This is a genomic window from Actinophytocola sp. (genome assembly GCF_050699935.1).
GTDB lineage: Bacteria > Actinomycetota > Actinomycetes > Mycobacteriales > Pseudonocardiaceae > Actinophytocola.
The window spans coordinates 56,728-113,510 of the sequence record NZ_JBOHGB010000005.1; the positions used below are offsets into that span (position 1 = coordinate 56,728).

At 70.8% G+C, this 56,783-nt stretch carries 55 protein-coding genes (1 of these 55 running past the window's edge); 37 read left to right on the forward strand and 18 right to left on the reverse strand.

Annotated elements, in window-relative coordinates; all coding sequences use genetic code 11:
* The 17 genes from ACRDTB_RS03590 to ACRDTB_RS03670 all read left to right on the forward strand — a co-directional run.
* Positions 1-126, forward strand: the 3' end of a protein-coding gene (locus ACRDTB_RS03590; protein WP_431428455.1) for a hypothetical protein. 999 nt of this gene lie to the left of the window's left edge; the window shows 126 of its 1,125 coding nt (coding positions 1,000-1,125); its start codon lies beyond the left edge, outside the window; it ends in the stop codon at positions 124-126.
* Between the two features lie 32 nt (positions 127-158).
* Positions 159-1,361, forward strand: coding sequence for a CaiB/BaiF CoA transferase family protein (locus ACRDTB_RS03595; RefSeq protein WP_431428456.1), 1,203 nt, complete (start codon positions 159-161; stop codon positions 1,359-1,361).
* 22 nt (positions 1,362-1,383) lie between these two features.
* Positions 1,384-2,634 carry a citrate/2-methylcitrate synthase gene (locus tag ACRDTB_RS03600; protein WP_431428457.1) on the forward strand — a complete coding sequence of 417 codons (1,251 nt, stop codon included), beginning with the start codon at positions 1,384-1,386 and terminating at the stop codon, positions 2,632-2,634.
* 215 nt (positions 2,635-2,849) lie between these two features.
* Complete coding sequence (locus ACRDTB_RS03605) at positions 2,850-3,860, forward strand: ABC transporter substrate-binding protein (protein ID WP_431428458.1); 1,011 nt, start codon at positions 2,850-2,852, stop codon at positions 3,858-3,860.
* A 26-nt stretch (positions 3,861-3,886) separates the two neighbouring features.
* Entirely contained in the window at positions 3,887-4,708 is an 822-nt protein-coding gene (locus tag ACRDTB_RS03610; RefSeq protein WP_431428459.1) for an ABC transporter permease, read from the forward strand.
* A 14-nt stretch (positions 4,709-4,722) separates the two neighbouring features.
* A complete protein-coding gene (locus ACRDTB_RS03615) occupies positions 4,723-5,586 on the forward strand; it encodes an ABC transporter ATP-binding protein (RefSeq protein ID WP_431428460.1) in 864 nt (287 codons plus the stop codon).
* Positions 5,573-6,478 (forward strand): NAD(P)/FAD-dependent oxidoreductase, encoded by a 906-nt coding sequence (locus ACRDTB_RS03620; protein WP_431428461.1) that lies wholly within the window; start codon positions 5,573-5,575, stop codon positions 6,476-6,478. Before ACRDTB_RS03615 ends, ACRDTB_RS03620 begins: the two co-directional genes overlap by 14 nt.
* Entirely contained in the window at positions 6,478-7,845 is a 1,368-nt protein-coding gene (locus tag ACRDTB_RS03625) for an acyclic terpene utilization AtuA family protein (RefSeq protein ID WP_431428462.1), read from the forward strand. The genes ACRDTB_RS03620 and ACRDTB_RS03625 overlap by 1 nt, the downstream gene beginning before the upstream one ends.
* A complete protein-coding gene (locus ACRDTB_RS03630) occupies positions 7,845-8,162 on the forward strand; it encodes a DUF4387 domain-containing protein (RefSeq protein ID WP_431428463.1) in 318 nt (105 codons plus the stop codon). The genes ACRDTB_RS03625 and ACRDTB_RS03630 overlap by 1 nt, the downstream gene beginning before the upstream one ends.
* The gene (locus tag ACRDTB_RS03635; RefSeq protein WP_431428465.1) at positions 8,159-8,860 is read left to right on the forward strand and encodes a UGSC family (seleno)protein; all 702 of its coding nucleotides are present in this window, start codon (positions 8,159-8,161) and stop codon (positions 8,858-8,860) included. Before ACRDTB_RS03630 ends, ACRDTB_RS03635 begins: the two co-directional genes overlap by 4 nt.
* Entirely contained in the window at positions 8,857-9,885 is a 1,029-nt protein-coding gene (locus ACRDTB_RS03640) for a hypothetical protein (RefSeq protein ID WP_431428466.1), read from the forward strand. The genes ACRDTB_RS03635 and ACRDTB_RS03640 overlap by 4 nt, the downstream gene beginning before the upstream one ends.
* Before the next feature lie 16 nt (positions 9,886-9,901).
* Positions 9,902-11,398 carry an MmgE/PrpD family protein gene (locus tag ACRDTB_RS03645; RefSeq protein ID WP_431428467.1) on the forward strand — a complete coding sequence of 499 codons (1,497 nt, stop codon included), beginning with the start codon at positions 9,902-9,904 and terminating at the stop codon, positions 11,396-11,398.
* Positions 11,399-11,426: 28 nt separating this feature from the next.
* The gene (locus ACRDTB_RS03650) at positions 11,427-12,584 is read left to right on the forward strand and encodes an acyl-CoA dehydrogenase family protein (RefSeq protein ID WP_431428468.1); all 1,158 of its coding nucleotides are present in this window, start codon (positions 11,427-11,429) and stop codon (positions 12,582-12,584) included.
* Between the two features lie 17 nt (positions 12,585-12,601).
* A complete protein-coding gene (locus tag ACRDTB_RS03655) occupies positions 12,602-14,365 on the forward strand; it encodes a methylmalonyl-CoA mutase family protein (protein WP_431428469.1) in 1,764 nt (587 codons plus the stop codon).
* Positions 14,362-15,126: an enoyl-CoA hydratase/isomerase family protein gene (locus tag ACRDTB_RS03660; RefSeq protein WP_431428471.1), complete on the forward strand. Its 765-nt coding sequence runs from the start codon at positions 14,362-14,364 to the stop codon at positions 15,124-15,126. The genes ACRDTB_RS03655 and ACRDTB_RS03660 overlap by 4 nt, the downstream gene beginning before the upstream one ends.
* The gene (locus ACRDTB_RS03665; RefSeq protein ID WP_431428472.1) at positions 15,116-15,538 is read left to right on the forward strand and encodes a cobalamin B12-binding domain-containing protein; all 423 of its coding nucleotides are present in this window, start codon (positions 15,116-15,118) and stop codon (positions 15,536-15,538) included. The genes ACRDTB_RS03660 and ACRDTB_RS03665 overlap by 11 nt, the downstream gene beginning before the upstream one ends.
* A gap of 99 nt (positions 15,539-15,637) precedes the next feature.
* Entirely contained in the window at positions 15,638-16,249 is a 612-nt protein-coding gene (locus ACRDTB_RS03670) for a M23 family metallopeptidase (RefSeq protein WP_431428473.1), read from the forward strand.
* A gap of 69 nt (positions 16,250-16,318) precedes the next feature.
* Here ACRDTB_RS03670 and ACRDTB_RS03675 read toward each other — a convergent pair whose 3' ends face one another.
* Entirely contained in the window at positions 16,319-16,912 is a 594-nt protein-coding gene (locus ACRDTB_RS03675) for a hypothetical protein (RefSeq protein WP_431428474.1), read from the reverse strand.
* Complete coding sequence (locus tag ACRDTB_RS03680; protein WP_431428475.1) at positions 16,909-17,409, reverse strand: hypothetical protein; 501 nt, start codon at positions 17,407-17,409, stop codon at positions 16,909-16,911. Before ACRDTB_RS03680 ends, ACRDTB_RS03675 begins: the two co-directional genes overlap by 4 nt.
* A gap of 244 nt (positions 17,410-17,653) precedes the next feature.
* Between ACRDTB_RS03680 and ACRDTB_RS03685 the strand changes: the two genes are divergently transcribed.
* From ACRDTB_RS03685 to ACRDTB_RS03710, 6 genes are all read left to right on the forward strand, one after another.
* A complete protein-coding gene (locus ACRDTB_RS03685; RefSeq protein ID WP_431428476.1) occupies positions 17,654-19,963 on the forward strand; it encodes a WD40/YVTN/BNR-like repeat-containing protein in 2,310 nt (769 codons plus the stop codon).
* Between the two features lie 82 nt (positions 19,964-20,045).
* Complete coding sequence (locus ACRDTB_RS03690) at positions 20,046-20,813, forward strand: carbohydrate ABC transporter permease (protein WP_431428477.1); 768 nt, start codon at positions 20,046-20,048, stop codon at positions 20,811-20,813.
* On the forward strand, positions 20,810-22,060 hold the full coding sequence (locus ACRDTB_RS03695; RefSeq protein WP_431428478.1) for an ABC transporter substrate-binding protein: 1,251 nt from the start codon (positions 20,810-20,812) through the stop codon (positions 22,058-22,060). Before ACRDTB_RS03690 ends, ACRDTB_RS03695 begins: the two co-directional genes overlap by 4 nt.
* A complete protein-coding gene (locus ACRDTB_RS03700) occupies positions 22,057-23,076 on the forward strand; it encodes an ABC transporter ATP-binding protein (protein ID WP_431428479.1) in 1,020 nt (339 codons plus the stop codon). Before ACRDTB_RS03695 ends, ACRDTB_RS03700 begins: the two co-directional genes overlap by 4 nt.
* Positions 23,073-23,972 (forward strand): carbohydrate ABC transporter permease, encoded by a 900-nt coding sequence (locus tag ACRDTB_RS03705; protein ID WP_431428480.1) that lies wholly within the window; start codon positions 23,073-23,075, stop codon positions 23,970-23,972. The genes ACRDTB_RS03700 and ACRDTB_RS03705 overlap by 4 nt, the downstream gene beginning before the upstream one ends.
* A gap of 280 nt (positions 23,973-24,252) precedes the next feature.
* Positions 24,253-24,396 carry a hypothetical protein gene (locus ACRDTB_RS03710; RefSeq protein WP_431428481.1) on the forward strand — a complete coding sequence of 48 codons (144 nt, stop codon included), beginning with the start codon at positions 24,253-24,255 and terminating at the stop codon, positions 24,394-24,396.
* A 176-nt stretch (positions 24,397-24,572) separates the two neighbouring features.
* Here ACRDTB_RS03710 and ACRDTB_RS03715 read toward each other — a convergent pair whose 3' ends face one another.
* Complete coding sequence (locus ACRDTB_RS03715; RefSeq protein WP_431428482.1) at positions 24,573-24,722, reverse strand: hypothetical protein; 150 nt, start codon at positions 24,720-24,722, stop codon at positions 24,573-24,575.
* 117 nt (positions 24,723-24,839) lie between these two features.
* On the reverse strand, positions 24,840-25,472 hold the full coding sequence (locus ACRDTB_RS03720) for a protein-L-isoaspartate(D-aspartate) O-methyltransferase (RefSeq protein ID WP_431428483.1): 633 nt from the start codon (positions 25,470-25,472) through the stop codon (positions 24,840-24,842).
* 213 nt (positions 25,473-25,685) lie between these two features.
* On the opposite strand from ACRDTB_RS03720, the gene ACRDTB_RS03725 reads away from it, so the two are divergent.
* The 4 genes from ACRDTB_RS03725 to pulA all read left to right on the forward strand — a co-directional run bounded on the left by ACRDTB_RS03725 (position 25,686) and on the right by pulA (position 30,633).
* Positions 25,686-26,240, forward strand: coding sequence for a hypothetical protein (locus tag ACRDTB_RS03725; protein WP_431428485.1), 555 nt, complete (start codon positions 25,686-25,688; stop codon positions 26,238-26,240).
* A 124-nt stretch (positions 26,241-26,364) separates the two neighbouring features.
* Complete coding sequence (locus ACRDTB_RS03730) at positions 26,365-26,598, forward strand: SPW repeat domain-containing protein (protein WP_431428486.1); 234 nt, start codon at positions 26,365-26,367, stop codon at positions 26,596-26,598.
* Positions 26,599-26,775: 177 nt separating this feature from the next.
* The gene (locus ACRDTB_RS03735; RefSeq protein ID WP_431428487.1) at positions 26,776-27,189 is read left to right on the forward strand and encodes an ATP-binding protein; all 414 of its coding nucleotides are present in this window, start codon (positions 26,776-26,778) and stop codon (positions 27,187-27,189) included.
* Positions 27,190-27,297: 108 nt separating this feature from the next.
* On the forward strand, positions 27,298-30,633 hold the full coding sequence (gene pulA, locus ACRDTB_RS03740; RefSeq protein WP_431428488.1) for a pullulanase-type alpha-1,6-glucosidase: 3,336 nt from the start codon (positions 27,298-27,300) through the stop codon (positions 30,631-30,633).
* Between the two features lie 37 nt (positions 30,634-30,670).
* Here pulA and ACRDTB_RS03745 read toward each other — a convergent pair whose 3' ends face one another.
* The 3 genes from ACRDTB_RS03745 to ACRDTB_RS03755 all read right to left on the reverse strand — a co-directional run bounded on the left by ACRDTB_RS03745 (position 30,671) and on the right by ACRDTB_RS03755 (position 34,891).
* A complete protein-coding gene (locus tag ACRDTB_RS03745; RefSeq protein WP_431428489.1) occupies positions 30,671-31,780 on the reverse strand; it encodes an ABC transporter substrate-binding protein in 1,110 nt (369 codons plus the stop codon).
* Between the two features lie 188 nt (positions 31,781-31,968).
* The gene (locus ACRDTB_RS03750) at positions 31,969-33,675 is read right to left on the reverse strand and encodes an ABC transporter permease (protein WP_431428490.1); all 1,707 of its coding nucleotides are present in this window, start codon (positions 33,673-33,675) and stop codon (positions 31,969-31,971) included.
* A 22-nt stretch (positions 33,676-33,697) separates the two neighbouring features.
* Positions 33,698-34,891 carry an ABC transporter ATP-binding protein gene (locus tag ACRDTB_RS03755; protein ID WP_431428491.1) on the reverse strand — a complete coding sequence of 398 codons (1,194 nt, stop codon included), beginning with the start codon at positions 34,889-34,891 and terminating at the stop codon, positions 33,698-33,700.
* A 252-nt stretch (positions 34,892-35,143) separates the two neighbouring features.
* Here ACRDTB_RS03755 and ACRDTB_RS03760 point away from each other — a divergent pair, with 252 nt between their 5' ends.
* From ACRDTB_RS03760 to ACRDTB_RS03780, 5 genes are all read left to right on the forward strand, one after another.
* Positions 35,144-36,364, forward strand: coding sequence for a CaiB/BaiF CoA transferase family protein (locus ACRDTB_RS03760; RefSeq protein WP_431428492.1), 1,221 nt, complete (start codon positions 35,144-35,146; stop codon positions 36,362-36,364).
* Between the two features lie 15 nt (positions 36,365-36,379).
* Positions 36,380-37,180 (forward strand): IclR family transcriptional regulator, encoded by an 801-nt coding sequence (locus tag ACRDTB_RS03765; RefSeq protein ID WP_431428493.1) that lies wholly within the window; start codon positions 36,380-36,382, stop codon positions 37,178-37,180.
* 84 nt (positions 37,181-37,264) lie between these two features.
* Positions 37,265-38,065, forward strand: coding sequence for an enoyl-CoA hydratase/isomerase family protein (locus ACRDTB_RS03770; RefSeq protein WP_431428532.1), 801 nt, complete (start codon positions 37,265-37,267; stop codon positions 38,063-38,065).
* Between the two features lie 13 nt (positions 38,066-38,078).
* The gene (locus ACRDTB_RS03775; RefSeq protein WP_431428494.1) at positions 38,079-39,203 is read left to right on the forward strand and encodes an FAS1-like dehydratase domain-containing protein; all 1,125 of its coding nucleotides are present in this window, start codon (positions 38,079-38,081) and stop codon (positions 39,201-39,203) included.
* A gap of 77 nt (positions 39,204-39,280) precedes the next feature.
* Positions 39,281-40,942 (forward strand): UGSC family (seleno)protein, encoded by a 1,662-nt coding sequence (locus ACRDTB_RS03780; protein WP_431428495.1) that lies wholly within the window; start codon positions 39,281-39,283, stop codon positions 40,940-40,942.
* 46 nt (positions 40,943-40,988) lie between these two features.
* Here the strand turns inward: ACRDTB_RS03780 and ACRDTB_RS03785 are convergent, their stop codons facing one another.
* From ACRDTB_RS03785 to ACRDTB_RS03810, 6 genes are all read right to left on the reverse strand, one after another.
* On the reverse strand, positions 40,989-42,011 hold the full coding sequence (locus ACRDTB_RS03785) for an isocitrate/isopropylmalate family dehydrogenase (RefSeq protein ID WP_431428496.1): 1,023 nt from the start codon (positions 42,009-42,011) through the stop codon (positions 40,989-40,991).
* Position 42,012: 1 nt separating this feature from the next.
* A complete protein-coding gene (locus tag ACRDTB_RS03790) occupies positions 42,013-43,143 on the reverse strand; it encodes an ABC transporter ATP-binding protein (protein WP_431428497.1) in 1,131 nt (376 codons plus the stop codon).
* 21 nt (positions 43,144-43,164) lie between these two features.
* Positions 43,165-44,862 (reverse strand): ABC transporter permease, encoded by a 1,698-nt coding sequence (locus tag ACRDTB_RS03795; protein WP_431428498.1) that lies wholly within the window; start codon positions 44,860-44,862, stop codon positions 43,165-43,167.
* 8 nt (positions 44,863-44,870) lie between these two features.
* Entirely contained in the window at positions 44,871-45,959 is a 1,089-nt protein-coding gene (locus tag ACRDTB_RS03800; RefSeq protein WP_431428499.1) for an ABC transporter substrate-binding protein, read from the reverse strand.
* Between the two features lie 44 nt (positions 45,960-46,003).
* Positions 46,004-46,594, reverse strand: a complete 591-nt coding sequence (locus ACRDTB_RS03805; protein ID WP_431428500.1) for a cysteine hydrolase family protein — start codon at positions 46,592-46,594, stop codon at positions 46,004-46,006.
* Positions 46,595-46,726: 132 nt separating this feature from the next.
* On the reverse strand, positions 46,727-47,488 hold the full coding sequence (locus tag ACRDTB_RS03810) for an IclR family transcriptional regulator (protein WP_431428501.1): 762 nt from the start codon (positions 47,486-47,488) through the stop codon (positions 46,727-46,729).
* 129 nt (positions 47,489-47,617) lie between these two features.
* Between ACRDTB_RS03810 and ACRDTB_RS03815 the strand changes: the two genes are divergently transcribed.
* Complete coding sequence (locus tag ACRDTB_RS03815) at positions 47,618-49,255, forward strand: UGSC family (seleno)protein (protein ID WP_431428502.1); 1,638 nt, start codon at positions 47,618-47,620, stop codon at positions 49,253-49,255.
* A gap of 50 nt (positions 49,256-49,305) precedes the next feature.
* Here the strand turns inward: ACRDTB_RS03815 and ACRDTB_RS03820 are convergent, their stop codons facing one another.
* Both ACRDTB_RS03820 and ACRDTB_RS03825 read right to left on the reverse strand, forming a co-directional pair.
* Positions 49,306-50,238, reverse strand: a complete 933-nt coding sequence (locus tag ACRDTB_RS03820) for an alpha/beta fold hydrolase (protein ID WP_431428503.1) — start codon at positions 50,236-50,238, stop codon at positions 49,306-49,308.
* 35 nt (positions 50,239-50,273) lie between these two features.
* Positions 50,274-50,774 carry a hypothetical protein gene (locus tag ACRDTB_RS03825; RefSeq protein ID WP_431428504.1) on the reverse strand — a complete coding sequence of 167 codons (501 nt, stop codon included), beginning with the start codon at positions 50,772-50,774 and terminating at the stop codon, positions 50,274-50,276.
* 189 nt (positions 50,775-50,963) lie between these two features.
* Here ACRDTB_RS03825 and ACRDTB_RS03830 point away from each other — a divergent pair, with 189 nt between their 5' ends.
* From ACRDTB_RS03830 to ACRDTB_RS03840, 3 genes are all read left to right on the forward strand, one after another.
* Entirely contained in the window at positions 50,964-51,377 is a 414-nt protein-coding gene (locus tag ACRDTB_RS03830; protein WP_431428505.1) for a hypothetical protein, read from the forward strand.
* Positions 51,338-51,937, forward strand: a complete 600-nt coding sequence (locus tag ACRDTB_RS03835; RefSeq protein WP_431428506.1) for a hypothetical protein — start codon at positions 51,338-51,340, stop codon at positions 51,935-51,937. The genes ACRDTB_RS03830 and ACRDTB_RS03835 overlap by 40 nt, the downstream gene beginning before the upstream one ends.
* 220 nt (positions 51,938-52,157) lie before the next feature.
* Positions 52,158-54,458 carry a putative bifunctional diguanylate cyclase/phosphodiesterase gene (locus tag ACRDTB_RS03840; RefSeq protein WP_431428507.1) on the forward strand — a complete coding sequence of 767 codons (2,301 nt, stop codon included), beginning with the start codon at positions 52,158-52,160 and terminating at the stop codon, positions 54,456-54,458.
* On the opposite strand, the gene ACRDTB_RS03845 is transcribed toward ACRDTB_RS03840, so the two are convergent.
* The 3 genes from ACRDTB_RS03845 to ACRDTB_RS03855 form a co-directional block, all read right to left on the reverse strand.
* The gene (locus tag ACRDTB_RS03845) at positions 54,455-55,273 is read right to left on the reverse strand and encodes a cyclase family protein (protein ID WP_431428508.1); all 819 of its coding nucleotides are present in this window, start codon (positions 55,271-55,273) and stop codon (positions 54,455-54,457) included. The two genes, ACRDTB_RS03840 and ACRDTB_RS03845, sit on opposite strands and share 4 nt — an antisense overlap.
* A gap of 121 nt (positions 55,274-55,394) precedes the next feature.
* Complete coding sequence (locus tag ACRDTB_RS03850; RefSeq protein WP_431428509.1) at positions 55,395-56,099, reverse strand: ABC transporter ATP-binding protein; 705 nt, start codon at positions 56,097-56,099, stop codon at positions 55,395-55,397.
* Positions 56,092-56,346 (reverse strand): hypothetical protein, encoded by a 255-nt coding sequence (locus ACRDTB_RS03855; protein WP_431428510.1) that lies wholly within the window; start codon positions 56,344-56,346, stop codon positions 56,092-56,094. Before ACRDTB_RS03855 ends, ACRDTB_RS03850 begins: the two co-directional genes overlap by 8 nt.
* 27 nt (positions 56,347-56,373) lie before the next feature.
* On the opposite strand from ACRDTB_RS03855, the gene ACRDTB_RS03860 reads away from it, so the two are divergent.
* Positions 56,374-56,727, forward strand: coding sequence for a nitroreductase family deazaflavin-dependent oxidoreductase (locus ACRDTB_RS03860; protein WP_431428511.1), 354 nt, complete (start codon positions 56,374-56,376; stop codon positions 56,725-56,727).
* Positions 56,728-56,783: the final 56 nt, after the last annotated feature.

Consider the following 56,783-nt stretch of genomic DNA (forward strand, 5'->3'; position numbering starts at 1 on the left):
GACATCGGCATCGTGGTGGCCGGTGACCGGGGACGCAACCAGAGCAAGGGCTACGTCCAGAACCACGTGCAGGGACCGCCGGTGAGCCGCCGGCTGGGTGACCTGCCGGTGCACCAGGCCCCCTGAGATCCGACCACGGCACGAGAACGGAGTCTGGTATGGACGGTCACGATCGGGCCGCTCCGCTGTCGGGCGTCCGTGTGCTGGACGTGTCCAACCTGTGGGCGGGGCCGATGGTGGGGATGTTCCTCGCCGACTTCGGAGCGGACGTCGTCAAGGTCGAGCACCCGGACAACGGCGACGAGCTGCGCCGCTGGGGCCACAGCAAGAACGGCGTCGGCCTGTTCTACAAGGTCGTCAACCGGAACAAGCGCGCGATCACGCTGCACCTGCGCGACCCGGAGGGCCAGCGGCTCCTGCGCCGGCTCGTCGCCGGATTCGACGTCGTCGTGGAGAACTTCCGGCCGGGCACCATGGAGCGCTGGGGCCTCGGGTACGACGATCTCGTCGAGGTCCGCGAGGACCTGATCATGGTGCGGATCAGCGGTTTCGGCCAGTACGGCCCGAACTCGTGGCGGCGCGGGTTCGGCTCGCTGTCCAACGCGTTCAGCGGGCAGGCCTACGCCGCGGGTGCCGCACAGGGCCGGCCGCACACCCCGGGGTTCGGCGCCGCCGACGCGCAGACGGGGCTCGCCGGTGCGTTCGCCACGGTGGTGGCGCTGCGCGAGCGGGACCGGTCCGGTCTGGGGCAGGTCATCGACCTCGGCATCTACGAGACGCCGTTCACCCTGCTCGGCCCGCACGCGATCGACTACGACCAGCTCGGCATCGTGGCCGGCGCACCCGAGACCACCCCGCAGGTCGCACCGACCGGCACCTACGGCACGAAGGACGACCGGCTGGTGTTCCTGTCGGGCAGCACCCAGCGCACGTTCACCGCCGTCTGCCGGGCGATCGGCCGGCCGGACCTCGTCGAGGATCCACGGTTCGCCACCAACTCGGCCCGCGCGGCACACGCCGCCGAGCTCGACCACGAGCTGACGGCGACGATCGGGACGATCGGCTGCGACCAGCTGTGCGCGGACGCGACCGAGGGCAACGCCCCGATCGTGGAAGTGCTGAGCATCGCCGACATCTTCGCCGACCCGCACTACCGGGAACGCGAGAACATCGCCCAGCTCGACGATCCGGAGCTCGGTTCGGTCCGGATGCAGAACGTGGTGCCGCGGCTGTCCCGGACGCCGGGTGCGGTCCGCTTCGCGGCCAGGGCGAAGGCCGCGGACAACGAGGCCTTCTACGCCGAGGAGCTGGGGCTGTCCGCGGACGAGCTCCGCGAGCTGAGCCAGGACGGCGTCATCTGAACGGTTCGCAGCCGGGAGCACCATGAGCGAGACGATCACCATCACGCACGACCGAAGCGGTCGGTCCGAACGAGTCCCGATCACGGGCGGGACGGTCGACGTGTCGGACTGGCACCGCGTCCTCCCGGACGTCTCCCTCCACGACCCGGCCCTGCGGCACACGTCCGGGTGGTCGAGCGGCGTGACCCGGTCGTCGGCCGAACACGGGAGGCTGTACTACCGCGGGTACCCGGCCGACGAGCTCGCCGAGAGCTCGACCTACCTGGAGACCGCCTACCTGCTGCTGCACGGGGAGTTGCCGGATGCCGGGCAGTTGGCGCAGTGGCGGCGGCGGACGCTGGACGGTGCCCGGCTGGACGCGGGGATCCACCCGCACCTGCGCACGTTCGGCCGCGACGGTCGCCCGATGGGCATGCTGATCTCCGCTCTGGGCTATACCTCGGCGCTGCGCCCGGACGCCCGCGACACCGACGACGCGCGGTCACGGCACGGCCACGCCGCCCGGATCGTCGGCATGCTGCCGGCGCTGGTGGCCGACATCCAGCGGGCCCGGTCCGGCCGGCCGCCGCGACCGCCCGTGGACGACCTCTCCCCGCCGGCCGGCATGCTGTACCAGCTCACGGGCCGGCGGCCCGACACCGTGGCCGCGCGGGCGCTCGAGACGCTGTTCATCCTGCAGGCCGACCATGAGCAGAGCTGCTCCACCACGGCGATGCGGGTGGTCGGCTCGGCACACGCGGACCCGTACTCGTGCGTGGCGGCGGCGTGCGCGGCGATGGACGGCAGCCGGCACGGCGGCGCGGCCGCGGAGACCGTCGCCATGTTCCGCCGGATCCACGAACCCGACCGGGCCGCCGGATACATCCACTCGGTGATCGCCGGGGGAGCCAGGCTGCACGGATTCGGCCACCGGGTCTACAAGCGACCGGACCCGCGGGTGGCGGCGGTTCGGGCGCTGCTGGACCGGTTGGCGGCCACCGACGAGTCGCGTGCGCTGTACGCGGTCGCGACCGAGGTGGAGCGAGCGGCCCGGTCGGAGGACTACTTCGTCTCCCGGAACCTGTTTCCCAACCTCGACTTCTACCTCGGCATCGGCTACCTCGCGCTCGGCGTCGCGCCGGAGCTGTACACGGTCGCCTTCGCCGCGGCACGGGTGTCCGGTTGGGTCGCGCACTGGTGCGAGTCGCGCGAGCGAGAGGACGGGCTCGTGCGGCCGAGGCAGCGCTACGTCGGCCGGGACGCGCGGTCGTTCTCACCGGATAGTCCGCAGTAGACGGTCAGGTGGCCGTGACCGGACCGCGATGACGACAGCTCTGGACACGGGTTGAAATATATGTACTATTAGCATATCCGCACGAAGGGATTGCGCCGCTCGCCGCGCACGAGGCGGTCTGGGCAGGCATAGCAACTGGCCACAACTTCTGCGGGGCGCCACCCGATGCGCCCGTGTAGCGGGAAGATCCGTCAGCCGTCGAGGAGGATGTGCTAATGATGGGTAGGTTCCGGGGGCGCATGATGGTCACGGCGGCGCTGGCGACAGCACTGCTCGCCACCGCGTGTGGCGGCGACTCCGGCGGGTCGTCGTCCGAACCCGCCGGCGACGAGACGTTGGAGCTACGCCTCGCCATCGGCGGTGATCTCGCCATCTACTGGCACGTGTTCGTCGGCCAGCAGTACGGCGTCTTCGACAAGCACAAGGTGAAGGTCACGCCCGTCGTGCCGCGCACCGGTTCCTCGACCGACATGGTGAACCTGGTGCTCTCCGGCGACGCCGACATGGCCAACTCGCTGCCCGACCCGGCCCTTGCCGCCGCGTCCAGCGGTAGCGAGCTGCGGATCCTCAACTTCGAGGCGCCGATCGTGTTCTCGGTCGTCGGCAAGTCCGGGGTCGAGAGCTACGACGACCTGCCGCAGAACTTCAAGGTGGGCGTGTCCAGCCCGACCACGTCGATCGCCGCGTTCAGCCGGCTCCTGCTGGACAACGCCGGCATCGCCGAGGACCGCTACTCCTTCGTCACCACCGGCGGTACCGCGGCCAGGCTCGCGGCGCTGAAGTCCGGAGCGGTGGACATCGCGGTCCTCGCCCAACCCGCGGACTTCAAAGCCGAGGCGAGCGGAATGAAGGTGCTCGACTACACGGTGAAGTCCGCCCCCTGGTACGGGATCACCGACATCGTGCAGGCCGAGTCCCTCGAGGACGAGAACACGTGCTCGGCGTTGGGCCGGTACTTCGACGCGCTGCGGGAGATCTCGGAGTTCCTCGCCGACCCGGCGAACAAGGAGAAGGCCATCGCCGCGTTGGTGGAGACCGGGAACAACAGCGAGAGCGACGCCAAGAGCACCTACGACCTGTACACGGATCAGGGCGCGATGATGGGTATCAACGATCCACTTGAGACACTCAAGGGAACCAACGACCTGCTCGCCGGCGTCGGCGCTCCCACCGCGCCGGACCCGAGCGCGATGGTGTCCACCGACTGCACGTCGGACAAGTCCTGAAACGTCCGCAACCCCGGGAGGAAGCGGTGACACGGACGATCGCCGGGCCGACGACGGCAGGCGGCCCGGCCCCCGCCGCCACGTCGTCGTGGGTCGGCAGGAGACTGCGGGGTTGGGTTCGGCCGGTCGTGTCACTGGTCGCCGGGCTCGCGATCTGGGAGCTGGTCGGCCAGTACGTCGTCACCGACCGGACGTTCTTCGTCCCGTTCTCCGACGCCATGGTTCGGATGTACGAGCTGTTCGCCAGCGGTGCCCTGGTCAACGACATCCGGGTCACGGCGATCGAGCTCGTCGTCGGCTACCTGTGCGCGGTCGTCATCGGAACCGGCATCGGCACCGCGATGGGACTGTCCACGAAGGTCAGATCGATCCTGATCTTCTGGGTGGACGTGTTCAACGCGACCCCGGTCCTGGCGCTGGCACCGCTGTTCATCCTGATGCTGGGCATCGGGCTGGTGTCGAAGTTCGCCTTCGTGACGTTCGTGGCCATGTGGACGATCCTGCTGAACACCATGCAGGGCTTCCTGCACACCGACAAGCCCTCCCTGGAGATGGCCCGGTCGTTCGGTTGCAGCCCGTGGCAGGAGTTCAAGTGGGTTCGGCTGCCGTACGCGATCCCGACCATCGCGGTCGGCCTGCGCGTCGGCGTCGGGCGGGCGGTGGCGGGCGTCGTGGTCGGCGAGCTGTTCGGCTCGACCGCCGGGCTCGGGTACCGGCTCTTCGCCTCCCGCGACGCCTTCGACACGGCCGGCATCTTCGCGTCCATCGTCGTGTTCGCGGTGATGGCCCTGATCGCGGTGAACGTCATGGGGATATTCGAGAGGAGGTTGTCGAGTTGGCGCCAGTAAGCACGAGGCGACCGGTGCGCAAGGCCAGCGAGCCGGCTCCGAGCTCCGGCGAGGGCATCGAGATCGCCGGGCTGAACCACCGGTTCGACCGGCCGGGCAGCACACCGCTCGATGTGCTCCAGGATGTCGACCTGTCCGTCGCGGCGGGTGAGTTCGTCACGTTGATCGGCGCGAGCGGGTGCGGGAAGACGACCCTGCTCCGGGCGATCTCCGGGTTGTTGAGGCCGACCTCCGGGACGATCACCGTGTCCGGCGTGCGGCGCACGAAGCCGGGCGGGCGGACCTCGATGGTGTTCCAGTCGGACACCCTGCTGCCGTGGCGGACGGTCGAGGAGAACGTGCGGTTCGGCTGTCAGATCCAGCGCAGGGACATCTCCGCCGAGGCGGTGCGCGACCTGATCGCGCGGGTCGGCCTGGCCGGCTACGAGGACCGGTTGCCCAAGGAGCTGTCCGGCGGGATGCGGCAGCGGGTCAACCTCGCCCGGGCGCTGGCCACCGATCCCGACGTGCTGCTGATGGACGAGCCCTTCGCCGCGCTGGACGCACAGACCCGGGAGGTCATGCAGGAGGAGCTGCTGGCGATCTGGAACAAGGGCGAGCAGAAGACCGTCGTGTTCGTGACGCACCAGATCGACGAGGCGCTGTTCCTGGGCGACCGGGTGATCGTCATGGGCGTCAACCCCGGCCGGATCGTCGCGGACGTCAGGGTGCCCTATGCCCGGCCACGCAGCCTCGACCTCAAGCGTGACGCGGGGTTCCAGGGCATGGTGCAGGACCTGTGGAACATGATCCGCGGTGACGTGTTCGACGCGGTGGGCAGTCGCAGCGGAGCGGCGGCGGACGCCCGGCGGGAACGAGACGAGCATGAGCCGGCCTGACGTGGTGGTCGTCGGGGGCGGGCCGGGCGGCCTGACCGCCGCCGCCCTGCTCGCCGAGTCGAGCGTGAGCGTGGCGGTCGTCGACCAGCTCGGTGGTGGAGGGCAGCTGCTCAACCTCGGCAGGTTCGTCGACGACTTCGGCGTGCTCGGGCCGGGCACCGGGCCGGAGCTCGGCGCCGCGCTCATCGACCGGGCCGGCGCCGCGGGTGCGGAGGTCGGCTACGGGCAGGCCACGAGCCTGGAGCTGCGCGACGGCGAGGTCGTCGTCGGCACCGACTTCGGCCCGCGCACCGCCGACCGGGTGGTGATCGCCACCGGCACCCGGCCGAGGCCACTCGGCATCGACGGCGGCGCACGGCTGGAGGGCCGGGGTGTCTGCTACTGCGCGGCCTGCGACGGCCCGATGTACGCGGGCAGACCCGTCGCCGTGCTGGGCGGTGGGGAAGCCGTGGCGTACGAGGCGATCGAGCTGGCGGAGTTCGCCAGCGGGGTCATCGTGATCGCCGACGGGGCGGCGCGGATCCCGCCCCGCCTGGGCGCGAAGCTGGCCGCCGACGAACGCATCGAGGTGCTCACCGGGTGGTCGGCGGAGTCGTTGCACGGCGCCACCGCGGTCGAGTCGCTCACCGTCGCCGGCGACGGGCAGACCAGGGAGCTGGCGATCGCGGGGTTGTTCGTCTGCAACGGGGTGTTGCCCAACACCGAGTGGTGCGCGGACGTCCTGCCGCTGGACGCCACCGGCCGCATCGACGTGGACCTCTCGCTGCGCGCCGGCGACACGGTGTACGCGATCGGCGACGTGCGGTCCGGCGCGGGGACGAGCGTCGTCGCCGCGCTGGCCGACGCGGCCGCGGTCACCCGCCGGCTCGTCGCCGAACTGGCCACCACGTGATGGCCACCCGGTATGTCGCGGCACAGGGTGCGCTGGGCGCGGGGGTGGACCGGGAGGCCTTCTGCGAGGCGCTGGACACCACCCACCCGGACTTCATCGCCTGCGACGCCGGCACCACCGACGCCGGCCCCTTCTCGTTGGGCTCCGGGGTGCCGGCGTTCCCGCGTCCCACCGTACTGTCTGATTTGGACATCATCCTGACCGGCGCGCGCCGGCTCGGCGTACCGGTCCTGATCGGCTCGGCCGGTACCGCCGGCAGTGACGGGCAGGTCGACTGGACGGTGGACATCGTGCGGGAGATCGCGGCCCAGCGCGGGTTCCGGCCGCGGGTCGCGGCGATCTACACCGAGCAGCGTCCCGACTACCTCACGGCCATGCTCGCCGACGGCCGGGTCAGACCGTTGGACAACGCGCCGCCGGTCGACCGGTCCACATTCGACCGCAACGAGCGGACCGTGGCCATGATCGGCGTGGAGCCGCTGCAGGAGGCACTCCGGCAGGGGGCGGAGCTGATCGTGGCCGGGCGGTGCAGCGACGCGGCCCTGTTCGCCGCGCTCCCGTTGCTCGACGGCTGCGCGCCCGGGCCGGCCTGGCACGCCGCCAAGGTGGCCGAGTGCGGCTCGATGGCGTTCGAGACGCCCGGGCGTGGTGTGCTCGCGGCCGCCGTCGACGATCGGGGCGCGCTGATCACCGCGGTCGGCGCCGGTCTGCGCGCCACGCCGATGAGCGTCGCCGCGCACAGCCTCTACGAGACGGCGGACCCGTACCGGTTCGTCGAGAGCGGTGGCACGTGCGATGTCAGCGGGGCCTCCTACGAGGCGGTGAACGACCGGACCGTGCGGATCACCGGCAGCGCGTTCGAGCCGGCGGCCGAGTACACGGTGAAGCTGGAGGGCGCGCGCAAGGTGGGCTACGCCAGCGTGATCGTCGGCGGCATCCACGACCCGTACCTGCTGCGCCGGCTGGATCGCTGGCTGGATCAGGTGCGGGCCGAGCTGGCGCGCAGGGTCGGCGAGGTGCTCGGCGACACGCTCGGACCGGACGACTACCGGCTCGCGATCCACCGGTACGGCCACGACGGGGTGATGGGGGAGCGGGAACCGGGCATCGAGGTGCCACGCGAGGTCGGCGTGGTGGTCGAGGTTCTGGCGCCGACCCAGCACCTGGCCAGCACGGTGGCCGCCCTCGCGCGACAGCCGCTGCTGCACCGACCGATCCCGGAGTGGTCCGGAGGCGTGAGCACCTTCGCCTTCCTGCACAACCCGGCCCACCTCGACCGTGGTCCGGTCTACGAGTTCACCCTCAACCACGTGCTCGTGCCGCGGGAGCCGGCCGAGGTGTCCCGGACCGTATGGGAGACGCTCTGATGGCACGGCACACCATCGGCGAGCTCGCCACGCTGGTTCGGAGCAAGAACGCGGGCCCGTTCCTGCTCACGTTCGACATCCTGTTCGACAGCGAGGAGAACTTCGAGCGGGTCCGGCGGGCCGGGATCCTCACCCGCCGGCGGATCGCGGACATCTACCGGTGCGCCCCCGAGGACGTGCGGATCTACGAGTGCCCCAACGCGCTCGCGGTCAAGGCGACCATCCCGCGCCCCGCGGTGCAGGGCCGGTTCGGCGATCCGGACCTGCACGGCTGCCAACAGCACGCGCCGCTGTGCCTCCTGGTGGTCGAGTCATGAGCGAGCTTGCGAGCGAATCATCAAGCACAGGGCGACCGCGAGCGGCCGGGCCGAGCCCGCGAGGCGCGGTCGGTCGCGAGCTTGCGAGCGAATCATCAAGCACAGGCAAGCTTGCGCGCGAATCGACACGGGGCGAGGAGCTGGAGATCTACGACCCGTGCGCCGAACCGACCGGCCCGGCGGCGGGCTCGGGACGGCGCCTGCCGGCGCGTCGTCCGGCGGGCGTGCTGGGGATCCTGGACAACGGCAAGCCCAACTTCAACAACCTGATGACCGAGCTGCGGACGGCGCTGTCCCGGACCCACCGCGTCGGCGAGCTCGTCTACCGCACCAAGGCGAGCCAGTCGCATCCCGCTCCGGCGGAGTGGCTGGGCGAGCTGGCCGAGAGGTGCGCCCTCGTGATCACCGGCTCCGGTGATTGAGGCTCGTGCTCGTCGTGGAGTGTCCACGACGCGATCTCACTGGCGGGCCAAGGGGTTCCGGTCATCCTGTTCGTCAGCACGGTGTTCGTGCCGATGACCGAGGCTCAGCTGGCCCGGCTGGCACACGGTTCGACGGGCGCGCCGATCACCGTGGCCGTCCTCCCGCACCCGTTCGGCACGGTCGGCCGATCCGGGCTGGTCGGCATCGCGTCGGACACGCTCCGGGACCATGCCGACCTGTTCGCCGGCTTCGACTCGCGGGAGAAGGCGCGATGAGCCGGGTGTTGCGGGTTCCGGCGGAGCTGGACGCCTGGCTGGCGCACGCCCAGGAGCAGGGCTGGACCGACGGCCTGCCGGTGGTCCCGCCGACCAAGGATCGTGTCCACAGTGCACTGGAGCGGGTCCGGCTGGCACCGGACCACGTCGTCGCCGTGCTCGGGCCGGGCAACGGGGCGGCGACCGTGCTCAAGATCGCCGCGAACGCCGTGCTCGCCGGTTGCCCGCCGGACGCGATGCCGGTGCTGGTCGCCGCGGTGGAGGCGATCGCCGACCCGCGGTTCGGCCTGACCACCGTGCAGGTCACCACCAACCCGGCGACCGCCATGCTGGTGGTCAACGGCCCGGCCCGGGACGCCGCGGGGCTCGGCTCGGCCGGCAACTGCCTCGGCGGCGGGCCCGGCAGCGGCTCGGCGATCGGCCGCGCGCTGCGCCTGGTCATGCGCAACGTCGGCGGTGCCACCGGGATCCTGGACGCCGCGACGCAGGGGCAGCCGGCCAAGCTGTCCTTCGCCCTGGCCGAGAACGAGGAAGCGAGCCCCTGGGATCCGTACCATGTGGACTGCGGGTTCGACCGCGCGGACGGCACGGTGACGGTCGTCCCGGTGAGTGGCACCCAGAACATGCTGGAGACCACGACCGACCCGGTCGAGCTGCTCACCGGGCTCGCGTCCTCGATCAGATCCCCGACCGGGAACGACTACCTGTTCGCCGGCGAGCCGTGGCTGGTGCTCTGCCCCGAGCACGCCACCCTGCTCGCCGCGGCCGGGTACACCAAGCAGCGGGTGCGTGAGGCGCTGTGGGAGCTGTCCAAGCTGGCGTACGGCGAGTTCTCCGCCAGCGCCGCGCGCTACCGGCTGACCAGGACCTGGCCGGACGCCTCGGCCGACGACGCCAGCATGATCCCGGTGAGCCGTACGCCCGCGGACATCCGACTCGTCGTCGCGGGTGGCGGGGGAGTCCATTCCACGTTCCTGCAGACGATCGGGGTCAGTCGCTCGGCCACCCGGAAGGTGTGCCGGTGAGCCAGGGAGGCAGCTCGTGAGCAGCAGCGCGGACGCGTTGGCGCCGGCCGGGACGGCGACCGGCGGGCCGGAACCGCTCGAGGCGATCGCGAACTTCGCGGTCGGCTGGTCGGACTTTCCCGACGAGGTGATCGAGGCGGGCGTGCGGGCCTTCCTCGACGTGTTCGGCGTCGCGGTCGCCGGTGCGTCCCAAGAGGACGCTCGCGGTCTGCTGAACCACGTCTGGCGCACCTACGCGCGGGGGCCGGCGACGGCGCTCGGCATCGCCGAGCCGCTCGTGCCGGAGGCGGCCGCGTACGCCAACTCCGTGCTCGGGCACGTGCTCGACTACGACGACCACCACGACTCGGTCGGCGGGCATCCGACCGTGGTCGTCCTGCCGGCCGTCGTGGCCGTCGCCGAGTCGCTCGGCCGGGGCGCGCGTGAGGTGCTCGAGGCGTACGCGGTCGGGGTCGAGACGATGTGCGGGCTGGGCCGGTGCCTCAACCACACGCACTACGAGAAGGGGTGGCATCCCACCGCGACGCTCGGCATCTTCGGTGCCACGGCCGCCGTGGCCCGGCTGGTGGGCCTGGACGTCGTGACGACCGTTCGCGCGTTGGCGATCGCGGCGTCGTTCGCGTCGGGCATCAAGGGCAACTTCGGCACCGCGATGAAGCCCGTCCAAGTGGGTTTCGCGGCGAGCAAGGCGGTGCAGGCCGTGTCGCTGGCGGGCCTGGCCGCGAGTGCCAACCCGGGAGTCTTCACCGGCGTGCACTCGTTCCCGACTGTCTACAACGGACAACCTGTCGTGGACTGGTCACCGCTGGCACGGCTCGGTATGGACTGGGAGGTGCTGCGGCCCGGCCTGGTCTTCAAGCTGTACCCGTGCTGCGGCAGCACGCACGCGCCGATCGACGCCGCGTTGCGGCTGCGCGCCCATCCGGCGTTCGACCCAGACGCCATCCGGGCGATCGAGATCAGGACCCACCCGCGGCGGCTGCCACACATCGACCGCCCGCGGCCGACCACCCCGACCCAGGCGAGGTTCAGCGTGCAGTACGTGGTCGCGGTGGCGTGTGCCGACGGCGCGGTCGGACCGCTCGACTTCGCGCCCGACCGCATCGCCGACCCGCGGCTGTCCCGGCTGCTCGCCGTGACGTCGGTCGGCGAGCTGGAGCCGGCCAGGCAGTTCGTCCCACCCGGACGGCGGGACTGCTTCTCCGCCTCGGTCACGGTGACGCTGGAGTCCGGCGAACAGCTGGAGGGCTACGCGCCGTGCCCGCGCGGGATGGATCCCGCCGAACCGCTGGCCACCGAGGAGCTGGAGGGCAAGTTCCTCGGCTGCGTCAGCGCCGCGGGAGCCGAGGCGCTGGGCCCCTGGCTGCTCGGCTCGATCCACTCGTGGGCGGCGGGGAACCTCGACACCGCGACCGTGCTGCGGTCGCTGCGCGCGGTCTCGTTCGGCGGCCCCGGCGCGTGGCGGGACGAGGCTTCCGTGACCGGTCACGCACCCGGTCGGACCTGGACTTAGTCTTACTATTCATATAGTATGCATATCTATGGCGGTGAACAACGAGGAGCGGGACCATCTGGTGCGGAGCCTCCGGCAGTTCGCCGAGCGGGAGGTCAAGCCCAGGGTCGCCCGGTACGACGCGGAGGAGCGGATCCCGCCCGACCTGCTCACCCAGATGGCCGGCTTGGATCTCTTCGGTGGCACCGTGCCCCTCGAGTGGGGCGGGACCGCGCTGGACCACCTCACCTACGCCACGCTGATCGAGGAGATCTCCAAGTACGACCACGTCCTCGGGGTGCTGATGAGCATGCCGTCGGCGCTCGTCGGCGCCGGGATCCTCGCGTTCGGCACCGAGGAGCAGAAGAAGCGCTACCTCGTGCCGCTGGCCAAGGGGCAGACCTTCGGCGGCGCCGGGGTCACCGAGCCGCAGTCGGGCAGCGACGTGGCCGGAACCAGGACCCGGTACCGCCAGGTGTCCGACGGCTACGTCATCAACGGCCGCAAGGCGTGGATCTCCAACCTGGACATCGCCTCGTTCTTCGTGATGTTCGCCGTCCGGGAGGGGGAGGAGGGACGCACCGCGATGAGCGCGTTCGTCGTCCCGTCCGACGCGCCGGGCCTGATCCGCAACCCGTTCCGCAACAAGCTCGGCTTCCGGCCCATCTGCACCGGCGAACTGGCCTTCGACGACGTCGTGGTCCCGCCGGACGCGTTGATCGGGCAGGAGGGGGAGGGCTTCCAGGTGGCGATGATCGCGGTGGAACGCGGCCGGCTGTCGGTCGCCGCGCGTGCCGTCGGCCTCGCCCAGGCATGCCTGGACGACTCGATCGCGTGGGCCAAGGAGCGCACGACGTTCGGCCGCAGGATCGCGTCGTACCAACAGGTTGGTGCCAAGCTGGCCGACATGGCGATGCAGACCCGGGCGGCCCGGCTGCTGGTTCGCGAGTGCGCGGAAGCCATCGACGCCGGACGGTCGGATGCCCGGCTCGCCGCGAGCATCGCCAAGTGTTACGCCAGCGACGTGGCGCAGCGGGTGGCGACCGACGCGGTGCAGATCCACGGGGCGCACGGGGTCGCCGAGGAGGTTCGGGTCAGTCGCTGCTACCGCGACGCCAAGGTGTTCCAGATCGTCGAGGGGACCAACGAGGTCCAGCGCAACATCATTGCCAGCACACTGACCGGGCTCAAGGGAATGCCCGGCTGACAACGGAGGCAGCCCACATGACCTCGCGAGAGGATGCGCGGGCAGCCGGTGCGGAGATCTCCGAACGGCTCGCCCACTGGCGTGACCACACCCTGCGGAAGTCCCAGGAGCGGCTGGGAGGCGAGGCGAACCGGGCGGTCGCCGAGCCGGCCACCCCGCTGCGCGTGAACGGGCACGACTACCTGCGCGACGTCGGGCTGCCCGGCGAGTACCCGTTCACCTCGTGGCTCTACCCGACCCCGACGCCGTTCCACGGCGGTGGCGGCGCGACGGCCACCAGGGCGGGCCGCTACTCCGGCTACGGCACGTCCGAGGACTGCCGGGACTACTACCTCGAGGCGGCCCGGTCGGGGATGCGGGTCGGCGGTCCGAACGTCGCCTCCGACCTGCCCACCCAGCTGGGGTGGGACTCCGACAGTGACGAGGCCGCCGGTGAGGTGGGTCAGGTCGGCGTGGCGATCGACAGCCTCCGCGACTTCGAGAACATCTACGCCGCGTTCGGCGATCCACCCGAGCTCGCGACGATCTCCAGCAACTGGACCATCAACGCCCCGGCCGCCGTGTATGTGGCGTTCTACTGCGCACTGGCGCGAAAGCACGACGTCCCGCTCGCCGCGCTGCGTTGCACGCCCCAGAACGACATCCTCAAGGAGTTCGTCGCGCGCGGCCTGTACATCTTCCCGGTCCGCGAGTCGCTGCGCCTGACGCGGGACGTCATCGACTTCACGGCGCGGCACATGCCGCGGTCGAACTCGATCAGCATCTGCGCCGAGCACATGCGCTACGCCGGTGCGTCCACTCCGGACTCGTTCGCCTTCGCCTTCGCCAACGCCAAGGAGTACGTGCGCCAGGGGATCGCGGTCGGGCTGGACCCGGACGACTTCGTCCGGCGGTTCACCTTCCGCGGCTTCGGTGACTCCACACTGGACTTCCTGCGCGGTATCGCGGCTCCGCGGGCGGCCAGGCGGATGTGGGCGCGGATCATGCGCGAGGAGTTCGGGGCCAAGTCCGACCGGGCATGCCTGCTTCGGGGTGGGGAGCACGCCTGGGGCAACGCCTACCTGCGGATGACCACCACGCGGCCGATCAACAACATCGTGCGGGAGACCGTGGAGGCGATCATCCAGGCCACCGCCAGTGGCCAGCTCAGCGGCAGCTTTCCGTTCGACGAGCCGCTCGGCCTCGGGCACAGCCGCGAGGCTCAGCAGGTTCGGCGCGACCTGGAGCGGATCCTGTTCCACGAAGCCAAGTTGGGCGCCACCCTGGACCCGTTCGCCGGCTCGTACGTGATCGAGGCGCTGACCGACGAGATCGAGGCGGACACCCTCGACGCGCTGGAGCGGGTGGAGCAGCGCGGCGGGGCGATCGCCGCGGTGGAGTCCGGCTACTACCGGGACAGGATCGCCTCGAACGCGTGGGACCAGCAGCGGGCGATGGAGGTCGGCGACGACGTCTGGGTCGGGGTGAACGCGTTCACCGGCGAGGACGAGCTCGACGTCGAGGTGAAGCTGACTCCCGAGTACCCGGGCGAGAAGCTGGCGAGCGCCGAGGAACGCCAGTGCGCCGCGTTGCGGGAGCTGCGCGCCGAGCGCGACGACGCGGCGGTGGCCGCCACGCTGCGGGCGCTCGAGAAGGCCGCCCGGGACGAGCGGCACAACGTCATGCCCGAGCTGATCGACTGCGCGCTCGCCTACGCCACCGTCGGCGAGATCTGCGACGTGCTGCGCGACTGCTTCGGCCTGGCCGACTCCGCCGTGCCGACCGGCACGGGCGCGCGATGACGGACGCCACCGGCACGCCGCCGCTGGTGTGCGCGTTCGACGACGACCGGCTCGAGATCACCCTGAACCGGCCGGCGAAGCTGAACGCGCTCACCCCGGACATGCTCCGCACGCTCGCGGCGGTGCTGGATGACCCGAGGGTGGCCGACTGCCGGCTGGTGGTCCTGCGAGCGGCGGGGGAGCGGGCGTTCTCCGCCGGGTTCGACCTGACCGTCCTGCGCGAGCTGGGCACCAGCGCACACGAGGGTGACCCGCTGGGGGCCGCGGGCGCCGCGCTCGCCGGGTGCCCGGTGCCGACCGTCGCGGTGCTGCACGGCTACTGCTGGGGTGCCGCCGTCGAGCTCGTCGCATCCTGCGACCTGCGCATCGCCCGGGACGACGTGACGTTCGCCGTCCCGTCGCACCGGCTCGGCTCCGTGTACCGGCCGGCCGGGATCGACCTCGTGGCCCGGCGGTTCGGGTGGACCACCGCGGTGGAGCTGTTCCTGTTCGGACTCACCGTGCCGGTGGACACGGCCGTGAGCCGGGGAGTACTCGCGTGGGCCGGTCCCGCCGAGGAGGTCGACGGGTGGCTGGCGGAGACCCTGGACCGGTTGCGTCAGGCCGGCGAGTCGGCCGCGACCCACAAGCGGATCCTCACCCAGTGGCTCGATCGGGCGGAGGTTCCGGCCGAGCTGATGTCCAACTGGGAGCTGCTGCGCGCCGAGTCCGTGCGGCGCCGGACGATCCCAGCCGTCGGAGGAAGGCGTCATGGCTCATAGCGGCACCCGTCAGGCGACCCGACCCATCAGGGTGGTCCTGACCAAGGCGGGCCTGGATGCCCACGAGCGGGGGATGCACGTGATCTCCCGAGGTCTGCGCGACCACGGCTTCGAGGTGATCGTCCTCGGCCTGCGGCAGAGCCCACGGGCCGTGGTGTCGACGGCCGTGATGGAGGACGCCGACGTGATCGGCGTGAGCAGCCTGGCCGGTGGGCACCTGACCTACCTGCGCGCGGTGATGGCGGAGATGCGACGGCAGGAGTGCACCGCCGCGGTGGTGGTCGGCGGGGTCATCCCGCGACCGGACATCGCGGCACTCGAACAGCTCGGTGTCGCCGCCGTGTTCCCACCGGGCTCCCTGGTCCGCGACATCGTGACGAAACTGACCGAGCTCGGCCCCGCCCGTCCGTGAAGCTGGCAACGGCGACCGATGGTTGAAGTCTTGCCTAGAGCAAGGGTAATCGGGAAGATAATCACCGACTGACGCGCGCGCACGGTGAGGAGTGTTCCCATGACCGCCCGCGGCAAGATCGTGACCGGCCTCGCTATCGCATCGGCGGTCCTCACCGTCCCGGTGGCCGCCGCGGCGACCGGCGAGCACGACGCCGCCGCGGGGCACGAGGCGACCCAGGCCAGCTACGCCCTTCCCCTGCCGCACGACGCGCTGCCCCGCGACGAGTACGACGATCCCCATCACGACTACCCGTCGATCGACCTTCCGGTCCCCACCGGCACCGACGCCTACGCGGTGACCTCCGGGCAGGCGGTGGTGTTCACCGACAGCGGCTGCGGCAACGGCGTCGAACTGTCGGCCGACGACGGGGCCCTGTACACCTACTGCCACTTCGACAGCCACGCGATCTCCTCCGGGCCGGTCCAACCCGGACAACTCCTCGGCGCGACCGGCAACACCGGCAACTCGACCGGACCGCACCTGCACTTCCAGATCAAGACCGACGGCGCCGCAGTGCTGCGGTGCCCGCAGAACATGCTGCTGGCGATCTACGACGGGCTGGCGCCTCCGCTGCCGACCGACCTGCCCACCTCGGGCTGCTCCACCCTGCGGTCGACGGCCGACAACCCGCGGCTCGACCACTTGTCCGAGCCGGCCTCCCAACACTGACGACCGCGTAACACTGACGACCGAACTGACGACCGCACCGGCGGCCGCCGCGATGGCCCGGCGCGGTCGTCAGCAGCCGACCGAAATCCGGCCGTCCGGACGCCCGGTCGAGCCGTCCAGGACGATCTCGACCGGGCCGCGTCGGGACAGGTGCACGCGCAGCCCGTCCGCGCCGGTCCACTCCACGTCCGTCAGCGAGTCCTGGTCGGAGTTGACACAACCCAGGTCCCACTCGCGCGCGGTCAACCCACTCCCCGACCGCAGCCTCAGCTCCCAGGTCGGGTCGATGACGTTCGAGCCGCGGTAGAGCAGCAGTTCCCTGCCGGCGTCGGGGGAGCGGTGGCGGGAGATCTCCCGCAGGTCGTCACGCAGCGACGCGGCCAGCGCGCCGAGCGCGGCCCAGCCCACGGCGAACGCCACCAGCAGACCGGCGAGGACCCGCCGCCACACCGGGTGACGGACCGCCAGCCAGGACGCCAGTGCCAGCAGACCCAATGCCATGGTGCCGAACAGGAACGGCCGGTCGAGCCGGCCCAGCAGCACGAAACCGCCCGGCCGCGCGACGCCGAGCCCGGCCGCGACGATCAGCGACGCGGCCAGCACCACCGGCGTGACCCACCACCGGCTCCGCCGCCCGGTGCTGTCCGTCCCGCGCTCGGTCACGGCGTTTCCGTTGTCGTGGTGGGAAGGGCTGGCGGTGCGGGCACGACGTCGGGGTCGATGAGGACGAGGTCGATGTCCCACCGGTCCTCGCACTCGGCCCGCCGCACGATCGCCTGACCCGCGGCGTACGACCCGGAGGTGAAGAAGACCTCCGCCTCGAAGCCCTCGTTGTCCATGCCGGCCGGGCGGTAGCCGGCGGCGGTCACCGCGTCCTGGATCAGCACCGTGACCTCGTCGAGCGGCTTGGCCGCGACCGCCCGCACCGTGATGTGGCCTTCCGTGCTCACCACGCGCGTGACCGTGCCGATCCGGTCGAAGGACAGCCCGTCCGGCATGAGCGCGGTCTCCGCCGGGGGAGCGGGCCGCGGCGGCGAGCACGCGGCGTCCGCGTCGTCCCCTGACTCGGCCGAGCACCCCGCGAGAACGACCAGCAACGCCGTCGCCGCCACGCGCGCCGTCGAGCGCGGCGACGGTCGGCGGGTAGCACGTTCGACCATGCGGACACTCTAGATACGCCGGTTACGCGCCGGCGCTCGAACAGCCGTCGCAAGACCGAAGATCCGGACTTCGCGGATGTTAAGGTGCGCCCCGCAGCGCGGCACGCCTGAAGGCCCGGTGCCACAAGGAGATCGCCGTCGCCGCGGAGGAGTGGGCGGCGATGGCGCGCCCCACTTGACCTTGGAGGCACGCGTGGCCTTACGCAGAGCAAGACATGTCCCGATCCTGGCCGCAACGGCCATCATGATCCTCCTGGGCGCCGGCGCCGCGTCCGTCACCGAACCGAAGGTCGACGGAACGAAGGCACCGAGCGCCCAGTCGTCTGTCACGGCGAATCCGGTGGGCGCCGAGGAGTGGATGTACTGGCAGCGGGCCAATGCCGACGGCTCGATCCCGGACGCCGCCGTCACCGCGGCGATCTCGCAGTCCACGCAGATGGGTGTGTCGGCCATGGGCTCGCCGAGCACGGACCAGGTGTGGTCGGACCTCGGCCCGAGCAACATCGGCGGTCGCATCCGCGACGTCGCGGCCGACCCCACGACGCGGGACGTCGTCTACATCGCGACCGGCAGCGGCGGCCTGTGGCGTTCCGCTGACGGCGGCGCGAGCTTCGACTCCGTGTGGCCCGCGGCGTTTCCCCAGTCGATGGGTGCCGTCGCGGTCGACTCCCAGGGCGTCGTCTGGGCCGGCACCGGCGAGCCCGACCACGGCGGCGGCTCCGCGTACTACGGCAACGGCATCTACAAGTCCACCGACGGCGGCGCGACGTGGACCAACCTGGGTCTGCGCGACGGCGACACCATCGGGCAGATCGTCATCGACCCGCGGGACGACGACCGGGTGTTCGTCGCCGTCATGGGCGCACTGCACGACACCGAGCCGACCCGTGGCCTGTTCATGACCGAGGACGGCGGGGCGAGCTGGACCCGCGTCATCGTCCCGGACAGCGCCTCCACCGGCGCGATCGACGTGACCATCAACAAGTCCGACCCGGACATCATGCTCGCCACGACCTGGGACAAGATCCGGGACGAGAAGTCGCGCATCTACGGCAAGAAGTCCTTCCTCTACCGCTCCACCGACGGTGGTCGCACGTGGGCGAACATCCACGACGAGCCGCTCCCGCAGAGCGTCGACGTCGAGGGGCAGCCGGTCACCGCGACCTACGTCGGCCGCATGGGGGTGGACTTCAGCGACAGCGACCCCAACCGCGCCTACCTCATCTCGAGCGCGGCCGGCGGCAACTTCAACGGCTTCTTCACGAGCACGGACGCCGGTGCGACCTGGACCCCGGTCGGTGCCACCTCGGGCGGCACCCTGCAGAACATCAGCGGCGGGTTCGCGTGGTGGTTCGGCCGCGTCTACGTCGATCCGGTCGACCCGCGGCACGTCTTCGTCGCGGGCGTGAACCTCGCCGAGAGCCTCGACGGCGGTCTCACGTGGACGACGTCGCGGACCCTGCACGCCGACCAGCACGGCCTCGAGTGGGACCCCTTCACGCCGCGCAAGGTGTTCATCGGCAACGACGGCGGCTTCTACTGGTCGACCGAGAACGGCGCCGCGCGCGGGCTGTGGGCCAAGACGCCGCACCTGCCCGTGACACAGTTCTACGCGATGGACGTCTCGGTCCAGGACGGCGCGCGGGTCAACGCCGGCTCCCAGGACAACGGCTCGCTGAAGTCGTGGGCGGCCGACAACACCGTCAACGGTGACTGGTTCAACTTCGTCGGGGGCGACGGGATGATGAACCGCATCGACCCGTCGAACGACCGGAAGTACTACGGCTGCTCGCAGAACGGCGGCTGCCGCGGCTTCGTCGACGGGGCCGGCTTCACCATGCGGATCCCCGGCCAGCGCGTGAACTGGGTGGCGCCGCTGGAGTTCTCCGCCGACCCGCGGATCCTGTTCGGCGGCAGCGAGACCGTCAACCGGATCGACACCGACCCCGGGCAGCGCCAGTGGGTGTCGATCAGCCCGGACCTCACCGAGGGCACCGAGCCCCGTGCCCCCGGCTTCGGGACCGTCACGGCGATCGGCTCCACGCCGGCCGACCCGAACCTGGTCTACGCCGGCACCGACAGCGGGCTGATGTGGGTCAGCCGCAACGCGATGGCCGCCCCGGACCAGGTGACCTGGCAGAAGCTGGAGAGCCCGGTCTTCCCGGGACGTTGGGTCACCCGGGTCACCGTCGACCCGCAGGACCCGAAGGTGGCGTGGGCCAGCTTCTCCGGCTGGCGCTCCGGTGACGGCTACCCGCACCTGGTGATGACCAGGGACGGCGGCCGGACGTGGTCCGACATCGTGGGCCGGCGCATCCCGCAGGCGCCGATCAACGACGTCATCCGCCACCCGGCCAAGAAGAACTGGCTGTTCATCGCCACCGACGTCGGTGTCTTCCGCACGACCAACCTCGGGAAGACCTGGGTCAAGGTGGGGGCGAACCTGCCGCTGGTGCCGATCAACGACATCGACCTGCCCAGTGGTAGCCAGACGTTGTACGCCGCGACCTACGGCCGTGGCGTCTGGACGACCTCGCTCGCCGACGCCGGCTGAGACGGGCGCGGCACTGGCACGGCCACACACCACCCCACCACCCCGACGGCCCACCTTCTGGTGGACCGTCGGGGTGGTCGCGTTGTCCGTCGTCTTCCTCGCGCCGCTCGTCGTCATGGTGCTGGGCTCGCTGCAACGCCCGCTGCAGCCGCCGCCGAACGGGCTCGACCTCTGGCCCGACCCCGTCGAGTGGGAGAACTACGCGACCGTGCCGCGGTTCATGCCGCTCGCTCGGCTGCTGCTGAACTCGCTGCTGCTCGTCGTCGTCGCGGTCCCGGTCACCGTCGTCGTCACGTCGATGGCCGGCCTCGCGATCGTCACCGCTCGCGGCCGGCTGCGCCGCTGGCTCGTCGGCGTCTCGGTGCTCATGCTGCTCGTGCCCGCCGCCGCGCTCTGGGTGCCGCGGGTCGTGCTGTTGCGCGGCGTCGGTCTCGCGGACACGCCGCTCACGGTCGCCCTGCTCGCGCTCGCCGGCACGACTCCGTTCTACGTGCTGCTGTTCGCGTTGGCGTACTCGCGCATCCCCGCGTCATTGCTCGAGGCCGCCACGCTCGAGGGTCTGAGCCCGTTCGCGGTGTGGCGCCGGATCGCGCTTCCGCTCGCCCGACCCGCGGCGGTCGCCGTCGCGGCGCTGTCCGGGCTGTACTACTGGTCCACGTTCATGGATCCGCTGACCCTCGTGTCGTCGCCGGGCAACTGGCCGGTGGCGCTGGGTCTGCGAAGCCTCAGTGAGATGGAGGTCGCACTGTATCCGATCTACCTCGCCGCCGCGGTCGTCGTGACCGCGCCCGCGCTGCTCGCGTTCGGCATCGCCCAACGGTCCTTCTTCTCCTCGGTGGAGCGCACATGAGACTCATCATCCTGGCGATTCCGGTGCTTCTCGTCCTGAGTGCCTGCGCCGGCGGACCGGCCGCGGGTGACGACGGCGACGCGACGGCGCCGATCACCGTGCAGGTCGGGGCCGACCCGGAGCAGGCGGCGGTCTATCGCAGCCTCGTGACGGCGTACCGGGAGGCCGGGGGCGGCGAGGTCGAGCTCGTCACGGTGGCACGCGACGACCATCTCACCCGGCTCTCCACCGCGTTCGCGTCCGGCGACGCGCCGGACGTCTTCCTGATCAACTACCGCGAGTACGCCCCGTTCGCGCGGCGCGGTGCCGTGCGGCCCATCGGCCCGCTGCTCGAGCGAGAGCGGGTCGACATGGCCGGCTACTACGAGGAGCCGCTGCGCGCGTTCACCTATGACGGTGCGCTGCAGTGCATGCCGCAGAACATCTCCTCGCTCGTCGTCTACTGGAACCGCGGGCTGTTCGAGCAGGCCCGCGTCCCCCCGCCGCGGGCCGGCTGGAGCTGGGACGAGTTCGTGGCGACGGCTCGGGCCCTGACCACCGGCGGGGTGAAAGGGGTCGGCATCGACGCGTCGATCACCAGGATGGCGCCATTCATCTGGGGCAGCGGCGGCGACATCGTCGACGACGACGAGGCTCCCACCCGCACGACCCTCCACGAGCCCGGCGCCCGCGCCGCCCTCGACGCCGTCGTCGACCTCATGGGCACCGGCGCCACACCGAACAAGGAGCAGCTCGCCGCGCAGGGACTGCCGGAGCAGTTCATGACGGGGAAGCTGGCGATGTTTCTGAGCTCGCGCGTCGAAGTGCCGGAGTTGCGGGAACAGCGTGGTCTCGACTTCGACGTCGCCGCGCTACCGGTCATGGGCGAACCGGCGTCGGTGCTGCACTCCGACGCGTACTGCGTCGCGAGCGGCTCCGAGAACGCGGCGGCCGCGGCGAGGTTCGTCGCCTACGCGGTGGGCCGGCAGGGCCAGACCATCACCGCCCTCGGTGGGCGCACCGTGCCGTCACTGCGCTCGGTCGCGACGTCTCCGGCATTCCTCAGCCCGGCCCGCGAGCCGGCGTCGTCGCAGGTGTTCCTCGACGCCATCCCGCATCTGAGGCACACGCCGGTGACGCCGTCGTGGCCCGAGGTCGAGGACGTGATCGGCACCCAGCTGGAGCGCGCCTTCGCCGACGGCGTCCCGCTCGACGAGGTCCTCGCGGAGATCCAGGAGCAGGCCGACCCACTGCTGCGGGACCGATGAGCCTGCTGGTCGAGGCCGCGCACAAGCAGTTCCGGGCCCGTCGCGGGGCGCGGGTCCTGGCTCTCGACGGGGTCGACCTCGAGGCGAAGGCCGACGAGCTCCTCGTCATCGTCGGGCCGTCGGGATCGGGCAAGTCGACGCTGCTGCGCGCGGTCGCCGGACTGGAGGCGCTCGACGCCGGGCGCGTGGTCATCGACGACCGGGACGTCACCGAGACGCCGGCCGGCCGGCGGGACGTCGCGATGGTGTTCCAGGAGGCCGCGCTCTTTCCGCACCTGAACGTCGCCGCGAACATCGGGATCGGGGAGCGGGCCCGTGGGGCTCGGCGGCGCGCGGTCGAGGCTCGGGTCCGCGAGGTGGCCCGCACCCTCGACGTCGAGCCCCTCCTGGCGCGGATGCCGGGCGAGCTGAGCGGTGGGGAGCGGCAGCGGGTGGCGCTCGCGCGGGTCATGATCCGCTCTCCCCGGGTGTGCCTGCTCGACGAGCCGCTCGCCTCCGTCGACGCCGAGCTGCGCCTGCGGATGCGCGGGGAGATACGAGCGGTGCGGCGCTCGTTGGGCGTGCCGATGGTGCACGTCACCCACGACCAGGTCGAGGCGATGGCGATGGGGGACCGGGTAGCCGTCATGGTGGCCGGGCGGGTGCTCCAGTGCGACAACCCCGCCGACGTGTACGCGCGGCCCGCGACCACGGCGGTGGCGCGGATCTTCGGCCCGCTGCCGATGAACCTTCTGCCCGCCGCCGGCGGGGTCGTCGTGGGCGTGCGGCCCGAGCGGGTTCGGTTGAGCCAGAGCCAGAGCCAGAGCCAGAGCCAGACCGGCCGGGTGGGGTCGGTGGTCGCGGTCGAGCCGGCGGGGGAGGAGTGCCTCGTCCGGGTCCTGCCGGACGAGGCGGACGGTGACCTGCTCGCCCGGCTGCCGTGGGCCGACGCCCCGCGGGTCGGGGACCGGGCGACGATGGCCTGGCGCACCGAGGACGAGCACCGCTTCGACGCCGCGACGGGCGAGCGCCGGTGAGGGGGCGCGGCCGTGCCGCGGTGGCGGGCATCCGGCGGTGGCCGCTCGCCCTGCCCTACCTCCTGGGGTCGCTCCTGCTCGTCCTGGCCCCGCTGGTGCTGGCCGCGGCGCTCGCGTTCACGAGCTACTTCGGTTTCCGCGCACCGGAGTTCACCGGAACCGACAACCTCGCCCGACTGGCGGCGGACCGTCCTTTTTGGAATGCCGTCGGCATCAGCGCGCTCGTCGCCGTGGTCGTCGTGCCGCTGCGGCTGCTGCTCGCGGTCGGTGCGGCGCTCCTGCTGGCCCGCCGCCGCGGTGCGCGAACGGCGGTCGGGCGCGTCGCGGCGTACCTGCCGTCGACCATTCCGGAGGCGGCGTGGGCGTTGCTGTGGCTGTGGATCCTCAACCCGCTCTACGGTCCGCTGCCGGCGCTGCTCGGCGCACTCGGCATCCCGGACCCGGGGTTCCTGACTACGCCGTGGGGGGCGCGGCTCGGGCTGGCACTCGTCATGGCGTTCCAGGTAGGGGAGGCGTTCGTCGTCGCCCTCGCCGCGCGCGCCGCGATCCCGCCACGCCTCCACGAGGCGATCGCGCTGGAGGGCGGGAGTGCCTGGTTCGCGCTGACGAGGGTGACGCTGCCGCTGATGGCGCCGATCGTGCTCGTCCTCGCGGTGCGGGACGTCGTCGTGGTCGTGCAGAACGCGTTCGTACCGGCCCTGCTCCTGACCGGCGGCGGCCCGGCGAACGCGACCCTCACGGCGCCCCTGCTGATCTACCGCCGGGCGTTCGAGTACGGGGAGCTCGGCTACGCGAGCACGCTCTCGGTCACCCTGCTCGCACTCACTGGCGTCGCGGCCGCGCTCCCGCTGTGGCTCGCCGCTCGGCTCGCCGCACGCCAGCGAACCCGCGCCTGAGGCCCGGCACGAGTTCACGGCGTGACCTGCCGGGGTACTCGCCGAACGTGCGCAAGGCGGCGGACGATTCGATGGCGGGGACGTCCGCCGCGCCGGCAGGGCGTTCGGGCCCGCGGATGCCTACCGCGTGTCGCGACCGTCCACTTGGGACTTCTCAGACGGAGGATGAATAGCGTTGTCTCGATCGAACAAGGACCTGGCGCCGGTTCCAGGCCCGTCGCGCGGTTCGGTGGTGACCTTCCGGCGCCCGGCGACAGCGGATGGCCGGGAGCGTTTCGGGATGGGCGTGGTCGTCGGGCCGGTCGTGCCGGAGCCGACGACCGGCAGGCCATGGGTCGGCGTGCGGGTGCCGAGGATTTCGCGGGGCGCCGGGATCGACCTCATCGATGTGGCGTCGATCGTCGACACCAGGTCGTCGGCGTAGGGCCGATCTCGCCGATTCCCTTGGTGCCCAGTGGATTCACGTGCGGGTCGTGCTCGTCGAGCACGCTGTGCACGTGTAGCGCCATGGAGGCCCATGGTGACCGCACGCGCCACCCCGTCGACCCGAAGCGTGACCTCCGCGTCCATTCGCGGCCCCGCCCTTCGTCGCGCCCGCGTCTACAGCCGTGGTTGGCGCTCCTGGTCGACGTCCGGCCCGTCTTCGCCGCCGTCGACGTGCTGGTCCCGAGTGCGAAGGTCGAAGTCGGCCCGTTGCTCGGCGAGCGGTTCGGTGTGGATCGGATGCGGATCCGGATCCGGTGTGGTCATCGCGGTCTGCCAACATCCGTCCGACGGGCGGGACTCCGGTCGGGGGCGTGCGTCGCGGTACACCACGCCAGGTCGTCATTACCCGCACCCGCGGCCGACAAACCACCGGCCAGCGCCTCAGGGGAGCCCGTGTTCCCCGATCAGGGGAACGAACCGGGCCGTGATCAGCTCCTCCTGCTCGACCAGGTCGCCGCCGTCCTTGTGGAACGCCATGACGCGTTCGGCACCGCCCACCCCGATGGGCTGCACCAGCCGTCCGCCCTCGTCGAGCTGGTCGGCGAGTGGACGGGGTACCCGCGGCGCGGCCGCCGAGACGACGATGCCCTGGTACGGGGCGTGGTCGGGCAACCCGGTCGTGCCGTCTCGCACCACGACCGTCGCGTTGTCGATGCCGGCGGTGGCGAGGTTGTCACGCGCCCGCCGAGCCAGATCCGCGTGGTGCTCGACGGAGTAGACCCAGTGAGCGAGCCTGGCGAGCAGCGCGGTCTGGAAGCCGAGCCCGGTGCCGATCTCCAGGACCCGTTCGGCGCCGCGCAGCCGAAGCGCGGCGATCATCACCGCGACCAGGGTGGGCTGGGTGGTGACCTGGTCGTGCCCGATCGGGATGGGTGTGTCGTGGTAGGCCAGATCCGCACGGTCCGCGGAGACGAACAGGTCGCGCCGGGTCCGCCGGAACGCGTCCAGCACGCGCGGGTCACCGATGCCGGCCGCCTCGACCTCGCGGACCAGCGCGGTATGCGAGAGCTTCATGGATGTCGGGTTGCTCGACCACACCGGTCGTAAACCGGGTGAGCGGTTCCTGAGACGGCGGCCCAGACATCAGGCACGAGCACGTCCGTTCTCGGGATGGGACAACGGAATCGCTGCCTTGCGATTGCCTGACAGTCCCGGCCGGTACGCGTCACGGCCCGGTTCCCGGGTGAGAATCGAGGTCAGGAAGCAGAACCGGTGACATGGAGCCCGATGCGACACACCATCCCCGGACCCGTCCCGTCCCGGCCCGGCGACAAGTCGGCCGCCCTCGTCGCGATCGAGGTCGTGCTGCTGTGGCCGCGCGGGATCGGCTCGCTGGCCACGGTCGAGGAAGCCGGCCTGTGGCCGGTGTTCGTCCTGGTCGTGGGGGAGCGGTCCCGAGCGGACGTGCCGTCGGCGGCGCCGCTGCTCGACCTGGTCGACCGGCCCCGCCACGACGACGAGCTGGCGGTGGTCGCCGCACGCTGCCAGTGGTCGGTCGTCGACCTGAAGAACGCCGTCCTCAAGGTCGCGGTGCGGGCGGAGGCACCCGAACGGTTCGCCGCGGAGATCCTCGTCCCGGCCCGGCAGGTTCTCGGCGTGCTCGACGTCGTCGCGCGCGGAGGGACCATTGGCATCACCACGCCCCGCCACGCGGCCACGCTGAGCAGGCGAGTTCACATCCGGCAGGCCCTGCGCGAGGTCGTGCTCCTGGGCAGCGAGCCGTCCACCGAGCTCGCCGCGCTGGCGAATCTGTTGCGCCACACGACCAAGCCCGGCGGCTGACGTCCACCGGGTCGCCGTCGATCTGTCTGACGTTTGGCTGACAGTTCGCCGAATGCTCTTCGGTGCGCGCCGGGTCCCGCGTTATGAGTTGGAGGTATTCGGCTGTCGAGCTCGAGGAGTGGTCATGTCGCGCGTCGTCCGCGCACGAACGCGGGTTCGAATCGACCGGCGGGTGAATCGCTGGGCGCGTGTGGGACTGCTGGCGGTGGGCGTGTGGCTCACCGTCGCGCCGTTCGCCCTGGAGTACGGCAACGAGGCGAGCGTGGCCCCGACGATCAACGACATGTTGACCGGTGTACTGGTCGTCACGCTGGCGCTGTTCAGTCTGCTGATCCCGGCACGGGTACGTCCTCAATAGACCCTCCAGGGGGCGGCCGCCGTGAGCCGGGCACCGGCGTGCTCCGCCTACTGTCAGCGACGATTGTCAGAGAGTCGTCAGGTCGATCGGAGCCGAAACCACCGAGGATTGCGGGGAGCGGATCGACGAGAGAGTAGGGGCGCCGATGTACTGGCCGGAGTCGATGCTCGTGCTCCCGTGTTCGCTGTGACCCTCGGCCTGCGGGAGCCCGCTCGACTGCTCGGCGAAGTACGGTTCACCGGCGTCGATCCGGACTTCCTCACCGGTGTGCGGCGCTGGCTCGAGGCACCCCTGCGCGGGTGCACGAAGAGCGCCGTACTGGGCGCGGCGGTCGTGGTCGGTGAGTTGACGACGAACGCCTTCCGGCACGCTCGGCCACCGTTCGCGGTTCGGCTGATCCTGCCGGAGCGGCGTAACGTCATCCGGCTTGAGGTGCACGACGCAACGGCCCCGCCGGCCATGGATTGGTCGCCCGGCAGGGGGCTGGACCTCGTCCGCGCGCTGTGCCTGGTTTGGGGAGTCGACCACCGTGACAGTGGGAAGGTCGTGTGGGCGGAGCTGCCGCTGCTGGTTCGACCCATCGTTGGTTGACGGCCGACCCACGCGCCGTGCTCCGATCGCCCGATTGACGCGCGTGGATCCGCGGGCAGAGTGTGTGTTGCCCCTTTCCGCCCACCGGGCCCAGCGTCGGGAGCCGCCGTGACGAGGACCAGCCGCCGGGCTCTGGCCGGCATCGCCGCCGTGATCGCCACGGTCGCCCTGACGCCGCCGTCACCAGCCGGTGCCGACCACACGCCGGCACCGGACGCGGTGTCGGTGCCCGGCACACACAACAGCGAGATGGGTTGCTCCGGCGACTGGCAGCCGGACTGTGCCCAGGCCGGGCTCGGCGCCGATCCCGCGGACGGCGTGTGGAAGGGCACCTACCAGCTACCGCCAGGGAGCTACCAGTACAAGGCCGCGGTGAACGGTTCCTGGAACGAGAACTACGGCGCCGGCGCGGTGGCCGGCGGCCCGGACATCGGTTACCAGGCCGACGGCGGCCCGGTCTCCTTCTACTACGATCCCGCCACGCACTGGGTGACCAGCGATGCCGAGGGCCCGATCATCACCGCGCCCGGCAGCTTCCAGAGCGAGCTGGGCTGTCCGGCTGACTGGGCGCCCGACTGCATGCGCTCCTGGCTGCAGGACCCGGACGCCGACAGCGTCTACACCTACTCGACCACCGCCATCCCGGCCGGGCAGTACGAGGTCAAGGCGGCACACGGGTTGTCCTGGGCGGAGAACTACGGCGCCGGCGGCGCGCGGGACGGCGCCAACATCGGCTTCACGGTGGCCGAGGACGGCGACCGCACCTCCTTCTCCTACGAGGCGGCCACGCACGTGCTGACCGTCTCGGCCGGCAACGCGGCGCCGGACCTGCGTGCTCAGCGGGCGCAGTGGCTGCGGCGCGACGTGATCGCGTTCGACCTGCCCGACGACGCCGGCGGCTGGACCTTCCGCCTGCACCACGCTCCCGAGGGCGGGCTGGAGACCACCGGCGATGGTGTCACCGGCGGTGCGTCGCTGCCGCTCACGCTCGACCCGGCCGGGCTGCCCGAGGAGCTCGCCGAGCGGTACCCGCACCTGGCTTCCTACGAGGCACTGCGGGTGCCCGAGGTGGCCCTCGGCGGCCTGCTCACCGGGCAGCTCGCGGTCGCCGCCCACGACGCGGACGGCCGACTTGTCGACGCCACCGGCGTGCAGATCCCCGGCGTGCTCGACGACCTGTACGCGGGTGCCTACGACGAGCGGCTCGGGCCGGTTTGGCAGCACGGCCGGCCGTCGCTGGCGTTGTGGGCGCCCACCGCGAAGCGGGTCGGCCTGCTGCTCGACCCGCCCGGGCCGGCGGGGGAGCGGCGGGTCGCGATGACCCGCGACGGCGACGGCGTCTGGCACGCGCGCGGGGACCGACGCTGGCGCGATGCCCGCTATGCGTTCGAGGTCGGCGTGTACGTGCCCGCGCTCGACGAGGTCGCCACCTTCATGGTGACCGACCCGTACTCGCTCGGGCTGACCACCAACTCCACGCGGTCGGTACTGGTCGACCTGGACGACGCCGCGCTGAAACCGCGGGCCTGGGACCGGCTGCGCAAGCCCGACCTGGCCCAGCCGGAGGACTCCACGATCTACGAGCTGCACACGCGCGACTTCTCGGTCTCCGACCCCACGGTTCCGGCCGCGCACCGGGGCACCTACCTCGCGTTCACGCACCTGCGCAGCAACGGCATGCGACACCTGCGCGAACTCGGCGGCGCCGGGCTCAACACGGTGCACCTGTTGCCCACCAACGACATCGCCACCATCGAGGAGCGTCGCTCCGCGCAGCAGACCCCGGCGTGCGACCTCGACTCGTTCGGCCCGGCCGCGGCGGACCAGCAGGCCTGCCTCGAGCCGATCCGTGACACCGACGGCTTCAACTGGGGCTACGACCCGCTGCACTACACCACGCCCGAGGGCTCCTACACCACGAACCCGGACGGCACGACCCGCACCCGCGAGTTCCGGGAGATGGTAGGCGCGCTCAACGGTTCCGGGCTGCGCGTCGTCATGGACGTGGTCTACAACCACACGCCGGCGTCCGGCCAGGACCAACACTCCATCTTGGACCGGATCGTGCCGGGCTACTACCACCGGCTGTCGGCCACCGGGGCGGTGGAGACCTCCACCTGCTGCTCCAACACCGCCTCCGAGCACCGCATGATGGGCAAGCTGATGGTCGACTCCGTGGTCACCTGGGCGCGCGAGTACAAAGTGGACGGCTTCCGGTTCGACCTGATGGGCCACCACTCCAGGGCGAACATGCTCGCCGTGCGGGCCGCGCTGGACTCGCTGACCATGCGCGAGGACGGTGTGGACGGCCGGAAGATCTACCTGTACGGGGAGGGCTGGAACTTCGGCGAGGTGGCCGACGACGCGCGGTTCGTCCAGGCCACCCAGCTGAACATGGCGAACACCGGGATCGGCACGTTCTCCGACCGGCTGCGGGACGCGGTGCGTGGCGGCGGCCCGTTCGACGAGGACCCGAGGATCCAGGGCTACGCGACCGGCCTGTTCACCGACCCGAACGGCGCCGCGGTGAACGGGACACCGGCCGAGCAACGCGCGCGGTTGCTGCTGTACCAGGACCAGATCAAGGTCGGGTTGGCCGGCAACCTGCGTGACTACCGGTTCGTCAACCGTGACGGCGAGCTGGTATCCGGCTCGCAGATCGACTACAACGGCCAGCCGGCGGGCTACGCCGGTGACCCGAGCGAGACGATCACGTACGTCGACGCGCACGACAACGAGACGTTGTTCGACGTCGTGCAGTACAAGCTGCCGCACGCCACGTCGATGTCCGACCGGGTGCGGATGAACACCGTCGCGCTGGCGACCACGGCGCTGGCGCAGGGTCCGGCGTTCTGGCACGCGGGAACGGACCTGCTCCGGTCGAAGTCGTTGGACCGCAACAGTTACAACTCCGGCGACTGGTTCAACCGGATCGACTGGACCTACCGGGACTCGACCTGGGGCTCGGGCCTGCCGCCACGCGGGGACAACGAGTCCAAATGGGACTACATGCGCCCGCTGCTGTCCGATCCCGCGCTGGAGCCGCACGAGCCGGACATCCGTGCCGCGCACCGGCAGGCGCTGGACCTGCTGCGGATCAGGTTCTCCTCGCCGCTGTTCCGGCTCGGGTCGGCTGAGGCGGTGCAGCGCCGAATGAGCTTCCCGACCGGTGGCCCGGACCAGACGCCCGGCGTGGTCGTCATGCACCTCGACGACCGGGCCGGCCCGGACCTGGATCCGCGGTGGGAGGGTGTCGTGGTCGTGTTCAACGCCTCGGACGAGGCCATCACCGAGCCGGTGCCCGAGCTCGCTGGGGCGACCTATCGCCTGCATCCGGTACAGGCCGGGGGAGCGGACCCGGTGGTGCGCGCATCCGCCTACGACAGGGGCACCGGCACGTTCTCCGTGCCACCCCGCAGCGTCGCGGTGTTCGTCACCCACTGAGCTGGTACAACCTGAAGTAGGTCGCCTACGAGATGCTTCAGGCCTGGTAGTCGAAGATCTCCAACCACTCGGCCTGGTACGTCTTCCGCTCGGTGACGTACTCGGGGAAGGTCTCCGGGTAGACCAGCTTGGCCTCCGCGCGGGTGGGCAGCGCCTCCCCGTTGGCCTCCGGTGGCGCCACGTCGTCGCGGACGGAGTAGTCGCCGCCCTCTTCGACCGTGGCGGTCTGCCCGGCCTTGGACGCCATCCAGTTGAGAAGGACCTTCGCGGCGTTCGGGTGCGCGGCCTCGGCGGCCAGGCCGGTCCAGGTGCTGTACGCCGCGGCGCCGTCGGTCGGGAAGTTCATCGCGATCGGCGCGCCCTGGTTGATCGCCTCGAGTGCCGCACCGGTGACCGCGTTGCCGACCGGGGACTCGCCACGCACCACGGACTCCAGCGTGGTGCTCGAGCTGGCGGTCAGCACGGGATTCTGCGCGGCCAGCTCGCGCCAGTACTCGACGCCCTTGTCCTTGCGCAGCATGAGATCACGTGCCCAGGTGCTGCCGCCGGTGCCGATGTAGGGCATGTTGAACTTCCCGGTCCACCGGGGGTCCAGCACGTCGTCCCAGGACTTCGGTGAATCGGCCGTGGAGACCAGCTCGGTGTTGTAGATGATCACGTGGACCCCGTCCTGGGCCGGCCAGAACGTGCACTCGGCGTCGATGCTCTGCTGCGGCAGCTTGTCCTTGTCAGGTGGGCAGTACGGCGCGAACACCCCGGCGTCCTTCTCCGCGATCGCCAGCGAGTAGTCGGACTGCTGGACCACGTCCGCGCCGAGTTGGCCGGCTGCCTGCTCGCTGAGGACGCGCTGGGACAGCGCGCCGCCCGCCAGCCGGACCAGCTCGTAGGCGAGGCCGGAGTCCTCCTGGAAGGCGTCCAGCACCGCGCGGGCCCGCTGCTCCGTCACGGACGTGTAGACCACCACGGTCCCCTCCGCCATGGCCGCGTCGACCAGCGCGGCGTCGGCGATCGTCTCGCCGTCGATCACGAGTCCCTCGCCCTCGGCGGGCCCGCCGCCGGCTCCCCCCGAGCCGCCGCACGCCGTCATGGTGGCGGCGATGATCGTGGCCAGTGCGCCCATCCGGAGCGCCGCTCGGTGTCTGTTCACGCTGTTCTCCAATCGATGTAGGGCTAGTGCGGTGGCCGGAACCGTTCGCCGGGTTTCTCGACGGCCCAGCTTCCCGCTGGCGGCGTTGCCGATCCGGCCGAGCACGTCCAGTACGAGGCCGAATCGGCGCCTTGCCAGCGGAAATCCTGGATCCGCCGATAAACCCACCAACGTTCCCGGCCACCGCACTAGTCGCTCCGGTCGGCGTTCATCCAGCGGCGGGCGATCAGCACGACGACCAGCAGCAGCGCGCTGTAGATCAGGCTGGCGGCCGCCGCTCGGCCGGAATTGCCTTCCAGCAGGTCGAATACGTAGATCGACAACACCCGGGTACGCCCGGTGAACAGGAACAGCGCCGCGCTGAGCTCGCGCATGGACAGGATGAGCAGCAGCAGCGCGGTGCCGATCAGACCGCTGCGCAGCAGTGGCATGACGATCTCCCGGACGCTGCGCAGCCGTGACGCCCCGGCCACGATGGCGCTGTCCTCCAGATCGCGGTGCACCTGCAGGATGGACGAGCTGATGCTGCGGAAGCCCTGTGGCATGAACTGCGTGGTGAAGGCGAGCGCCAGGATGGCCAACGTGCCGTACAGCGGCAGTGGCAGCGCGTACCAGGTCCAGAGGAATCCCATGCCGAGCACGAGGGCGGGGATCGCCAGCGGAGCCATGGCCACGTACTCGACCATCCGCCGCCCGCGTGCCCGGGTCCGGTAGACCACATAGGACATGACCAGGATGAACAGCCCGCCGCCGAGCGCGGTCGCCAGGCCGATGACGAGGCTGTTCTGCAGGCTGCGCTGGAACTCCGTGGACTCCCACACCTCCTGGAAGTTCGCCAGGCTGAACGCGCTCGCGTCGAACAGGCCGGCGAACCCGTCGATGTAGGCGTTGCGCCGCAAGGCGATCTGGAACAGCGCCGCGAACGGCAGCACGACCGAGATCACGAAGTAGAGGGCGGCCAGCCCGAACGCGGGCCAGCGCCACCGGCCGAGCGCGATCGGCCGCGGCCGGAATCCCTTGCCGGTCACCGTGGTGAACGACCGGCGGGTCACGAACCGCCGCTGGAGCAACACCACGGTGGCGACCACCACCATGAGCAGGAACCCCATCGCGGCGGCCTGGTTCGCCTCGGCCGGTGCGAGGTTCATCAGCCGGTACAGTGTGGACGGCAGGGTGGTGATGCCGGCCGGTGAGCCGAGCACCTGTGGCACCGCGAAGTTCTCCACGATCAGCACAAACGTCAGCACCGCCGAGCCGAACACGGCGGGGGCGAGCAACGGGAACGTGATGGCCGTGGTGGCTCGCCGGGTGCTGGCGCCGTGCACCCTGGCCGCGTCCTCCACATCCGGGTTGACCAGCACCAGCGCGCTGTAGACGAAGAGGAACGTGTAGGGCGCGTAGTACGTACCGAAGACCAGGATCATGCCCGGCAGCGAGTAGATGTCGAACCGCCAGGACATGCCCGTCGCCTCGACCACGTAGTTGAGCAGCCCGGCGTTGGGCGAAGCCAGCAGGGACCAGGCGAACGAGCCGACGAGCGCCGACATGAACATCGAGGTGATCCCGGCGAGCTGAACCAGGGCCTTGCCGGGAACGTCGGTGCGGGCGGCGAGCCAGGCCAGCCCACCGCCGAACACCATCGCCAGGGCGGTCCCGCCCAGGCCGAGGACGAGCGAGTGCATCGTCGCGGTCAGGCTGCCGGAGCTGAGGATCGCCGCGTAGTTCTCCAGGGTGAGCGGCTGTAGCCCGACTCCGGGCAGGGGCGGTTGGTCCACAAGGGACGCGTAGAACAGCATGCCGACTGGCATGAGCACCAGGAAGAACAGCGGCACCAGCAGGAGCCCGGTCGGCAACGACCGGACGGTCGTGGTGCGCGCCCGGGTCCGGATGGACACCCGCCGACCTCCGTTCACCGGGTCACGAGCCGAGGACCGTGACGTCGGCCGGGCTGATCGACACCGTCACCATGGCGCCTGTCGGCCGGATCGCCTGTGTGCGGTGGCTGACCACCTCCAGCACGGGACCGGCCAGCAGCCGCACCCGATAACGGATGTGCGTGCCCAGATAGCTCGCCACGGCGACTTCGCCGGCCCACGTGTTGGCGGCGGGGGAGGTCGGGTGCCCGTCGGCGACCATGACCGCCTCCGGTCGCAGCCCGACCGACACCTCGGCGCCGGTATGCCAGCCGGAGGCCACCGAGCCGACGGTCAGGTCTTCGTCCAGCAGCCGGACCGTCGCGCCGTCCTCCGTGGACTCCAGCACGCGGGCGGGCCAGATGTTCGTGTACCCCATGAAGTCCGCGACGAAGGCGGACGCCGGGCGCTCGTAGAGCCCCTGCGGGACGTCCAGCTGCGCGATCCGGCCGGCGCTCATCACCGCGATGCGGTCGGCGAGCGCCAGTGCCTCGGTTTGGTCGTGCGTGACGTAGATGCTGGTCACCCGCAGGCTCTGCTGGATCTCCTTGAGCTCGAAGCGCAACCGCTCGCGCAGCTTGGCGTCCAGATTGGACAGTGGCTCGTCGAGTAGCAGCACGCGTGGCCGCATGACCAGGCTGCGGGCGAGCGCGACCCGCTGCATCTGCCCACCGCTCAGGTCGCTCGCCCCGCGCGAGGCGAAGCCCTCCAGCCCGACCAGGGCGAGCATCTCCTCGACCCGGCCGGCGATCTCGGCTCGCGGCACGCTCTTCATCCGCAACGGGAACGCGACGTTCTGGAACACCGTCTTGTGTGGCCAGATCGCATAGGACTGGAACACCATGCCGACATCGCGCTTGTTGGGAGCCACTGCGTGACCGGTGGCCGAGTCGAAGGCCCGGCTGCCACCGATCTCGATCGTGCCCTCGACCGGGGTCTCCAGGCCGGCCACGCACCGCATGGTGGTGGTCTTGCCGCAGCCGGATGGGCCGAGCAGGACGAGCATCTCGCCGTCGGCGATCTCCAGGTCGAGCCCGTCGACGGCGCGGGTCTCGCCGTAGCTCATCACCAGGTCGCGGATCCGGATGGCGGGGCCGGCGTTCCTGGTGGGTTCGGTCGAGCCGGGCCGGGATCCGTCGACGAGCGCCGGGCTCTCCGCGTGGCCGGTCACCGGAGGCGCCCATCGGCGTTCTGGCACATGACCATGGTCAATCTCCCGGCACCGTTACCGCGTTTCAGTGGACGAAACGTCTATCCCATCTGGCGAATTACACGCCCGGTCGTCGCTGTCTGTCAAGACATCGTGGCGCGAGCGGTCCGGTTATGCCTCGGCCCTGCTTGACAGGCTGAGGGATGGAAACATAGTGTCGCTGTGTGATTCACACGTATCACACAGTGGTACGGATCGCTCAATGGTCCCGATCTGGAACCCGAGCAAGATGGAGATGCGATGCCGGTGCCCTCTGCTGATCCTCTGCCGCTGTCCGGCGTCCGGGTGCTGGACGTGACGCACGTGCTGGCGGGCCCGTACGCGACCACGGTGCTGGCCGATCTGGGCGCCGAGATCATCAAGGTGGAGCGGCCCGGGGTGGGCGACCACACCCGAGGCAACGCGCCGTTCATCGGCGGGGAGAGCCACTACTTCCTCAGCATGAACCGCGACAAGCGAAGCGTGGTGCTGGACCTGGAGACCGAGCCCGGCCGCGCCGCGTTCCTCAAGCTGGTCGAGAAATGCGACGTGGTCATCGAGAACTTCCGGCCGGGCGTGATGGAGCGGCTCGGGCTGGGCTACGACGTGCTCCGCACCGCCCGTCCGGACGTGATCATGTGCTGCATCTCCGGTTTCGGCAAGGAGAGCACGGAACCCGACCCGAGGCCGGCATTCGACATCACCCTGCAGGCGATGACCGGGATGATGAGCATCAACGGCTTTCCGGACGGCCCGCCGACCCGGCTCGGCATCCCGCTCGGCGACATGTCCACCGGCCTGTTCGCGGTCATCGGAATCACGGCCGCACTGCGTGGCCGGGAGGTCACCGGCAAGGGCCGGCGGATCGACGTGACCATGTACCGCAGCATGGTGTCGCTGCTTGGATACATGTCCGGCTACTACTTCGCCACTGGCGAGTCGCCGGGCCGGGTCGGCAACGGGCACCACAGCGTCGGACCGCTCGGGGTGTTCCACGCCAAGGACGGCGACCTGGTGCTCGGCGTGATGACGTCGAAGTTCTGGCATCTGCTCTGCGACGCGCTGGGCCATCCGGAGCTCACCCGGGACCCGCGCTTCAAGCGGATGAACGACCGGGTCAAGAACCTGGAGGAACTGCGCCCGCTCCTCAACGCCTACCTGTCGAAGCGGACCATCGCAGAATGGGAGGAGATCCTCGGCGCGGAGGGGGTGCCGCATGCCAAGATCCGCAGCGTCGGGGAGGTGCTCGACGATCCGTACACTCGCGATTCCGGGCTGGTGCAGACCGTCGAGCACCCCACCGCGGGTCGGCTGCCGGTGATCGGGCCGGTGCTGCGCTGGCCGGGTTCGCAGGCGGCCGAACTGTCCCCGCCGCCGCTGCTGGGCCAGCACACCGCGGAGGTGTTGACGGAACTGGTGGGGTTGTCCGAGGAGGAGGTGGTTCGGCTGACCGCCGGGCTGCCCTCGGGCGACGGCGAGTGAGGAGCGTTCGAACGAATGAGGGCACTATCCAGGTTGGAGGCCGTGCTCACGAGCATCGGAGATCGCGGCCCCATCACGCTCGGCGCGTTGACCGAACTGGTCGACCTGCCCAAGCCGACCGTGATGCGCCTGCTGGTCACGCTGGAGGAGTCGGGATGGGTGACCAAGGACAGGTCCGGGGCGTACTCGCTCGGACCCACGCTGACCGTGCTGGCGCGCCGCTACCTGGAACGTGACTCGCTGGCGACATGCGCGCTGCCGTACATGGAGGCGCTGCGCGACGACATCGGCGAGACGATCAGCCTGAGCGTGCGCACGGGCACCACTCGGATCTACGTCGCGGAGTTTCCCAGCAACCAGCCGATGCGGTTCGTGCACGAGTTGAACAAGCGGGAGCCGATCCACACCGGGGCCAGCGGCCGGCTGCTGATGGCATGGCTGGACGACAAGACCCGCAACACGATCTACCGCGCCGGGCTGGAGCGGCTCACCGACGTCACGATCACCGACGTCGACGAGATGGAGGCCACGCTCGCCGAGACCCGTCGGCAGGGCTACGCCATCAGTTACGGCGAGAAGTCGCCGGGCGCGCTGGGTTTGGCCGTGCCGCTGGTCGATCCGGTCACCGACGTGCTGTACGGGCTCGCCGTGTTCGCGCCGCTGATCCGCTACCGCGAGGAGCAGCGCGAGGAGTGGATACGCAAGCTGCGTGCCGCGGCCGACCAGATCATCGAGGCGCGGCGGCGGGAGACGGTGCATGGCACTGCCCACACCGGGTCGACGAGCGGGCGGCGGCGCCCTGCTTCGTTGGCGTGACGGCGGGTCGCTTCGGCGACGTAGGAGGGGATCGTGGACGAAGCGGGCGGGGCCGACGGCCCCCGGCGAACGGGACGTGGGGTGATGGGCGAGATCCTCTTCGAGGTTCGCGCCTCGGTAGCGATACTCACCTTATCCAATGTGGACGTTCGAAACGCACTGACGCAGGCGATGAACGAGGAGCTGATCCGGCGCTGCGACGAGATCGACGCCACCCCGGAGATCGGCGCGGTCGTCGTCCAGGGCGCCGGTGGCACGTTCTGCGCCGGTTCGGACCGCCGGGAGTGGCTGGGCGCCGCGGCGGATCCGGCCAGCCAGGCCGGGTACCAGCGGACCTCGATCATCTACCGGACGTTCCTGCGGTTCGGCTCGCTGTCCGTGCCGACGATCGCGGCCGTTCGCGGTGTCGCCACCGGCGGCGGTCTGAACCTGGCCCTGGCCGCCGACGTGCGGATCGTCGCTCACGAAGCGCGGCTGGTCGGCGGGTTCCTACAGAACGGCCTGCACCCCGGGGGTGGGCTGTTCACATTGCTGGGCAGGTCGGCCGGACGGGAGATGGCCGCGGCCATCGGACTGCTCGGTATCGAGATCAGCGGCCGGCAGGCCGCCTCCGCCGGGCTCGCCCTGGAGTCCCTGCCGGACGATCAGGTGGAGCAACGGGCCTGGGAGTACGCCTCGATCGCGGCGCGAGATCCCGAGCTGACCCGGATCGCCACGCAGAGCTACCGGGAGCAGCTCGGCCCCCCACCCGTGCCCTGGTCGATCGCGGCCGAATCCGATCGTGGCAAGCAGATGTGGTCGCACCGCCGACGTCAGGACGACGGCGGGCGCGCGACCGACGGATCGCCCGGCGTCGGGCGGGAACCGCGGGCGACAGCCCCATGAAGGAGCCGGTGACATGACCAGTTCTGCCACTTTCGCGCGCATCACCGACGAGCTCATCGAGGAGCTCCGGGCCGACATCGGCAAGCCGATCGAGGGCCCGCCCGGGTTCGTCTCCGAGGCCACCCGCGACAGCATCCGACACTTCGCGCTGGGCGTCGGCGACTACAATCCATTGTGGATAGACGAGGAGCACGCCCGGCGCTCGACGCACGGCACCCTGCTCGCCCCGCCGTCGATGCTGTTCGCGTTCAACCGCACCGCATGGGGCGCCCGCGGGCTGCGTGGCATCCACTCGATGTTCTCCGGCGGGCGGTTCGAGTGGCACCAGCCGATCCGGCTGGGCGACACCGTGTCCTCCTCGGTCACCCTCAAGGATCTGGAGATCAAGGAGCGGAGCGAGTTCGCCGGGCGCACCATCAAGCAGATCCGCGAGGCCGAGTTCCGCAACCAGGACGGCGAGCTCATCGCGGTCTGCCACCCGTACAGCTTCCGGATGGAACGGGACGCCGCTCGCGAACGCGGCAAGTACGACCACCTCACCCTGGCCTCCTACAGCCCGGAGGAGTACGACGCGATCTGTGCGCAGTACGAGCAGGAGGTCCCGCGCGGCGCGGTCACCCGGTACTGGGAGGACGTCGCCGTGGGTGAGGAGCTCCCGCAGCTCGTGCGCGGGCCACTGACCGTCACCGACATCATCGTGTTCCTCGCCGGCGAGGGCGGCCAGTGGCTGCGTGCCCACGGCGACGCGGCCGGCTGGTACCGGCGGCACCCGCGCGGCGGGATCCGCAACTCCGTCGGTGCGTTGGAGCCGCCGGAGATCGTGCACTGGGACCACGAGTTCGCCCGCCGGGTCGGCGTGCCGGCCGCGTACGACTACGGCCCCCAGCGGGTCGCCTGGCTGACCACGCTGATGACCAACTGGGCCGGCGACGACGGCCACCTGCAGAGCCTCGACGTCGCGGTGCGCCGGTTCAACCTGGTCGGCGACACGACCTGGTGCCGCGGCCGGGTCGGCGCCACCTCGGTGCGCGACGGTCGGCACCTGGTCGAGTGCGAGATCTGGGCGGAGGACCAGCGCGGCGAGCGGACCGCGACCGGCACCGCAGTGGTGGCGCTGCCGTCCCGGTCCGCGTCCTGACCCCGTCGAGAACCGGAGCTGCGGATGAACGAAGCCGAAGCGGCACGGGTGTTGCGGCCGAAGCGCGAGCGAAGCCCGTGACCGCCAAGGGTCCCATCACCACCGCGACCGTGCGCCTGCTCAGCCCGATCGGCGTGGCGGCGCAGGCGTCCCGGGCGGACATCGCCCAGCGCACCGGCGGGAGCGGCCCGTACCGGCTGGGGTTCCTCGACAGCACCCGGCCCGGGTCGGACCTGATGCTCGCCCGCCTCGAGGAGCTGCTGGCCGAGCGGGTCGGCGTCGGCACGGCGGTGCGGCGACGGAAGAAGCAGAGCGCGACCGTCGCACCATTCCTGGACGACTTCGCCGGCTGCGACGGCGTGGTCGCCGGTATCGCCGAGATCGGCGGCTCCCTGTTCGGCACGGCGATGGACGCCCTCGAGCTGGAACGCCGCGGCATCCCGGTGGCGCTGCTGGTCAGCGCCGAGGTGGCGGATGCGTGCCGGCTGCTGCTGGCCCGGCACGGCATGCCGGGCATCCCGCTGGTCGAGCTGGAGCCGACCGCCGAGGCCGGCCGGGACACTGTACTCCGGGTCGCCGAGTCCGGAGTGGACGGTGTGATGCACGTGCTCACGGCGCGGCGGGAGGACCTGGCCGGGGACGCCGAGGCCGCGGTCGGGCGGGCCGCGGCGCGGGAGCTGGCCGAGTGCGGCCCGGACAGCATCGAGATCCCGGACCGGGTCGCAGAAGTCGCCCGGGCCAACGACCTGCTGTACCGGCACGGCTGGACCGACGGTCTGCCGGTACTGCCGCCGACCGAGGCCGCGGTCGCGGAGATGCTCGCGCACACCGACCTCGACCCGGGGGAGTCGCTGGGCGTGCTGGCTCCCCGGCAGGGTGTCGCGACGGTGGCGAAGGTGGCGGTCAACGCGGTGCTGGCCGGTTGTCCGCCCAAGCTGTTCCCGCTGGTGGTCGCGGCGACCCGGGCGGTGAGCGACCCGGACTTCCGGCTCGGGTCGGTCCAGACCACCACCAACCCGGCCTCCCCACTGGTGATCGTGAACGGTCCGCTGGCCACGGCGCTGGACGTGAACGCCGGCCGCAACGCGTTCGGCCAGGGCCACCGCGCGAACGCCACGCTCGGCCGGGCGCTTCGGCTCGTCCTGGTCAACATCGGCGGCGCGCGGCCGGGGATCGAGGACCGCGCGGTGCAGGGCACGCCCGGCAAGTACAGCTTCTGCGTCGCCGAGAACGAGGCACGTAGCCCGTGGGAGCCGCTGCACGTCGAGCGCGGCTTCCCGGCGGGGACGAGCACGGTGACCGTCGTGGGCACCGAGTCGCAGCACAACATCAACGACCACGTGCACACCGACGCCGAGGGCATCCTGCGCACGGTCGCCGACGCCATGTCGACCATCGCGACCAACAACATCTACAAGCACAACGGTGAGGTCGTGGTGGCTCTCGCCCCGTACCACGCCGCCACGATCGCCGCCGACGGGTGGCGCAAGCGGGACGTGCGCCGGTTCCTGTTCGAGCACGCCCGGCGCCCGATCCGCGATCTGCGCCGTGGCGGGCAGTGGGGGCTGAGCTCGTGGGCACCGTGGCTCGCGACGGACGACGAGACCGCCACCGTGCCGGTGGTCGGCGACCCGGCGGACTTCCTGATCGTCGTGGTCGGCGGCGAGGGCAAGCACTCGTCCTGGATCCCCACGTTCGGCATGACCCGCGCGGTCACCGTGCCGGTCCAGCCGGCTTGAGGATGGGCCGGCTGTCCTATCCGGACTGTCCGGCCGGTCGCGTGGGTCAGCCGGCGGCGAGGTCGCGGCAGCGGCGGGCGAAGGACCGCGTACCGCCGGTGCCGCCGAGGTCGGGGGTGGTGTGCCGCCCCTCGGCGATGGTGCGCTCGACCGCGACGCGGACCCGTTTGGCGGCCTCGGTCTGGCCGAGATGGTCGAGCATGATCGCGCCGGACAGGATGCAGGCTGCCGGGTTGGCCCGGTCGAGGCCGGCGTACTTCGGCACGTTTCCGTGCCCTGCCTCGAAAATCGCGCCGGCCGTGCCGAACGCCGCGCCGGCGAGCAGGCCCACGGTGCCGATCAACCCGGCGAGCACGCCACACAGGATGCCGCCGTACAGGTGTCCGGTCAGCAGGACGTCGTAGCGGCCGGGGTGCTGCATCAGGTGGGTGCACAGCGGGTCCATCGCCTCGTCGGTGACGTCGAGATCGGTGAACCCGTCGGCCGCGGCGGCCAGCGCGGTCTCCACGAACAGCCCGTCGGTGGCGCGCTGGCTCGTGGCCAGGTGCCCGATCGCCACGCGGTGCTTACCGCGTGCGCGCGCCCAGTCGTAGGCGAACCGTGCCAGCCGGTCCACCGCGGGGCGGGTGGTCACCCGCAGCGCCACCCCCGCGAGCTCCGCGCCCACCGGACCCGCGAGTCGTTGGGCCGTGCCCTGGGTGAAGTCCTCGGTCACGTCGCGGATCAGCGTGAGGTCGACGCCGGGGAACTGGGTGGCGGGATGCGGAAAGGATCGGGCGAGCCGGACGTTGGCGAACGTGCCCATGGCGTCGCGCAGCCGCTGGTTCGGGCTGCGGTAGCCCTGCCGTGGCGTACCCATCGGGCCCTTGAGCACCACACCGGCCGCACGGGCGGTCTCGACCGTCTCCGCCGGCAGCGCCTCGCCGGTCTCCTCGAAGACCCGCGCACCGGCGACCACCGGCAGCCACTCCACCTCCGCGCCGGCGGCGTCCAGCACCGCGGTCGTGGCCTCGACGATCTCCGGCCCGATGCCGTCACCGGGCAGCAGCGCGACCGGGACCGCCCCCATCTCAGCCCACCGCCGCGACGGTGCCGTCCACGGCCTGCCGACCGTTGTGGACCCCGAAGCACTTCATCGCGTCGGGCGGAATCCCCACGGACACCGCGGCTCCCTCACGCAGCCGGCTGCGCGAGGGCACCCGCGCGGTCACCACCACGTCGCCGACCTCGATCATGGCCAGTGAGGAGTACCCCTGGAAGCTGGTCAGGCGGACGTGGCCGGCCACCACGTTGTGGCGGGCCGTGTCGCCAGTCTCGGTGATCACCACGTCGTCGAAGGCGACGAACGCGGTGATCTCGTCCCCGGGGCCGAACGGCCCCCGCAGGTTGGTGACCAGCCGCATGCCGGAGGTGGTGCGCAGCACCAGACCCGGCTCGCCCGGTCTGGTCGGCTCCAGCACGCCGTCGAACGTGTTGGAGTCGCCGATGAACTCGGCTACGAACCGGCTGGCCGGATCGGACCAGATCTCCTCCGGCGCGCCGATCTGCTCGATCCGGCCGTCGTTGAGGATCACGATCTGGTCCGAAAGCGACAGTGCCTCGCCCTGGTCGTGGGTCACGTAGACCGCGGTGAAGCCCAGCGCCCGCTGCAGCTCCATCAGCTCCAGCTTGGTCTCCTCCCGCAGCTTGGCGTCCAGATTGGACAGCGGCTCGTCGAGCAGCACCACCTTCGGTTCCAGCGCCAGCGCCCGGGCCAGCGCCACCCGTTGCTGCTGCCCACCGGACAGCTGGGCGATCCGGCGGTCGCGCTGGTGCCAGAGCTTCACCATCTCCAGCGCCCGCTTCGCCCGCTCGTGCGCCTCGGCCTTGCCCTTGTGCCGCATCAGCGGGCCGAACATCACGTTGCCCTTGACGTCCAGGTGCGGCCACAGAGCGTACTGCTGGAACACCATGGACAGCCCGCGTTCCTCGGGCGGCACGTTGCGTCCCTTGCGGACGACCTCGGCACCGCCGATCCGGATGATCCCGTCGTCCGGTGTCTCCAGGCCGGCGATCGAGCGCAGCGTCGTGGTCTTGCCGCATCCGCTCGGTCCGAGCAACGAGAGCACCTCGCCGTCGGGGACCTCGAAGGAGACGCCGTCCAGCGCCACGGTCTCGGCGAATCGCTTACACAGGTCCACGACTTCGATGGCGACGGTCACAGCTCACTCCTCAACCATTCCTCACAGCGACTCCGTCGTGGCTCGGTACCGGCGTCCGACCACATTGGACACGGCGACCAGCGCCAGCACCAGCCCGACGTTGACGACCGAGAGCGCGAACACCTGCACGTAGCGCCCCTCCGACAACATGGAGAACATCGACACGGAGATGACCTCGTTGTTGGGCGTGTACAACAGGATCGACGCGGACAGCTCGCGCACCGCGTGGTAGATCACGATGATCGCGCCGGACAACAGGGCGGGGGCGATCAGCGGGATCACGACCTTGCGGACGGCGCCGAGCCAGGTGGTGCCGAACAGGCGCGCGGCGTCCTCGAGAGACGGGTCGACCTGCCGGAAGGCCGCCACCGCTGGAATGACCGAGAACGGCAGGAACAGGCCGACATAGGCGATGAACAGGATCCACGGGCTGCCGTAGATCCCGACCGGGATGGTCACCCAGGTCCAGAGCATCGCGAGGCCGAACACCGTGTGCGGGATGGCCAGCGGCGACGTGCTGAGATAGTTCACCACTCCGGCGCCGCGCACCCCGGCCCGGGCGATGAGGTAGCCGAGCAGGACGCCGAGCAACGTGGTGGTGACCGCGGCACCGAGTGCGAGCACCACGCTGTTCCGGATGGCCCGGCCGATCGCCGGGAACGAGGCGACGTACTCGTAGTTGGCGAAGGTGAGCCCGACCGAGGTGAAGTCGGTGGTCAGGTACGGCTGGAACGACGCCACCAGCATCACGCCGAGCGGCAGCACGATCGCCACCAAGAGGTACAGCGCGACGCCCGCCGTGCCGACCACCCGCCACGTGCGCGACTTCGAGGTGGCCAGCTGCACCCCGCGCGAGGTGATCGTGGTGAAGTCGGCGCGGCGTATCAGCAGGTGGTTGATTCCCAGCACCAGCAGGGTGACCACGGCGAGCACGATCCCGAACACCGCCGCGCCGTTGGGGTCGGCCGGATACGAGCCGGTCATCCGCACGATCTCCGTGGTGATCACCTCGACCCCCGCGTGCCGGCCGAGCACCGCGGGCACCGCGAAGTCGCCGATCGCCTGCACCAGGATGATCAGCGCGGCGGAGAGCACGGCCGGTCGAAGCAGCGGCAGGATGACGTGCCGCGCGGTCTGCCGCATGGTGGCCCCGGTCGCCCTGCCCGCCTCCTCGAAGGACCGGTCCAGGCGCAGCAGCGCGGGCAACAGGTACAGGTACGCCACCGGCGTGAGATACAGCCCCAGCACCCAGATGATCCCGGGCATCGAGTAGATGTTCAGCGGCCCGACGCCGAGGGCCGCGAGCCAGTTGTTGATGTAGCCGACGTCGGGGGAGAGCAGCACGGTCCAGCAGATCGCGCCGATGAACGGCGTGACGTAGGCCGGCACCAACACCGCGGCGCCGAAGAAGCGACGCCACGGCAGGTCGGTGCGGACCATCGTGACCGCCAGCGCCGCGCCCAGGAGCATCGCGAACAGCGTGCTGCCGACGGCGATGAGCACGCTGTTGCCGAGCAGCTCGGCGAAGTCCTTGCCGACGACCTCGCCGTAGTTGTCCAGGGTGACCGCCGACGCCTGCCCGGGAGGCTCGTCGAGGAAACTTCCGACGGTGAGCATCCCGAGCGGCGCGACGACCAGGACGACGAGGACGAGGACGGACAGGACGAGGGTGATCCGGCGTTGGCTGAACCGGACCCACTCGGTGACCGTCGACATCATCGACACGGTTATTCTGTCCAGCCTGCCCACTTCTCGCCGAAGTCCTCGGACTCCTTCGCCATCTGGGGGAAGTCGGCCGTCAGCAGGTTGAGTTCGTTCAGCGTCGGGCGCGGCACACCCGGCGGGTAGAGCTCGGCCTCCGGACGGCTCATGTAGCCGCCGTAGCGGGCGATCTCGTTCGAGCCCTCCTCGGTGCCGAGGAACTCGTCGAACAGCCGCGCCGCGTACGGGTGCGGCGCCTCGGCGAGCACCGCGTCGAAGTCGGTCCCGTACCCGACCCCCTCCTCCGGGTAGACGATCTTCACCGGGGCGCCTTCGCCGATCAGCTCCCAGCCCCGGTAGTCCACCATGACCGCGCAGGACAGCTCGCCGGTCGTGAGCGCGTTGAGTTGCTGCCCGGCCTCGCTGTACTGGCGGGGCTTGGCGTTCTGGCCCAGCTTCGCGAAGAACTCCTCACCGATCGCCGGCTCCTGTGCCATCTCCCAGAACGCGGCGTACCCGATGGCGACCTCGCGCGGGTCGGTGAAACCGAGCTTGCCGCCGGCCCAGTACGGGTCGGTCAGGTCGTCCCATGTGGACGGTGCGCGCTCGGGTGGCACGGCCTCGGTGTTGTAGACGATGCCGACCGTGGAGATGCGCGCCGACCACCAGTACCCGTCGGGGTCGATGAACCGCTCGTCGACGGCTCCCTTGATGCTCTCCGGCACGTACTTCGCCAGCATGCCCTTGTCCCGGGCGTCGGAGATCACGCCGAAGTCGGACGGGTTGAACACGTCGGCGAGGTGCTGGCCGGCGTTGTTCTCGGTGAGCAGTCGCTGGTAGAGGTCGAAGGTGACGGCCCGGACCACCTCGGCGTCGATCTTCGGATACTTCTTCTCGAACGCCGCGGCCACGGCCTCGGCGGTCTCGGTCGGGATGGACGTGTACCAGACGACCTTCCCCTCCTCCTCGGCCGCGGTGACCAGATCGGCGCCGGTCTTGGCCGCGAGGTCGGACTGGGCCGCCTGGTCGTCACCGTCGCCGCAGGCGGCGAGCAGCGCGCCGGCGGCGATGATGGCCACCACCGCTGCCTGCCCGCGCATGAAGTGAACCCGCATCGTGTCTCCTCCGCCGTTGGTGGGTGTTGCGGATTTCTCCCGGCTCAGGGCCGGTTGCTCACGCGGATCTGCTCCGCGGTCTCGAGCAGCTCATCGAGCTGCGTGCTCGTGGCCACGGTGGCCATCCGGGGCAGGACACGGTCGAGCGTCCAGGAATGGTCGGCCTGGTCGGCACCGCGGCAGCAGTCGGCGAGTACCACCACGCGGTAGCCGAGGTCGTACGCCGAGCGGACCGTGCTCTCCACGCCGAGGACGGTGTCGACCCCGCCGACGAACAACGTGTCCACCGCGAGGCCACGGCAGAGCACGTCCAGATCGGTTCCGGTGAACGCACCGCGCCGCCGCTTGATCACCTCGTGGCAGCGCGGGCGCAGGTCGGCGAGTTCGGTCACCAGCTCCGCGCCATCGGTCCCCTCGACCAGGCCGAGCGGCCCGGCGCCGGTGCGCAGGCCGGGGCCGACCGGCGCATCTGAGCCGTCCGCCCGGCGCACCACCCGGACCAGCACTACCGGCAGCGCCTTGCCGAGAAAGGACTCCATCGCCGCCCGGCACGCGCCGAGCAGCACGTCCCGGTCCCCGACGCGGCCCAGGACTTCGCGCTGAAGATCGACGAGGACCAGGCCGCTGCGACTCACGGCTCGCCGGCCCAACCATCACGTTTCACTACATGAAACGGCCAACTCATGGAGTGAGCTTATGATTGCGGCGGAGGCACTGTCAACCGTGGCCGTGACCTGCGCTGCCCCGGATCGGTCCGGATCGAGCGATCAGCCAGGGACCGGCCAGTGGACGTACCTGCCGGGTGGCTTACTCAGCGACTCGCTCACGTCTCGGCCGGCGCGGAACAGAGCCGGCACCATCGCCTGCCGGCGTTCCCGGACGAACCGGCTTGCCGGCCCGGCGATCGCGATCGCGCCGTAGATGTCCGGGCCGTGGAACAGCGGCACGGCGATCGCCCCGCTGCCGCCGACGTCCGCCGACTCGATCGACAGGTAGCCGTGCTCGACGATCCAGCGCAGCTGCTCCGCGAGCAGCGTCCGGGCCGCGTCGTCCGCCTGCTCCGCCATGACCTGGGCGCGCAGCCGTTCGGGGCAGAAAGCCAGGATCACCCGGCTGGACGCGCCGCGGTCCAGCGGCCGGGTCTCGCCGGCCTGCAACGCCGAGCGCACCTCCTCCCGGCTCTCGAACCCGGCCACGCACAGCCGCACCCGGCCGGCCAACTGGTGCAGGGCGACCGTCTCGCCGGACTGCTCCTGCAGTGCGCGCAGCACGTCGTGCACCGTCGACGGGACCCGCTCGGCGAACCCGGTGGCGTGGGCGACCTCGATCAGCACCCGGCCCGGGAAGTACCGCCGGCTCGCCGGATCGCGCACGAGCCAGCCGCGCTGGGTGAGCATCGCCAGCAGCCGTGAGGCGGTTGTCTTGTCCAGCTCGGCCGCCGCTGCCGCCTCGGTGGAGGAGAGGCCCGGCGCACCGGCTCGGGCGACGACGTCCATCAGGTCGAGCGCCTTGACCGCGGCCTGACTCACGAGGCCTCCCTCTCGATGCGCGCACGACATTGACAGCCGCCCACGGCGGCTCCAATACTTCCATTGAGTTGCAACTGACAAGAGCATAGTTGCATCAGATGAGAATCAAAAGATGAGGGCGGTATTGTCATGGGCGACAAGATTTCGGTCTACCGGCCTACCGGACCGGCGCGGAGCGCGGAGCGCGTCGTGGCCAGTGGTCTGCGCCGGTCGTGGGAGAGCACGACCGTCGCTCTCGTCGACAACGGGAAGCCGGGCGCTCTCGCTCTGCTCACCGGCATCGCCGACGAGCTGGACATCCCGGCCGAGCGCCGGGTCATGGTGCCCAAGCAGATCGCGTCGCGACCGATGAACGACGACGAGTTGCGCACCATCAAGGAGAACTGCGACGCCGCGATCCTCGCCGTCGGCAACTGCGGCTCGTGCACCTCATGGACCTGTCACGACGCGATCACCGTGACCTCGGACTTCGGCATCCCGGCGGCGCTGATCGTGACCACCCCGTTCATCCACATCGGACAACACGTGTCCAGGAGCCTCGGCTACCCGGATCTGCCGATGGTGGCGGTCGAGCATCCGGTGGGGGACCTGCCGTTCGAGGTGATCCGCGCCCGGGGCGCCAAGTCCGCGATCGCGGTGCGCGAGGCCCTGCTCGGCGTGGCCGACCGTGCCGCGGCGCCCGCCGCCACCGCTCCCACGGACGCTCCCGCCGAGACCGGCGACGCCGAGCTGCTCGTGGTGGAGCGGGACCAGGCCGCCATCGACGAGCTCTACCAGGCCAACAACTGGAGCGACGGCCTGCCGATCGTCGCGCCCACCGAGGAGCGGATCACCGCGATGCTCGGCCGGCACGCGGCCAGGGCCGACGAGGTGGTGGGCACGGTGGCCACGGGGTACGGGGTGGCGACGCTGCGGGCGATCGCGGTGAACGCGGTGATGGCCGGATGCTCGCCCGAGTACTTCGACGTGGTGGTGGCCGCGGTCAAGGGAGTCGTCGACCCGGCCTTCAACCTGCACGCGCTGCAGGCGACGACCCACCCTGTCGGCCCGATGATCCTCGTCAACGGGCCGGTCGCGGCGAAGATCGGGATGAACGCCGGCACGAACGCGATGGGCCAGGGCAACCGGGCGAACGCCACCATCGGCCGCGCGCTGCGGCTGGTCCTGATCACCATCGGACGGTGCGTGCCGGGCGTGACCGACCGCGCGACCTTCGGCAACCCGGGCAAGTACACGTTCTGCCTCGCCGAGAACGAGTCGGCGAGTCCGTGGGAGCCGTTCCACGTCTCGCGGGGCCTGGCCGCGGCGGACAGCGCGGTGACGGTGTTCGGGGCGGAGGGGACGCACAACATGAACGACCCGGCCAGCGTCTCGTCGACCGGGCTGCTCAAGACGTTCGTGGGCTGTATGTGCACGCCGGGCTCCAACCACCACCAGTTCCCGCGCACCGAGCCCCTGGTCGTGCTTGCTCCCGAGCACGCGACGCTGCTCGCCCGCGAGGGCTTCACCCGCGCGTCGCTGCAGGAGTACTTCTTCCAGAACGCCCGGATCCCGCTCGCCGCATTCTCCGCCGAGCGGATCGAACGGTTCCTGTCTCGCCGCCGGCCGGTGTGGTTCGGGCCGGGGAACACGACGAGGGTCGCGGCACTGGCCGACAGCCCGAGCGACTTCCTGATCGCCGTGTCGGGGGGACCGGGCACCCACTCAGTGTTCGTGCCGAGCTTCGGCGGCACCGCCGCGGTGACCGTGCCGGTCGAGCAACCCTGACCGGTCCCGTCCTCGCCTTGTCTACATCAGACTGACGAGCTGGTTCTCGGCTACCGGTCGCCGAGGACCAGCTCGTCGATCAAGGTCGCGAGCTCGCGTGGCCGGTCGCTCTGCACGGCGTGGCCCGCGCCGGGAACGACCTCGACCCGCACCGCGGGACAGCGCTGCCGGAAGGCCGCCACGTCCCCGTCGGCCACGAACGGGCTGTCGCCGCCGCGGACCAGCAGGACCGGCACCCGCAGGGCGGACACGTCGGCCCACAGCGGTGTGCGGTCGGTGAGCCGGCTGGTACGCAGGCCGGTGATGTCATGGCGCCACCGCCACCAGCCGTCGGGCAGCCGCAGGGCGTTGTGCCCCACACCTCGGCGCACCGCGTTCGCCGACCGCCGCGGCGAGGCGAGCACCGCGTGTTCCACCATGTCCTCGAGGGAGTCGAAGTACTCCGCGCCGTCGGTGAGGGCGACGGTGCACCGCTGCTCCCTGGACATGGCGGTGAGCCGGGACAGGCCGCCGGGCGTGATGTCGACGACGGTCAGGTGGCGCACGAGGTCCGGATGCGACACGGTGAGCCGCAGACCGGTGAGCCCGCCGAGCGACATGCCGACCAGCGGCAGTGGCCCGACCGGCTCGAGCATCCCGTCGAACGGGGCGGTCAGGGCGATGGCGACCGCCTCGGCGTTGCGGGCGGGGGAGTAGTCGTGGTCGTCGCGCCAGTCGGAGCGCCCGTGTCCGGGAAGGTCCAACGCCAGGGCCGGCCGCCCCAACGCCAGGGCGACGAGATCCCAGGTGCGCGCGTTCTGCCCCGCGCCGTGCAGGAACACCACCTCGGGCGGCGCCTCGCCCCATCGCACGATGCTGACCCGCCGCCCCCCGTCCACCACGACGTGCCGCCGCACCACCCGTGGCACCGCGTCCGATCCCAGCCCGAGCTCCCCGGCCGCCTCCACCAACGAGCCCCACTCATCGTCTTCGGCGTCCGGCATGATCGCAGGCTACCCTGCCACGATGGGTCGGCTGGCTACCACAAGGTCGCGGCGAACGTGGCGACCGAGCCCGCCGTCGCGAGCAGGAAGAGGGCCGTACCCGAGGTGGCGAGCCCGTTGATCCGGCGCAGCGCTCGGGCCCGTGTTTCGGCGAACGTGGTCCGGCTGGTGGCCTGCAGCCGAGGACGCTGGGCGATCGCGAACGCCGCCGCGGCGATGAGGAAGAGCACGCCGGGGATGGCGGCGAACCCGTTGGCCTGCCCCAGGTAGTCGAGAACGGCGAAGTAGACGGGGATCGCCGCGGAGGATGCCGTGAGCATCGAGCGGCTGTAGTCGAGCGCGGTTCGGCGGGACGCGGCGGCCCAGGCCTCGTACTCGGCGTCCGGTTCGTCGGCGGCGTCGGGCTCGGTCTGCGCGAACGGGTCCGCGATCTTGATGAAACGTTCGTTGGAGCCGATGACGATCTGGCCGGAGTACTGTTTCCTCGTGCGGGGGCAGAGCAGTGTGATGGTCGTTTCCTGGTTTCCGGCGAACACGAGTGTTTCCTCGGCCGGACCGATCAGTAACGCGTAGCGGTGCGTCGCGCCACAAGCGGGGCACATGGCGAATCCGGCTGAACGGCTACAGCAGCATCACGTTGCGAACTGAAGTCCTTGGTGACTCGCCGTCGTGAGGTAACCGTCGAACCCAACGAGAACGATAGGCGGCCGGGTTGGGTTCAGGCGTTGGAGCTGGCGGCGCGGCACGTGCAGGGGGAGGATCCGGAGCGATACGGTTCTGGCCAGGGTGGCCGGACGATCGGGCAGGCTTGGCACACGACGTTCACCATGTTCGGGATTCCCATGGCGTGTGTACTCGTCGCTGGACGTCCACCGGCCGGAACCGAGGGCATCCCGGTCGTCATTGAACTGTCGCTGGCGGACGTGATGCGTCGGATCGAGGAGTTGTTAGCTCACGGTGACACCTCGATTGTGGCGTTCGTGCACGACGGACGTACCGGCCACGTCGTAAACCTGGTGGGCCAGCATGGCGACCGCATTGTTTACACCGACCCGTGCCGAGGGATTCATTGCTGTGCCGGCACCAGAATGCCGCCGGTGTGGACGCCCAGGAACACGACGAGGACACGTGGTCGGTGACGACCGCTGAACTGGCTCGGGTGCTGATCGGTCTGCACGTGTTCCCGAACCTGTGGTCCGAGGTGTGCGGCGAGGGCGGCGCGGTCCGGTTCGCGGATCTGCCCAGCACGGATCTGTGGTCGTTCTTCGGTCTGCACGAGATCGCGCGCGATGGGGATGAGGTCCGGGTATCGCCGGGCAACTTCTCCGAGGACGTCGCTCTGCGGTTCACGCTCGGGGATCGCGATCGGATCCAGCGGGCTGAGCTGAGTTTGCGGGAGACCTGGGCGCTCGGCGGCGAGTTCGGTATCAATCCGTTTGGTCTCGACATCGCGCGCGGTTTTGCTGGCGCTCTCGTGCCCGAGCCTGACCGCCGATCGGCCGCCGACGTGCTGCTGGGGCTTGACCTGGACCATGTCGGAGTGCGTTACCGCGATCCGGAGTTCCAATCCACCACGGCCGGGCAGCTGCTGCTTGCCTACACCGGCGGTATTCCCGATACAAATCTCGTGTTCAGTACGTCCGCACTGAACATCGAGCATCGCGACGACTGGCTGCAGCTGCGCATCAACACGTTCTAGGTATGATTCCGCGCCACCAGTCGGTCACCGGGTGGATCCCCAATGGACGGATCGACGTTACCGCTGAGCCGTCCATTTCCGACGATGAGCTCGAGAAGTTCGATCGTGCGGAGGTATCGAGGCCGGGTCGCGAGATGTCCGACTGGGGTAGTGTGCTCAGGCGGGCCGACGCACGTGACCATGACGCACGTTGGACGGGGCGGATGACATTCGAGGTGTCATGAAGGATCGGCGGTACCAGTTGGCCGTCCTGCTGATCGTGGTCCTTGCGGCCCTGATCGCGGTGAACGGCCTGGCGCTCTGGGGCGACCGGTTCGCACTGTGGATCGACAACGCGATGCAGCTGGGCGGCGGGGTGACCGCGGTCGTCTGCGGCTGGCTCGTCGCCCGCCGGATGCGCGGGGCGCAGCGATGGTGGCGGCTGCTGATCGGCCTGGGCATGGCCGGCTGGTCCGGCGGGCAGATCATCTGGTCCTGGCACCAGCTCATCGACGGCCGGGGCCTGCCCTCGCCGTCGCTTGCCGACGTGGGCTACCTGACGCTTCCGGGCTTCGCGCTCGCGGGCCTATTCGTGCTCGCCCGCGCGCGGGAACGGCCAGACGGTCAGCGTTGGCTGCCACGGCAATGGAACGCGCACTTCGGCGCTGCCGTGGTGATCGACGGGCTGGTCGTGACCGGTTCGCTGTTCATCCTGACCTGGACGGCGGCGCTCGGGGCGGTGGTGCGGGCATCCGGTCCGGACGCGCTCGCCTGGGCGGTGGCCATCGCCTACCCGCTGTCGGACCTGGTCCTGGTCGTGGTGGCGCTGCTGCTGGTGGTCTTCGATCGCGTGGATCGGCCGTACCGGGCCAACCTGCTGCTGCTCGCTGCCGGGATCGTGGCGCTGGCCTGCTCCGACAGCATCTTCGCGTATCTGGTCAGCATCGGCGCGGAGAGCATGAAGCCCTGGGCCGACGCCGGGTTCGTCCTCGGGCCGGTGCTCATCGCCTACGGCCTGCTGGCCGGGCCCAGCCGGCGAGCGAGCGAAAGCCAGACGGTCGGAGTGGACTGGTGGCAGCTGGCCGTGCCTTACGTGCCGGTGACCGCGGTGGCGTTGTTGATCAGCAGCCAGCTGCTGTTCGGCGACGGGCCGGACGGGGTCGAGGTCTCCGTCGGCGTCTGTGTGATCTTCCTCGTGCTGGCTCGGCAGCTGCTGTCGCTGCTCGACAACCGGCTGCTGCTGCGGCGGGTGTACGAAGGTCAACAACAGCTGGCGCACCAGGCGTTCCACGATCCACTGACCGGCCTCGCCAACCGGACTCTGTTCGCGGACCGGCTCGACCGTGCCGTCGCGGACGGCGCCGGCACGGTCGGCACGCTCGTACTGATCTTCGTCGACCTGGACGACTTCAAGGAGGTCAACGACCAGTTCGGCCACGCCGGCGGTGACGTCGTGCTGCGCGCGGTCGGGCAGCGGCTGCTCGGCTGCGTGCGGTCGTCCGACACCGTTGCCCGGCTCGGCGGCGACGAGTTCGCGATCCTGCTGGAAGGGGAGGTCGACGCGCCGCAGGCAGTCGCGGACCGGATCCGCGGTGCGCTGCGGCGGCCGTTCGCCGTGCACGGCACCCAGGTCGCCGTCCGCGCCAGCATGGGCCTGGTGGTCCTGGATCCCGACGAGCCGCTCGTCACGTCGGACCTCCTGCTCGGCCGGGCGGACACCTCGATGTACGCGGGCAAGCGGCTGGGCAAGGACACCACCGTGGTGTACCGGGCGTCGCATGACGGCCTGCCCGACTTCACGACGACCCTGCGGCGCGCGCAGGGCGGCGTGCCGGACGGCTTCGCCATGGAGTTCCAGCCGATCGTCCGGCTGGGCGACGACGCCCCGGTCGCGGTGGAGGCGCTGTCCCGGTGGACCGCGCCGGACGGCACCCAGATCCCGCCGCACACGTTCGTCCGTGCCGCCGAATCCGCCGGGCTCGGCGCCGAGCTGGACGCGCTGGCGCTGGATCTTGCCTGCCGCGAGGTCACCGCCGCCGAGCTGGATCTGGCCGTGCACGTCAACGTCTGCGCCAGCCGTCTGGGCACGGCGACGTTGGAGCAGAGCATCACCGCGGCACTGGCCCGGCACCGGCTGCCCGCCGACCGGCTCGTCGTCGAGATCACCGAGACGGTACCGGTGCTCGACCTCTCCGCCGGGGCCGAGGCGATCCGCCGGCTACAGGAACTCGGCGTGCGTGTGGCGCTCGACGACTTCGGCGCCGGGTACAGCTCGCTGACCTGCCTGCACGCGTTGCCGGTCGACCTGATCAAGCTGGACCGGGCCCTGACCACGGGCGTGCGGCCGGACCGGGACGTCGCACTGTGCCGTTCGCTGGTCAGCCTGGGTGCCGAACTCGACTTCGTGGTCGTGGCCGAAGGCATCGAAACGGCCGAGCAGGCCGCGTTGCTCGCCCAGACGGGCTGCACGATGGCCCAGGGCTACCGGTTCGGTCGCCCCGGCCCGCTGTCCGCACTGCGGCTCGCGGTTTCCCCCAGCTAGTCCACTCCGCGCGGGATCAGGCCGAAGATCGTCGCCGTCGAGCCCGACCCGTTGCGGTTGATCGGGCCGCCCGCGAGCACCCAGGCGCCGGTGGCCGGCAGCTTGGCCAGGTTGGCCAGGATCTCCAGACTGATCCGGCGCCGCTGGTAGACCAGCTTCGACACGGTGTACGTCTCGTCGATGCCGACGTCCGGGCTGAACGTGTCGATGCCGGTGCCGCCCCGGCGCCCGAGGCGGCCGGTGTCGATCAGCCAGCGCACCGCCGGGATCGAGAAGCCGGGCTGGTGGATCACGCCGTTCTCGTCGAGGTTCGGGAACGCCGGGGTGCCCCAGCGGGACTCCCAACCGGTCCACAGCACGACCATCGAGTCGTTGGGAATCCGGCCGTGCCGGCGCTCCCACGCCTTGATGTCCCCGATCGTCAGGGCGTAGTCGGGGTCGGCCGAGGCCTTGTCCCGGACGTCGATCTTCACCGCGGGCAGGAACAGGTCGCCGGGGTCCATCTGGTCGGCCAGTACCGCACCCTCATTGAAGTGGCCGGGGGCACCCCAGTGCGTGCCGGTGTGCTCGCCCTCGCGGACGAACTGCAGGAAGTAGCCGTCCTCCGGGATCGTGGCGATGGTCTCCAGGGAGAACGCCGGATCACCGGGGAACACGTTGGTCGTGGCCGGGTCGTTGACATGCGACAGGTTGACCAGCGTGAGCTGGTCGAGCCGGACCGGCGGGACCGAGGCCTGCGCGGTGCGGCCCGGCCACGACAGCGCCCCGAACAGCCCGGCCATCCCGGCCGCCAGCACCTTTCGCCTCCGTGCCATTCAGATCACCTTCCCGATCACCGAAACCACCCCGCGACGCCCGCACGTGATACCACCCCGACGCCTGTCAGCCCAAGTGGGGTCACCCCGAACGCCTCGTCTCGTGTGGCGGCGTCGGCTCTCAGACACCCAGTACGTCGCGGCGCACGTCCTTGTCGTGACGTAGCTGATCCGACGGGGCGCCGGTGATGATCCGCCCTTCGGCGACCAGGTAGCCGCGGGTGGAGATCTCCAGGGCGCGGTCGATGTCCTGCTCGACGAGCAGCACACTCACCCCGCTCCGGTTGATGGCGGTGATGGCCTCGAAGACCTCGTCGATCACGACTGGGGCGAGGCCGAGGGACGGCTCGTCCAGCAGCAGCAGGCTCGGTTGGGCCATCAGGGCGCGGCCGATGGCCAGCATCTGCTGCTCGCCGCCCGACAGGCTGCCGGCCAGTTGCGTGGACCTGGCCGACAGCCGCGGGAACAGCTCGAACACCTCGGCCAGGGTCTGCCGGTACCTGGCCCGAGCCGTGCGGCGGTAGGCGCCGAGGCAGAGGTTGTCGTGCACGGACATGTGGCCGAAGCTGCGGCGCCCTTCGGGGACGACGGCCACGCCGTGTGCGCAGACCCGGTGGGCCGGCAGGCCGACCACGTCGATGCCACCGATGTCGATGTGGCCCCGGACCGAGGCGTGCAGGCCGGCGACCGATGCCACGAGCGTGGACTTCCCGGCGCCGTTGGCACCGATGAGGCTGACCGTCTCACCGGTGCCGACGTCGAGGGAGACGCTCCACAGTGCTTGTGCGTCGCCGTAGAACGCGTCCAGCTGCCTGATCTCAAGCATGTGCGTGCCTTCCCAGGTAGGCGGCGACGACGGCGGGGTCGGCCAGCACGGTCTCGGGGTCGCCGTCGGCCAGGCACGATCCTCGGTCGAGCACGACGACCCGTGTGGACAGTGCTTCGACCACCCGCAGCAGGTGCTCGACGATGACGATGGACATGCCGGTGGCATGGATGCGGCGGATCACCGCGACCGCGTTGTCGGTCTCCGCCGGGTTCAGCCCGGCCAAAGCCTCGTCGAGCAGCAGCACCTTCGGCGCGATTGCGAGAGGTGGCCAGTGGAACAGAAACAGCAGGCGGGCAAGTGCAGGGCCGGTACGCCCGGGGTGTTGTCACGGTGGATGCAGTGGAAGATGAACGCCCGGATGAACCGCAAGATCCGTGGTGGGCTGATCGTCGCATCGGGCGGTGGGAGCCAGCACCCGGACTGGCACGGCAATCTGATGGCGCACCCTGAGCGGGCGTCGATCGAGCTGCCCGGCCGCGACGCCATGCCGGTGACTCCGCACCAGCTCGACGGCGCCGACCGTGAGCAGGCATGGCAGCGCATCGCCGCCGCCCAGCCCCGCATCGCGACGTACCAAAGCAAGTCCGACCGGGAGTACCCGGTCATCCGACTCTCCCCACGGTGACCGCACGCGCGCGGTCCGTCCATAAAGGACTTTCTCGGACGGTCCCGCCGGCGTCG

Coding starts and splice junctions, on each gene's coding strand:
- ACRDTB_RS03665 (WP_431428472.1), top strand. CDS start 15,116: ATGGCTCATAGCGGCACCCGTCAGGCGACCCGACCCATCAGGGTGGTC.
- ACRDTB_RS03785 (WP_431428496.1), bottom strand. CDS start 42,011: ATGGGGGCGGTCCCGGTCGCGCTGCTGCCCGGTGACGGCATCGGGCCG.
- ACRDTB_RS03765 (WP_431428493.1), top strand. CDS start 36,380: ATGAGGGCACTATCCAGGTTGGAGGCCGTGCTCACGAGCATCGGAGAT.
- ACRDTB_RS03720 (WP_431428483.1), bottom strand. CDS start 25,472: ATGAAGCTCTCGCATACCGCGCTGGTCCGCGAGGTCGAGGCGGCCGGC.
- ACRDTB_RS03730 (WP_431428486.1), top strand. CDS start 26,365: ATGTCGCGCGTCGTCCGCGCACGAACGCGGGTTCGAATCGACCGGCGG.
- ACRDTB_RS03630 (WP_431428463.1), top strand. CDS start 7,845: ATGGCACGGCACACCATCGGCGAGCTCGCCACGCTGGTTCGGAGCAAG.
- ACRDTB_RS03710 (WP_431428481.1), top strand. CDS start 24,253: ATGGGCGTGGTCGTCGGGCCGGTCGTGCCGGAGCCGACGACCGGCAGG.
- ACRDTB_RS03605 (WP_431428458.1), top strand. CDS start 2,850: ATGATGGGTAGGTTCCGGGGGCGCATGATGGTCACGGCGGCGCTGGCG.
- ACRDTB_RS03660 (WP_431428471.1), top strand. CDS start 14,362: ATGACGGACGCCACCGGCACGCCGCCGCTGGTGTGCGCGTTCGACGAC.
- ACRDTB_RS03840 (WP_431428507.1), top strand. CDS start 52,158: ATGAAGGATCGGCGGTACCAGTTGGCCGTCCTGCTGATCGTGGTCCTT.
- ACRDTB_RS03595 (WP_431428456.1), top strand. CDS start 159: ATGGACGGTCACGATCGGGCCGCTCCGCTGTCGGGCGTCCGTGTGCTG.
- ACRDTB_RS03700 (WP_431428479.1), top strand. CDS start 22,057: ATGAGCCTGCTGGTCGAGGCCGCGCACAAGCAGTTCCGGGCCCGTCGC.
- ACRDTB_RS03655 (WP_431428469.1), top strand. CDS start 12,602: ATGACCTCGCGAGAGGATGCGCGGGCAGCCGGTGCGGAGATCTCCGAA.
- ACRDTB_RS03620 (WP_431428461.1), top strand. CDS start 5,573: ATGAGCCGGCCTGACGTGGTGGTCGTCGGGGGCGGGCCGGGCGGCCTG.
- ACRDTB_RS03640 (WP_431428466.1), top strand. CDS start 8,857: ATGAGCCGGGTGTTGCGGGTTCCGGCGGAGCTGGACGCCTGGCTGGCG.
- ACRDTB_RS03770 (WP_431428532.1), top strand. CDS start 37,265: ATGGGCGAGATCCTCTTCGAGGTTCGCGCCTCGGTAGCGATACTCACC.
- ACRDTB_RS03800 (WP_431428499.1), bottom strand. CDS start 45,959: ATGCGGGTTCACTTCATGCGCGGGCAGGCAGCGGTGGTGGCCATCATC.
- ACRDTB_RS03820 (WP_431428503.1), bottom strand. CDS start 50,238: ATGCCGGACGCCGAAGACGATGAGTGGGGCTCGTTGGTGGAGGCGGCC.
- ACRDTB_RS03715 (WP_431428482.1), bottom strand. CDS start 24,722: ATGACCACACCGGATCCGGATCCGCATCCGATCCACACCGAACCGCTC.
- ACRDTB_RS03850 (WP_431428509.1), bottom strand. CDS start 56,099: ATGCTTGAGATCAGGCAGCTGGACGCGTTCTACGGCGACGCACAAGCA.
- ACRDTB_RS03625 (WP_431428462.1), top strand. CDS start 6,478: ATGGCCACCCGGTATGTCGCGGCACAGGGTGCGCTGGGCGCGGGGGTG.
- ACRDTB_RS03845 (WP_431428508.1), bottom strand. CDS start 55,273: ATGGCACGGAGGCGAAAGGTGCTGGCGGCCGGGATGGCCGGGCTGTTC.
- ACRDTB_RS03760 (WP_431428492.1), top strand. CDS start 35,144: ATGCCGGTGCCCTCTGCTGATCCTCTGCCGCTGTCCGGCGTCCGGGTG.
- ACRDTB_RS03685 (WP_431428476.1), top strand. CDS start 17,654: ATGATCCTCCTGGGCGCCGGCGCCGCGTCCGTCACCGAACCGAAGGTC.
- ACRDTB_RS03795 (WP_431428498.1), bottom strand. CDS start 44,862: ATGATGTCGACGGTCACCGAGTGGGTCCGGTTCAGCCAACGCCGGATC.
- ACRDTB_RS03775 (WP_431428494.1), top strand. CDS start 38,079: ATGACCAGTTCTGCCACTTTCGCGCGCATCACCGACGAGCTCATCGAG.
- ACRDTB_RS03680 (WP_431428475.1), bottom strand. CDS start 17,409: ATGGTCGAACGTGCTACCCGCCGACCGTCGCCGCGCTCGACGGCGCGC.
- ACRDTB_RS03815 (WP_431428502.1), top strand. CDS start 47,618: ATGGGCGACAAGATTTCGGTCTACCGGCCTACCGGACCGGCGCGGAGC.
- ACRDTB_RS03650 (WP_431428468.1), top strand. CDS start 11,427: ATGGCGGTGAACAACGAGGAGCGGGACCATCTGGTGCGGAGCCTCCGG.
- ACRDTB_RS03600 (WP_431428457.1), top strand. CDS start 1,384: ATGAGCGAGACGATCACCATCACGCACGACCGAAGCGGTCGGTCCGAA.
- ACRDTB_RS03695 (WP_431428478.1), top strand. CDS start 20,810: ATGAGACTCATCATCCTGGCGATTCCGGTGCTTCTCGTCCTGAGTGCC.
- ACRDTB_RS03670 (WP_431428473.1), top strand. CDS start 15,638: ATGACCGCCCGCGGCAAGATCGTGACCGGCCTCGCTATCGCATCGGCG.
- ACRDTB_RS03725 (WP_431428485.1), top strand. CDS start 25,686: ATGCGACACACCATCCCCGGACCCGTCCCGTCCCGGCCCGGCGACAAG.